The sequence below is a fragment of the Kiritimatiellales bacterium genome (assembly GCA_041656295.1).
Classification (GTDB): Bacteria; Verrucomicrobiota; Kiritimatiellia; order Kiritimatiellales; family Tichowtungiaceae; genus Tichowtungia.
Genome location: JBBADV010000002.1, coordinates 1 through 57671 on the forward strand (window position 1 = coordinate 1; position 57671 = coordinate 57671).

The following is a 57671-nucleotide window of genomic DNA, read 5'->3' on the forward strand; positions in this document are numbered from 1 at the left end:
CAAACCGTTGACTTTGCCAATGCCTTACAATCGATAACAGGTACTATTGAGTTCCGGGTTTATTTATGGCCGAGTCAGGGGCATGGTGCAGTTAATACGAGGAATTTACGTATTGATGCCCTTTCTCTTTACGGAGACATTTCTGTAATTCCTGAGCCGGCGGTAATTAGTTTCTATTTTGTCACTCTTCTCGTATTATTAGGATGGAGAAAGTTCAAATAAATATTTGAGCGGTGGCAGAAATAGTAATCTATGATCGTTTTCTGACTGATGATGAGTGTCGTGGCGTACAAGGCTTTCCGGCTAAAAAGACTAAGTTTTCTCAGGAAGTGAGCGACCTTGGTGATCCCGGTAGTTTATGAATGGCGAGCTGAAAGAGGAGACAAATAAGTGCAAATGCAAAATATATATTACCATTTATTATCGTTATTTATAACCTGTATTGGAAACGTACGGGGGAGCAATCTTCCTGAGAAGCCGAATATTATTTTTATAGTTGGAGATGATATTGGGCAAGGGGATCTTCAATGCTATGGGAATCCTTATATCGATACACCGATAATTAACTCCTTAGCCGAACAGGGAGTAATGCTTGTCAATTATTATAGTCCCTCTCCGTTGTGCGCCCCGGCGAGGGCCGCTCTTCTCACAGGTCGTTATAATCATCGTACCGGTGCGATTGACGTATCAAGTAATCGAGGCATTGACAGAATAGCTCAGTCAGAAAAAACATTTGGCGACTATTTTAAACATGCCGGATATACTACTGCATTAATCGGTAAATGGCACAATGGTCTATATAATAAAGAGTATTTGCCGCATAACAGAGGGTTTGATCTTTTTTATGGCTTCGGGGGTAGCCATGATTATTGGAACTGGAATCTTTTTCGCAATGACCAGGTTGAAACGAGCGATGGCCGATATATGACAGATGTATTGAATCAAGAGGCCGTTAGATTTATTAGAAGTAATAAAAACAGGCCTTTTGCGCTCTGGTTGGCACACCACGCCCCGCATTCATACGTGCAAAAGGGAGTCTTTCAGGCCCCCCCGCATCTTATTGAGAAGTACAAGCCTCGGGTAAAAGGTATTTATGCGGAAGCTGTAGCGGTTATATACGCAATGATTGAGGCAATGGATACTGGATTGGGATGGATAATTGAAGAGCTTGAAAAGCAGGAATTACGTGAAAATACAATTATTGTTTTTGTCAGCGATAACGGAGCTCACCTAAAAGGATCAAACTATAGATATCATGGTAACTTAAGCGGCAATAAAGGCGAGGTTTTGGAACAAGGGATTCGGGTGCCTGCAATTGTCTCTTGGCCGGGAACGATTCCGGGCGGACGGATTGAAAAGGCACAGGTTCACGGTACAGATTGGTTGCCTACGCTATACAGTCTTACAGGATCTAACGCTCCGGAAGAAGCTAAGCCGTTGGATGGATTGAATATAATGCCCTTACTTATTGAAGGTGATATGCCGGAGCTTTCGTCCCGTTTGTTGTTTTTTCAAAAAAACAGATATACTCCTGTTGCGCACAGTTCTGGAGCGATCCGGAAACAGGAATGGAAGCTGCGCTGGCCTGGAGAGAGCAAGTCAATGGCAAAACAGAATACGAGGGATAATTATGTTTTTGAGATAGCCAGATTTCTCCCGCCCTGGGAAATGCCAATTGCTCCTGATATTCCAAATCATAAAAATATAAAAACAGAAGCTCCTCAACTATTCAACCTGGTTGAAGATCCAGGAGAAAAAAATGATTTGTCCGCAATGCACCCTGAAGTGGTCAAAGAGCTATCCGGATCATATGACGCGTGGTTCGCTGAAATTTATTCCGAGTGGGAGCAATCCTGGAAAGATATAATTGATCACGACATCGCATATTGGAAAGACAGGGAAATCCCTGATCCGAGAAAACTCTTCGACGGCTACTGGCCATGGGATGGAGCACCAGCAGGAACGGATCCGGAAACGGCTGATCCTCTTGAAGTATTCAAGGGGTATTGGAGATACTAGAAGTAAACGCAGTGAGACTCGTGCCAGACTTTGACATGGGTTCGATGGGGGTGTTTGTTGCTTTGAACTGAGTGTTTGAAAACGCACATCAGGCCTGATCGACAAATACCAGCAGGCTTTATACAACTAATTTGATTTATTAAGAACTGTAAGTCAATGAAAAGTATTTGATTTTACAATATGAGCTGTGATATGACTAGAAAGGATAAGCATTTTGAGAGGATTGATTTCGGATGGATTACGCCGGGAAATTTTACGAGCCAATCAAGCGTACGACTCTCGTTTGATTTCAAATGGAACAGAAATTCCAACATTATCATATGCGGACCAGCCCTATATCGTAAAGGCAAAAGACAGCGCCCTTGTGTGTCTGGTTACGACTGGTGCCGGACATGAGGGGGCACCAGGCCAGCATATTGTTGCGTTGCGCAGTGAAGATAACGGCGTAACCTGGTCATCAGCCATTGCAATTGAATCGCCGGATGGTGTTGAGTCTTCGTATGTCGTACCATTAATCACACCAGCTGGACGGATTTATGCTTTTTACAATCATAACACCGACAATGTTCGAAAGATTCCGGGCGATAAACCGGCGTATCCTGACGGCTGGTGTCGGCGGGTAGATTCGCTGGGGTATTTCGTTTTCAAATATTCAGATGACCATGGCAGAAGCTGGTCGGAAAAACGCTATACAGTGCCGGTGCGCGAATTTGAAATTGATCGGCAAAATACTTCTGATGGAAAAATCCGCTATTTCTGGAACGTTGGGAAAGCCTTTGCGTATTCAGGAAAAGGTTATATTCCATTGCATAAGGTGGGAGGATTCGGCGAAGGTTTTTTTACGCGATCTGAAGGTGTATTACTTTGCAGCGATAATATTCTGACGGAAACCGATCCGGAAAAAATTTGTTTTGAAACACTGCCGGATGGAGATATCGGATTACGTGCGCCCGCCGGCGGCGGTCCGATTGCTGAAGAGCAAAGTTTTGTGGTTTTAAGCGATGGAACTTTCTTTTGTGTTTATCGCACAGTAGACGGGGCTCCCGCATGTTGTTACAGCCGGGACCGTGGACATCACTGGTCGGCGCCGGATTATCTGCGTTATCCTGACGGGCGTATTATAAAACATCCGCGCGCCGCAAACTTTATTTGGAAATTATCAGGAAATCGTTACCTGTACTGGTTCCATAATCACGGCGGGAAAGGATATGAAGATCGCAATCCGGTATGGTGTATTCCGGCCCATGAAACGGATTCCCGTGAAGGTAAAGTTCTAACATTCGGACAACCCGAAATATTATTCTATGATGACGATCCTTTTATCCGGATGAGTTATCCGGATTTGATCGAATTAAACGGTAGTATTTATATCACTGAAACCCAAAAAAATACAGCTCGTATACATAAAATTTCTGATACATTCATCAGACAGTTATGGGATATCAAAAATATCATCGATGAGCCTAAATGTTTGCTCGATGTTAAAAATGGCGGTGTAATTGTTGATTTACCCGGATTACCATGTTTTTGCCAACGCGATATTAGACGGGTAGATCATGGGAAAGTTGATTTGAGGCAAGGAATTACATTAATATTTACATTCTATCCTTGTGAAAAATCGACTCTTTTATTAGATTGTCAATTTGTAAACCGGCGCGGATGGTCTTTATGCTTATGCAGCGATGGACATCTCGAATTAAAAATGTCTGACGGGCAAACACAATCTTTAAATGTTTCCGAACCTTCTATAATTAATTTTTCAAAAGAGAATGAAATCGCTGTTGTGATTGATGGTGGGCCCAAAATTGTCAGTTATATAATTAATGGATCTTTTTGTGATGGAGATGCCAATTTACAATTTGGGTGGAGCCGTTTTAGCCCACACTTACGCGATATGAACGGACAGAGCCGTTTAACAATTCATCCGGAAGTCAGAAATCTAAAAATTTTTGATAAGGCGCTGATGACAACTGAAATCCTGATTATGCAACGAAGAGCTGGGGATAATGAAAAATAAATGTGTCAACAACCACTCTGCTTGGGCATATGTGATCGGACTGTATTTTCCTTTCGGAATCATGCAAGGAATGCAGGCCATGTTTCCGACATCACTGTTTAAACTGTTGGGTTTTTCTAACCAGACGGTCGGACTGATATCCGGACTTGGTTTGATTGCCATTATTCGGTTTTTATACACGCCCTGGCTGGATGGTGCCGCTTCAAAACGAACGTTATCATTTTGGACTTTAATTCTCGGGTCAATCGTACTGTTGTCCATAGGAGCTTTGGTTTATATCCAGTTGGATCCGGCGAAATTTGTTATCGCAATGATTCCCTTGCTGCTTTTAATGATTATTATCGGATCGGCGCATGAAACTGCGGCCGATGGATATTATATCCGGGCGCTGAATGCAAAACAGCAAGCACAGTTTATTGGCATTAAAACAGCGGTCATACGTATCGGTCTTGTATCTGTTCACATGGGACTGATGCTGGGAGCAACAAAGGTTGCGGCACATTATGGAGCATTCGGAGTGATCTGTTCAGATAAAACCGGATTTTATATCGGGTACGCGGCTGCTTATGTGGTGGCCGCTGTATTAGTACTTTTTTTTCTTTTTTGGAACCGGGCCATGATGCCGGTGCTGGCTAATGATGAGCCGGTAAGTCATACACAGTTCGCGATTGGCGAGGTGTTTAAAGAATACTTTAACCAAAGATCTGTATTTTTGATCATCGCAGTCATTTTTTTGTATCGCATCGGAGACGGATTTCTTGCAGCAATGAAAGTGCCGTTTTATCTGGACCCGGACAGCGCCGGCGGGCTGGGTGTTGCGGCAACGACTATCCCATATTATTCACTTCTAACAGATATGCCATGGATGATTATTGGAGGCGTTCTTGGCGGGTATGTTATCAAATGGCGTGGAATAAAAAAAACATTCCTGCCATTGGCATGCTGTATCAGCCTGCCAAATATATCATATATTCTATTAGCAATTTATCGTCCGGGTATCAATGTTCAGATGTTCGGCGAATCTATGAACCTATGGCTGTTAGGTGGATCGTGTTTAGAATCATTAGGGTACGGGCTGGCTTTCAGCGGTGTTTTTTATTACATGCATATTACCGCAACCGAGAGTGGACGCAATAAAACATCTATACTTGCCATTTCATTTGCTCTGATGAATGCAGGATGGTATCTGCCGGGAATGCTCAGCGGATTTGTTCAAGCAAAGGTCGGTTATGTCGGGGTATTTACGATTAGTTGCTTGGCAGGGTGGATCGTTTTATTCATTATTCCTCATGTGCCGGAACCGCTAAGCGAACGCTGCGGTAGGGACAAGGCAGCCTGAAGACGTTAAAGCGCGGCGAGTTCGCTTTCCAGTCCGACCTGAATATGCGCCTGTATTGCGGCAACAGCATCTGCGGTGTTTCCCGCGGCAATAACTTGAATCAGACCGGTGTGATTCTGGTGAACCTCTGACGGTACAATCCACGAGCGAACGGCATTCAGCATCATTAAACTCGGATTTATGATCCGCTGCAGCATTTGCAGAAGTAAACGGCTGCCGGTGCATTCTGCCAGCGTAAGATGGAACTCATGGTGCAGGCGCGCAAATTCCGGCGAGGTTTTCTGGTCATGTTCAGCGGCGAGCCGGTCGAGCTGCTGAGCAATATTGAAGAGCCTGTTTTTTATCTCTTCCGGCAGTTTTCCACTGACCAGTTTTACTGCGGCGCTTTCCAGAGTGGTTCGTAAAAAATAACGATCGCGGATATCCGCCGGTGTTTCCTGCGGGATCCGTACGCCCAGACGCGGGACGTTTTCAATCAGTCCTTCATTCTCCAGCCGGCGCAGGGCGCCGCGTACAGAAATGACAGAGGTATTGGCAATCTCCGCCAGTTTGCGTTGCGAGAGAAATGTCCCGACGGGCAGTTCTCCGGCAAGGATCAATGTGCGCAGTGTATCGGCAACCTGCTGTTCGCTGGTCGGTGCACTGTTCCAAATGGATTTAGCGGGCATAAGCATTCTTTCGTCTCTTGACAGTTAAGAAAGTATATTGTTATAACATCATTATAACAATCGAAAATAAGGAAAAATTTATGGGTTCAACTAAGCAACTTTTGAAAAACGGCAGTGTTGTGCTTGGTGCATGGAATATGATTCCGCATCCTGCGGTGGCGGAACTTCTGGCTGGTGAGAATTTTGACTGGATTTGCGTGGATATGGAACATACATCACACGACTTGTCATCGTTGGAAAACATTGGCCGTGCAGTGAACAAATCCAGGAAAGATCTGCTGGTACGCCTGCCGGAGTGTGATGCGGTTGCAGCCAAGAAAGCGCTCGATCTCGGTGCAAATGGAATTATTGTTCCGTGTGTAAACTTGCCGGAAGAGGCGCGGCAGGCGGTGGCGATTGCAAAATATCCGCCGGACGGGATTCGTGGCGCGTCACTGGCGCGCTGTACGGACTTCGGGCGCAACTTTAACGGATATTTTATGTCACACAATGACAATGTAATTGTCGTGATTATGCTCGAACATATTGATGCGGTGAAAAATATAGATGCCATTCTCGCTGTTCCCGGCATTGATGCGACATTCATCGGGCCCTATGATCTTTCCGCATCCATGGGACTCGCCGGACAGCTGGATCATCCGGATGTTCTGGCGGCGCAGAAGACGCTGCTGGATGCCTGTATTGCGCACGGAGTTCCGCCGGGATTTCATATCGTTCCGAATGATCCGCCGCAGGTTGCGGCGCGAATCGAAGCGGGATTCCGCTTCATTGCACTTGGACTCGACACGGGGTTTATTATTGAAGGCAGTCGTGCAATGCTGTCGGCCGCCGGACGTTGAAAGGAAAATCATGAACGTTGTACTGGAAGAAACAATTTACTCGCGTGCACCGGAACTGTTTGACTCCGCGACAGAAAAATACAGATTGATCTGGAACCTGATAAAACCGCTGGAAGAAAAAAAAGCGCTGAACTTTTATAATGCCGGTGCAAAAGCGTTTATCATCGGAACAAAAAAATATTCTCCGGAGTTTTACTCCTCGCTGCGTGCGGGAACACTGATGCAGCGGTTTGGCGTTGGTTACACCTCTGTTCCGGTCGACCTGTGCAAAGAGCGCGGCATACTTGTCGGCTATACACCGGGCGTGCTTGAAACCGCGGTGGCTGAACATGCAATGATGCTTATCTGTGCATTGGCGCGCACAGTGTGCACATTCGAGCGGGAAATGAAATCCGGGCAGTGGCGGAAAATAGAAGGAACTGAACTTCGCGGAAAAACATTGGCGTTAATCGGATTCGGGCGCATCGCGCGCGAAACAGCCAAAATTGCAACGTTCGGATTCGGTATGAAAATTTCAGCATATGATATTATTGCACCGGATGATGACATCGCAGATGAATTTTTCACCGGTATTGAACAATGTGTTGCCGGTGCAGATTATATTTCATTACATCTCCCGGACACACCGCAGACCGCGGGAATCATTAATGCCGCATTGCTCAAAAAAATGAAACGCACAGCATTTGTAATTAATACCGCACGCGGCTCGTTAATCAATGAGCCGGATCTTTACACAGCGCTAAAAGAAAAACAGATTGCCGGCGCAGCGCTGGATGTATTCGCTAAAGAACCCTATGAACCGGCGCTGGAGGCTGATTTCCGTACGCTGGACAACTGTATTCTTACACCGCACTGCGCGTCCAACACCAGCGAGGCCAACGCCCGCATGGCGGAAATCTGTATCGCAAACTGCGTGGCGCTGGCTGCCGGAAGAACCGACGATTTGTTTTTACTTTAGGAGATCAAATTATGCACCGTTCAATTGAAGAGCGTGTCGATTTATGGCAACAGTTTTATGCGCGCAAAAATAACTGTCCGCTGTTCGGGTTTTTTGCCGGCAGTGAATATCCGTTGCACCGGTACCGGGCAGTACAGTCTCTTCCTGAGCACAGGGCATTGACACCGGAAGATTTTAATGTAGCAACAGTGAACATCGAAATGATCCGCGTGTCGATTTTATCCGTCCTGGCGAGGATCTTTTTCGATTGTGCAACATCGCGTACGCTTTCAGGATCGACCTTGGCGACATCCACTCCCTCCGCAACCGGCATCTCGCACAGCAGCGTTTCACGCCCACCGGTCGACTCACAGTAGATCGTAATATTCTGCTCTGCCGCTTTTACCGCTTTACCAGCCGGCGGATGCCGGCTTTTGAGTTCTGGATACGGGCCTTTTTTGAATCAAACGCGTCAACATCCCGAAACTCCTTCGACACATCCACACCGATATAGACAGTTCTCTTATTCATCGTATACTCCATCCTTGTTATGCGAGCTCGCGGCTCATGCAACAGTCCGGGTTAGTACAACAAGGCTGAGCTACAACTACGGACTCAGGGTCCAGGACGCGGACAGCCTCACTTCCTCCGGTATACCGGGGACGACCCCTTCAACAACCGAAGTGTCATTGAAAGCAGACCAAAGATAGCACACATGGCAACATACAAGACGCGACGTTCCCGTCGCGTCTGCTTTCCAGAAACGAATATTAAAAGAAAATCAGACCCAGCAAGCCGCCGGCGAAAATATAGATGACCGGGGAGGCGGGTTTGCGCCAGTAGGCAAGAGCGAGAAGCCCGGCGAGCAGAGCGGATGGGATGCTGAGCTGCTGAAACAGATTTCCCGCGCCGGTAAAAAACGATTGGCCGCAGATGAACCAGGCGGCGGCGGCGATCATTCCGACGGCTGCTGGACGGATGCCCCAGAGAATTCCTTTAACAACAGGGTTGTTGGAAAAGTTTTTCATCGAAATGGCGATGAGGAGGATGATGATGAGCGACGGCGAGATAATACCGAGCGTGGCAATGCACGCGCCGGAAATTACGGAAAGTTTATAGCCGGCGAAAGTAGCCATATTAATTCCAATCGGTCCCGGCGTGGCCTGACTGATGGCGATCATATCAACAAATTCGGCGTTGGAAATCATGCCGGAGTCGACGACGGCTTCTTTCAACAGCGGCAGGCTGGCGAGTCCGCCGCCGATGGTGAAAAGGCCGATGTTAAAGAAAACGATATATAATTTTAAAAGTGACATAAGTTAAAATTTTTTCCCACGAATCACACGAATTTTCACGAAAAGGAAAATCCAGAAAATTTCCAGTTGTTATCTTATTCGTGTTCATTCGTGTGATTCGTGGGCGGTTTGTTTGCGAAACGGCGAAAAGAAAAATCCGGCGAACGCGGCAGCGATGATGACGGGAACCGGCGACCAGTTTAAGAGTGCAATGCCGGCGAAAGCGGTCAGTGTGATGAATATCTGAAACTGCGACTTTCTGCCTTTTTTGAACATGTCGATAAGCATGGCGGCGAGCATGACCACCATTGCGACGCGAATCCCCTGAAAGGCTTTCTGAAACCAGAAGTTATTTTGCAGCACCGGAATAAACATGGCGATGAAAATGATGATGACAAGCGACGGCGTGACCATGCCGGCAGTGGCGGCCACGGCGCCGGGAATGCCGCGCCGGTGATAACCGGCGAAGGTGGCGGTGTTGATCGCGATGATTCCGGGAACAGCATTGCCGATGGCGTACCAGTTGAGCAGTTCCTGATCGTCAACCCATTTGCGTTTATCAACAATTTCACGCCGGAGCATCGGCAGCATGACGTATCCTCCGCCGATCGTAAACAGTCCGAGGCGCAGAAACATCCAGTATAAAAACAGCAGGTCTTTCAGGAATTTCATAAAGGATCTGGAGTCTGAAAGTCTGAAAGATAAAAGTCAATGTTCAGACTTTAGACATTGAGAGTTTCAGCGTGCAGAAATTCCTTTCATGCTTGCCAACAACCGGCGGTGTCCGTAACATCCGCTGTTTTATATTTCGTGATAACCGGTTAAGGAGAAAGCACATGTTTATGCAATGGATTGCGCTGGCGGCACCGCCGGCGGACGGAAACCAGGCTCAAGGCGGCGGCATTCAGTTCATCGGAATGATGGTTCTGATTTTTGCGCTGATGTATTTTATGATGATTCGCCCGCAAAAGCGCCGGGAAAAAGAGCGGCGCGCGATGATTGCGGCGGTGAAAGCCGGCAGCGATGTAGTGCTGACGAGCGGGATTATCGGCCGCGTAACGAATACAAAAGAAAAATCGCTGATTATCCGCACCGCCGACGACACCAAACTGGAGGTGCTCCGCAGCGCAGTGGCGCAGGTTCTTGAAGACAAGGGCGCCGTGCCGGAAGAGGTAAAGGCTTAATTTTCGGGTGTTGAATTATGGATAAAAGCAGAATGTGGAAATGGGCGGCGCTCGCCGGACTGATTATCTGGTCGCTGGCACTGGTAACCCCGTTTGATCAGAAAATTAAACTTGGACTGGATCTGCAGGGCGGCGCAAGTTTTACGGTGCGGGTGGTGCGCGAATCGATTCGCGATCAGATCCGGCAGGAAGATCCGGAGATCGGCACCGCCGCACTTGATTCGAAAGTGAACAAAGAAACTGCGGCGGCGAAAGAGGTTGCGCTCGAAGTGATCCGCAACCGCATTGACGGGCTCGGGATCGCCGAGCCGGAAATTTATCCGCAGACCGACAGCGATAATATTATCATCCGTCTGCCGGGTATCGACACCAACAACATTGCCGAAGCCACCGCACTGATTGAACGCGCGGCATTTCTTGAGTTTAAACTGGTTCATACGGAAAATGATGCATGGGTGAACGAGCTGTTTATGTCCGGCATGGCGCCGAAAGGATTTAAAATTGCCGGCGCCGCCGGCGGTTCGGTTTATGTTCGCGATCGCGATGCAGTGCCGGATATTGATTTGACGCGTGTGTTCTGGAATGAACTGAAACGCTTCGGCGCAAAGCGCGGCGCTGATTTTATGCTGTCAAAAGATATTATTCAGGATGGCTCCACTGTATACCGTCCATTTTTTGTTGAACCGCGCAGTCAGCTCACCGGCTCTGCACTGAAAGGCGCCGGCGTTGATTATAATCAGATGAACCGCCCGCATATTACGTTGCAGTTTAACAGCGCCGGCGCGGAACGTTTCGGCAAAGTAACGGCGGCGTATGCGCCAAACGGTGAAAATAATGTCGGCAATCCGCGCGGCCGCAGTCTCGCGGTAATTCTTGACGGCACGCTCTATTCCGCGCCGCATATTAACGAAGCTATTTACGGCGGCAGCGCGCAGATTACCGGGTCGTTCACGGTGGACGAGGCGCACAAACTTGCCAACGCCTTGCGCGCCGGTTCACTGCGCGCGCCGCTGGAAATTATTCAGAAGAGTGAAGTGGATCCGTCGCTCGGCCGCGACGCGATTCAGAGCGGCGTGTACGCCACGATTTACGGCGCGACAGCTGTATTCATTTTTATGCTGCTCTATTATTGCCTTGCCGGCGTGGTCGCCGATATTTCACTGGTGCTGCTTGCCATTCTGCTGCCGCTCGGGATGTGGTTTACGTCCGGCGTATTCGGTTTGTTTGCGCCGGAAGGCGCGCAGCCGGGGCTGCCGGTGTTCACACTGCCGGGAATCGCCGGTATAGCACTGACGATCGGCATGGCGGTGGATGCCAACGTGCTGATTTATGAACGCATCCGCGAAGAACTCACCGACGGAAAAAGTGTGCGCGGCGCAATTACCGCCGGTTATGACAAGGCGTTCAGCACTATTTTTGATGCCAACATTACTACACTGCTGACGGCAGTCATTCTGTTCTGGCAGGGTTCCGGCGCAATCCGCGGGTTTGCCGTCACGCTCGCCGCCGGTATCATTATCAGCATGCTCATCGTGCTGGTGTTTACCCGCCTGATTCTCGAATCGCTGGCCGACTGGTTTAAGCTGCAAACTATTCGCATGTTTTCACTCATTCCGCGCGGGACAAAAATTGATTTTGTCGGTATGCGCGCGCCAGCGATTGCACTGCCGGTGCTGATTATTATTGGCAGCTGGATTGTATTTGCAGTCAAAGGCCCCGACAACTTCGGTATCGATTTTACCGGCGGGACATCCTATCAGCTCCGCTTTGAACAGGCACCGGAAGTCGGCGCTGTGCGTGCGGTGCTGGCAGATGCCGGCATCAGCGATGCAACCATTCAGTACCAGCGTGCATTTGGAGAAAACATCGGCGATGTGCTGGAAGTGAAAGTTTCCTTTGAGAATGGTGATGAGGCGCTGGCGGCGATGGAGACCGCCTTTAAAGATGCAGGAATTTCAGTGTCCGGCGAAGAAAAAATCGGACCGCAGATCGGCGAAGAACTTAAACGCCAGGGGGTTGTTTCGCTCATTGCAGCGATGATCGGCATTATTATTTATCTATCGATCCGTTTTGAATTTTCATTTGCTATAGGAGCAATTATCGCACTGCTGCATGACGTATTGATTACTGTGGGAATTTACTGTCTGCTCGGCCGGCAGTTGAATCTCGCAATTGTTGCGGCGCTGCTGACCATTGTCGGTTATTCTGTAAACGATACGATCGTAACTTTCGACCGCATCCGTGAAGAAGTTAAACTGGCGCAGGGACGCAGTAAACTCAGCTTCCGCGAAATTGCCAATATGGCTATTAACCAGACGCTGTCGCGTACCATACTGACTTCGTTAACGACGCTGTTAACAGTGGCTTCGCTGCTGATCTTCGGCGGCGGTGCAATTAATGATATGGCACTGGCGCTGTTTATCGGAATCATCGTTGGTATCTATTCGTCTGTCTTCATCGCGCTGCCGGTCGTTATGATCTGGCACCGTGAAAAGAAAGTCTAGGGAATGGAATGATGGATTGATGGAATATTGGAATGATAGGGAAACATAAATAACCCGCCATTTCATTATTCCAACATTCCAATATTCCAACGTTCCATTCTTTATGTCCGCGAATTGGAAATTTAAGCCGGTTGATGAAGCGCTTGCAGAGCGTTTTGCACTGGATCTAAACCTGCCGCAACCGGTTGCTGTACTGCTTGTACAGCGCGGCTGCCGTACGGTAGAAGATGCGGAGCGGTTTTTAAATCCGTCGCTCGCCGCACTGCGCGATCCGTTTGAACTGCCGGATATGGATAAAGCGGTGGAACGGATTTTGCACGCACTGAGTGCCGGCGAACCAATTACTGTATTCGGCGACTATGATGTCGACGGCATTTGCAGCACCGCCATGCTCGTCCGTATTCTGCGCGAACTCGGCGGTCGTGTTTCCACTTATATTCCCAGCCGTTTTACTGAGGGCTACGGCCTTTCCGCGGAAGCGCTCCAGGCGTGTCTGGAAGAACATTCGCCGGCGCTCATAATCACCGTTGACTGCGGCAGTAATTCGACCGCTGCGGTGGAGTTGGCGCGCACCGCCGGTGTCGATGTGGTTGTGACCGATCATCACGAACTGTCCGGTGCACCGGCACCGGCGGTTGCAGTGGTAAATCCGAAATGTGCCGGCGATCATCCGGCAAAAATTCTTGCCGGCGTCGGCGTTACCTTCAAGCTGTGCCATGCCATTCTGAAAACCGGCCGCGCAAGGGGGTGCACCCTGTGTGCGGCGGTGGATTTGAGGAAATATCTTGATTTTGTCGCTGTCGCCACTGTGACCGATATGGTTCCGCTGATTGATGAAAATCGCACACTTGTTCGCGCCGGTTTTCAAATGCTTGAGAACTCGCACTGGGCCGGCTGGAATGCATTAAAAAAGCTCGCTGGCGTCGATGGTGCGGTGCAATGCTGGCACGCCGGCTTTGCGCTTGGCCCGCGTATTAATGCCGCCGGGCGCACCGGCAGCGCCGCCGCCGCACTGGAACTGCTGCTCACAGATCTGCCGGCGCGTGCCGAAGAACTCGCTGCGCAGCTGGATGCTGCCAACCGTGAACGGCAGGAAATTGAGCGTGGCATCGTAGATGAGGCTGTGGCTGAAATTGATGCGTATTTTGATAAAACAAAACATTACGGACTCGTCATCGCACGTTCCGGCTGGCATCCCGGAGTTATCGGTATTGTCGCATCGCGGCTCGTTGCACGCTACCACCGGCCGGTCGCCGTGATCGGCATGGACGGCAACAGCGGTCGCGGTTCGTGCCGCAGTATCGACGCGTTTAATGTGCTCGAAGGGCTTGGTGCGTGCGCCGATTTATTGAAACAGTACGGTGGACATTCCATGGCTGCCGGTCTGGAAGTGCAGGCGGAAAACCTTGATGCATTTAAAATCCGGTTTAATGCAGCTGCCGCCGCACAACTGCAGAATATCGATTTACAGCCGGTGATTGAAATCAACAGCACCGTTTCACTGGCCGATATTTCGCCGGCGATGCTCGACGGCGTAAAACGTTCCGGTCCGTTCGGTCAGGACAACCGGGAGCCGGTCTGGGCGGTGTTCGGTGTTACGGCAGAGGACTGCCGGATTCTACAAGACAAGCATCTGAAGCTCACGTTGTCCGACGGCATAGAAATGCGCGACGCAATCGGTTTCAACCTTGCTGAAAAACTGCCTGCCGGTAACATTGACGTTGCTTTCACCCTGCAGGAAAATGTCTGGAACGGCCGCACGACGCTGCAACTGCATATTAAGGATATACGCACCGCAGCGCGGAGTGATACGCTTTAAAAGCAAAGAACCCCGGGGAGGGCGGTGTGTTGATCAGTCAGGCCTGACTGATCAATTAAAAATCGGCGCAAAATACTCGCAGTGCAAATTATTCTTTTAAAGAACTTTCCTGTACGATATCATTGCAGGTATGAAAACACTACTGCTGGTATTTTTTTTCATCTCTCTCAGAATTTTTGCCGCACCGCCGGAAGTTGAACAGCACGCGGCGGCACTGCGAACCATTTTGAAACAGGCGGACGAAGCTTATTACAATCAGCACCGCTCCATTATGAGCGATGAAGCATACGATTCGCTGCGCGCGCAGTTTGATTCTCTGCTTGCCGGCTGGCCGGAACTTTCCGGTGAGCATCCCGTTGGTGCCCCGGTTGGGAAAACCGGCCGGTATATCGAGCACACCGCGCCGGTACTCGGGTTACAGAAAATTTATTCAGATGCGGAGCTCGAGCAGTTTATCCGGCGAACCGGAGATACATCGTATTGCATTGAGCCGAAAATCGACGGGCTGACGGTTGTATTGCATTACCGCAACGGATTTCTTGTACAGGCGGCTACACGCGGCGACGGGGAAACCGGGTGTGATGTTACTGCCGCAATGCTTGCGTCCGGTGCTGTTCCGGCAAAACTGAATAAAATAGAGGCAAACTCACCGCTGCGTTTACAGTTGAGCGGATACGGCAAAGATACCGCATCTACATTGATCGTCCGCGGCGAAGCGTTTTTCACTGCGCCGGAATTTGAAAAACTTGGATTAAAACATCCGCGCAATGCGGCATCCGGCACTCTCATGCTCACCGACTTCGCTGAAATCGCCCGCCGGAATTTATCGGTGCAAATATTTGAACTGCTGGCCGCCGATGAACTGCCGGACACGCATTCCGGCGCCATTCATTTAATCCGCGCCGCTGGACTTCCGGCGATTGACAGCGTTGAAGTTCCGGTCGCGGATGTTATAGCCGCAGTTGAAAAAATGAATTGCCGACGAGCTGAACTGCCGTTCGAAACGGACGGTATCGTTGTTAAAATGAACACCTTAAATGCCGCCAAAACACTCGGTTCTACTGCACAGCATCCTCGCAGCGCTGTAGCGCGGAAGTATAAAACTGCACCGGTTACTGCAAAGTTGCTGGCGGTGGAATGGTCGCGCAGTAAAACCGGCAGACTCATACCGGTTGCAGTTTTTGAGCCGGTGGAAATTTCCGGTGCCACCATTCGGCGCGCTTCGCTTTATAATGTAGAACATTTGCGTGCAATGGATTTAAAAATCGGTGATATCATCACCGTTATTCGTTCCGGCGGCGCTGTTCCCGAAATCACCGGTGTTCTGAAAGAGCACCGCACCGGCACGGAAAAAGAAATCCCAATAGAACCGCAACAAACATTGATGGATTGATAAGCCGGTGCAAATTCAAAAACACATAATGTATCTTGCTGTTGCGCCTCTTTTGGTGAGCCCGATGTCCTCTGATTGCCGCCTTTGGCGCCAGCGCCATGCGGACAAACCTTAAGATGACCGGCATTGATCATTAACCATTCATAATCCGGCTCAACGATTAGAGTTTCCAGTAGTTTTTCCCATAAACCTCTATTGCGCCAGCGGTGGAATCTGCGATGCGTGTTCTTCCGGTCTGCGAAATCCGGCGGCAGATCCTGCCAGGGCGTACCTGTGCGTAAAATCCAGAAAACAGCGTTGATAAACCGCCGGTTATCGTGGCTTTACCGCTTCGGCTGCCGGCTCTGCCGGGCAGCAGCGGCTCAAGCAGATCCCAGTCTCATCTGAAATGTCGTACCATCGATGTGAAGGAAGAGAGTTTTGTTTTATGCACCGATTTTATTGAAATCATTTTTCTATATCATCATAACTTGTGACGACACACTCTAGAAACGATTCTGAAACGGGCGAATGACGCTGTCATAATCCATGTGGAAATGAGTACAAAAAAAGCCGTCCCGAAGGACGGCTTTTTAAATTTTCGGTGTGAAAATTTATTTCGCCAGTTTACGCAGTGCGTTTGCGGCACGGCGTTTGCGGCGGATGGCGGTATTTTTTTTGATGACACCGCGTTTGACCGCTTTATCCAGCGTGGATGCGTAGCTGCTGACCGCTGCGGCGGCAGTTTCGGCAGAACCGGCGGCAAGCGCTTCGCGCGATTTACGGCGGGAGGTTTTCACTTTCGTTTTTACCGCGAGATTGCCTTCACGCCGTTTTTCGGATGAACGCATTCTTTTTTTGGCACTTTTAATATTCGGCATAATTTAAACCTTGATTACGAATTAGTATAGTTGGCGATACGCAGATCACGAGCGGCGCGGGAGCGGGCGCGTGCCTGTTTTTTACGACGTTTGTCGCCCGGCTTCTCAAAGTGCCGGCGTCCGCGCATTTCTTTCAGAATACCTTCGCGGTCAAGCAGCTTTTTCAGGCGGCGGAGTCCTTTTTCTACCGGTTCTCCACGGCGTAATTTTACTTCACATGTTGTACTGGCCATATTTTTAACACCCCCTTCAAGGGCTTATTTCTCAATAAAAGAGCAAAAACCTATGCAATCGCCGGTGGTTTGTCAAAGGCAAAAAATGTGAATAAATTTTAATCCTGCATGAACGCTGGCAGATATGAATAAAACTTAAACCCTTGATTCCGGTTAATTATGCGCGCCGCCTATTTCACGTCAGCAGTGTTTCGTCCTCCGGCTTATGCTCCCGGCGAAGTTTTTCCGGCGGCCAGCGCCGGCCTGCCAGCAGGAGTGAACTGGCGAAGATAGCCAGCATCCACAGTCCGCCGAACAGAATAATGGAAAGCCACGGATAATTTTCGTAGGTCTGCCGGAGATCGGTGATGACGGTTTGCAAGAAGATAACAGACAGGATCACCGGCGTGAGCCAGCGTATTGCAAAATCCCAGATGCGCGGCAGATGTGTGCCGCCGAGCGTGTTGACGTATGCGCGTGCAACGCGCGCTTTCATGATCCAGCCGACCAGAATGCACTGAATAATGCCGCCGAGAATTAATCCGTAATTGGTGATAAAATGATCCACGATGTCGAGAATCATCAGTCCGGCGCGCGTGGTGAAAATGGTGCTGCCAAAGAGTCCGGCGATGCAAAGTCCGGTCACGGCCTTTCGGCGCGGAATATTAAATTTGTCCATCAGCGCACAGGCAGTGGCTTCGAGCAGGGAAATCGCTGAAGAAATTCCGGCGACGATCAGCACAACAAAAAACATGATTCCAAATGCGACGCGTCCAAAGGGAAGCTGGTTGATAGCTTCGGGATACACAACGAATGCGAGCTGCGGCCCGCCCTTGATCACGCTGCTGAAATCAACGCCCTTGGTGTGCGCCATGAAACCGACGATGCCGAAAACAGCAAAACCGGCAATGAACGAGTAGATGCAGTCGGTGCAGCACGTCCACAGCGCGTTGCCGGGGATATCAGTTTTCTGCGGCAGATAGCTGGAATATGTAATCATGATGCCGAAGCCGAGCGAGAGCGTGAAAAAAATCTGCCCGTACGCCGCACTCCACACCTTCCACGCCGCCGGATTGGCAAACACATTAATTTTATCCCAGTCCGGCGTAAGATAGTTATTCACTACACCCGCCCAGGCACCCTCCAGGTTCAGCGTCCAGCCGACAAGCCCCAGTGTTAAGATGAAAAGCAGCGGCATAAATAATAAGCACGCTTTTTCGATGCCGCGATTAATTTTGCGATAGCAGATGACCCACACGAGACCCCAGCCGCCGATGGTGGCAAAAAACACCGGCCAGCGGATTCCGCCGAGAACGAGCGGTGAGCCGGTGATTTGCAGAAAGCTGCTGAAAAAATAGGTTTGCGTATCCGCACCCCACGCCAGTGAGAACGAGGAAAAAAGGTAATTAATGCACCAGCCGAGTACGGCGGCGTAATAAACGGTTATTCCAAAAAATGCCGCCAGCGGCATCCACCATCCAATGAATTCAAGTTTCGGCGCCACGCGTACAAATGCCAGCGGTGACGATGCTTTTTCGCGGTGTCCCAGTACATATTCAAGAATCATCAGCGGAATGCCGGCGGTGACGAGCGCAATAAAATAGGGCACCAGAAACGCGCCGCCGCCGTGTTCAAATGCCATATAGCTGAAGCGCCAGATATTTCCCAGCCCGACTGCCGAGCCGATGGCCGCCATTAAAAACCCGATCTTACTTCCCCAGAGGCTCCGTTTTTCCGCCATGCGCGCTCCCTGCAGGTGTGTGTTTATGCGGCCGCATACACTTTAATGAGCCTGATAAGCTCATCTACGTAGATGAAACTTTATGCCGGAACGAAATACGTCCCTTCGTTAAATCATAAGGAGAGATTTCAACCGTTACGCGGTCGCCGGTGGCAATGCGGATAAAATTCTTACGCATTTTCCCGGAAATATGTGCCAGAACCGTATGGCCGTTTTCGAGCTTCACATTATACATTGTAGCCGGCAGAACTTTTTCCACCACGCCTTCAACTTCAATTACATCATCTTTCGCCATGCTGTCTCCTCAAATCCCGATGATGCTACACTCCTGTTTTTTCATTGCAAGAATGGAATGAACACGGACGATATGAAAAATTATGGGTTATTACGGAATAGTGTCTTGGGGATTGAAAAAAGAGCCGGTTATCGTTTTTTCAAATAGTTATACAATTATAAAGGCCCCGGAACAGCTTCAGTGATGAAAAAATATCTGTGCCATATCTATCGGTTTGCGCCGGATAGAGGTCTGGCACGCCGGCCTTTGCATTATGGACTGATAAAACCGAAGCCGGCGAAGTCAGCTGTCTGGCCAAAAGCATCCGGCGGCATCTTGAAGGCATCCCGGCGATTAGAAGTACGGACATCTGAGCCACATGCATCGCCGGTTGGCTGACGCGACAGACGCACGGGTACCGCAACGAAATCTGTATGCATCTAAAAATCTGCGACCGGCCCAACACCTCTCTACTCAAAAGAGGCTTTGAGACACTCTTCCGTGATGAAGCGATTTTTCCATTGCTGCAGTGATCGTCGCCGGTGCTGAAAACAGCAGCCTTTCGGATGTCTGCAAAATTTCGGCGCCGGCAAATCAGCATTCCGATGCTCGGCAGGAACGATTCGCTCAACATGTTCGTTTCCACCCAATTCCGCAGTATGAAGCTGTCCGCCAGCGGCTGAAAATTTAATTAAGAAAATAAAACTGGTACGCCGCTCCTATACACTTTTTTAATTGCTTGCGGGGCGGAGCAGTCTGGTAGCTCGTCAGGTTCATAACCTGAAGGCCCTGAGTTCAAACTCCAGTCCCGCTAGCAGCTTTCAATCGTCGTTTTTTTGTATACAGGAATTGATATCTGGAGCGGGAGACGGGATTCAGATAAATGCTCCAAACTCTAATTAACATAATAAATTAACTATAAACGATTTACTATTGTTTTCTTCTAATTGATACAGGTATTTTCCTCCTGTAATTTTGTAGCAAAACATAAGACACCTTGTAGCACAATTCAAGTTGCAAAAATAAACAACGAAAAATCACAGACACTGTTAATAATTACGACTACAGCGAGAAGCTGAAACACAAAGCTTGGGCGCCAGATCAACAGGGGGAAAGATTAATAGTCTTTTTTAATAAAATGTATGCTCTCAAACTTAGGGTAGGGTTTGAATTGCAGGATGTTTTCTCCAATAAAAGGCATCGATGCAAATGTCCCGTCAGGTTCTTTTAGCGCGTCGATTGCCCTGCGATAGTCGTGAGGCTCTTCCGTTTTAAGCCGTACAAACATAACGGTGTCAACAAACGTGTAAAATGTAATTTTATCATCGTCTTCCTGGCGAGTCGGCTGTTCTCCAAAATGTTTTTTATAGATTTGTATCAGGATATTTATGCTGAAAAATCCTTTTCGTTTAGACACCTCTTTTATTGTCGGCCAGGCATCGACGATTTGTGTGTGCGTTTGCCGGCAGGCTTCCGGCAGATGTGCGAGTGCATCTGAAAGATCATTGGGGTCCATGGCAGTAAAATCCTGAAGCCAGTCAAAGAGAAACCCGCGTTCATACGCAGTCAGCTTCTGCCAGAGCGATGCAATATTATTCAGGCGGGTTTTTGATTCACGCGCTTCACCTGCTGCCGGATATTTAGGACTGATTTTTTCCGGTTCCTTGTCCGTTTGCGTATTCAACTGCGGTGTAAGATCTCCCCATCGTTCTCGCAGATCGAGAATTAACGAATCAAGTTTAGCCGGCGATAGAGCATTGGAAAAAAATGATTCGGATAATTCTTTGCGCAGATCCTGTTCTTCCTGATCTGTCATTCTCGGGGAGGGGATACGTTTTATCCACGCAAGTGCCCGGCGGAACGCTACGCGCGGGCCGGTAAACCCAGGTCTGGGATCAGAATGTTCATAAGCAAAAGTTAATAATTCGTCCAGATGCCGTGCATCCTGATCGTTCAACAGAGGAAAAAATATCCAACTGTACTCAGCAACTTCTTTAGCTGATGCACAGTTTTGTTCCGGCGAAGTTCCCAGTTCTTTTATAATGCGCAGAAAATCTCTTATATCGGAAAACCTCTGAGGATTTGATTTCTGTGTCTGTTCTTCGCTCATAGATTTAATATTCCCGTCTAATAAATCCAGGTCAGTGGTCATTGGGTTTCTGCGTCAAAAACATCAAATTATTTTGAAGCTGCATATCTCAGACTGTCGATAATTTGCCCCCGTCTAACAAGCTAAAAGCGACATATGCTTCTGCCGAATTAATAACATAAGCCCGTCCAGTACGGGCTTGGACATGACGCCGGAATATTCCGCCATGCCGTCCTTAACGCCCGTTGTACAGTTGTCATAAAAAAATGATTGGTGAGTGAATCTCAAGCAATCGGTGCCCTTTGACAACTGAATAGTTTGAACTGCGAATGAAGCGCTGCGACAGCGCTTTTAACAGCGTTTTCAAAAAGAACGGAGGCGATAGGCATGTAGAAAAAATGAATACAAATTACTAACGATGTAATTCCGGTGAGTGCTGGGCATCGATGAAATTAAAGCCGAGACAAGGGGTTATTTTCCGGCAAGTGCTGGAGCACCATTGCAAATGGCAAAATTTAATCTTCGCGTAATATGCGAAGGGAAAGGCGTAAAGCGATGAAAAAAGCAACCACGACCAAATTAAAAAAGACTGCCCCAAAAAAGGGTGTCAGCAAATGCGCAGTTAAAAAAACTGCACCTGTCCGCAGGAAGAAGAAAGCGATCCTGCCGCCGCCAATGATTACGATGATCGGCGACCGGCTAAGTAAGATTATAATCACCGGCAACGCCCTTCCGGCTGTTACCGGGTTTCTTGCGTACGTCAGCAGGTTCGGCAGTGCCGAGGTAACCTCTGATGACGGCGGAAATTTTCGGGTACATTACGATGATCCGGAAATCCATGCTGCAATTATGGAAATAAACGACGACGAAGGCCGGTTTCCTGCCGAAGATAAAGTCTGGACGTCAGATGAAAAAGACCTCCTTGCTGAGCTGTTCTTCGGCGAATGTTCGATAAACGATATGATGGAAGAGCTCTCCCGTCCGTTTGACGACATTTTAGAAACGTTAGCGGCGGCCGGGCTGATCACGGATGAAGAATTCGAGGAAGCGGATCTGGAAACGACCATTAACGATACGGAAATGGCCGGGGAGGAGCGCGAAATAATCGAATGCGATCTTTCCATTCCGCAAGAACTCTTACTCCGTAACGCTGCCTAACCACACATCCCCCTCCGGCTTCGGAGGGGGAACCTTTTAGAAATACAAGAAATGAATATCAGACTCGAAAATATACCTAATTCCTTAAAAGGGCAGCTGAACTGGATTCGGTTCCGGCTGTCCTGGAATGAGGAGAAAATGAAATATGGAAAAGATCCGTTTCAAGTGGCGGTAAACAGACGCGCAAAATCTAATGACGCTGCAACCTGCGCTGGATGCGTTAGCGGCCATGAAGCCCGCCGTACCGGCAGTGCGGCCGATCCAGAGAAAAGTGATGGCCCGCTCCAGCACACAAATTGACTCCTTGCGAGCAGCACTCAACATGCTTGATTCCAGCGTCTACGACACCTGGTTCGATTTGGGATTGCTCTTAAACGCTGGGGGCTGGAAAATAACCTAGACGAGGTGGCATGGGGCTTGTTCGATGAATGGTCGCGCAAAACTCGTACTGGAAACTATCACCCAGATTCCAACCGCGAACAATGGGAAAGTTGGGACACCGAAAGCTGTGGGGAGCCTGTAACCATCGCTTCAATTTACGATGCCGCCCGGCAGATGGGCTTTGACATGCGCCGCGTCTCCAGTGCCGCTAACGGGCAGAATGGAGGGCGTTCTCGTGCTCCAGACCATGCGGAGGTCGCTGCAGCATTATGGATGGAACTTTGTGATGGCGGGGGATGCTCTTCCCGGCTTTTACAGACGGCAGGCGCCTGGTGGGAATACTCGGACGAAGGCTGGAAGCAAAAAACGCTTACGGACATCAAGCAGATTGTGACCACCATGATGCAAGGCCGGAAAGAATTCTGCCCATACTGCAGCACGTCGTACGTTAATTCGGTACTGATGCATCTCGGCGCGTTCACCTACTGTGGAACACAGGCTCCGGTGGGGAGCTGGATTAGTGACAGGACTGTTGAATCGGCGGACAACTGGATCGCTTTCAGCGATGGAAGTGTCGTCAATGTGATGCAATTAGCGTTAATGGTATTGCGCCAGCAGCGGGGAGGCACAGAAACATTATATCGGAAAAAGAGCCCCGCATTCTTTTCAAAAAACTTCGCCGCCTATCCGTTCATTCCTAACGGGCAATGCCCTAAATTTCAACGGTACCTAGACCGGATAATGCCGGATCCAGAAAATCAGCGGATGCTGCAACAACTGGCTGGATTGGCACTGTCAGATATTACGCATTTTGAAAAGATGTGGTTTTTGACTGGAGGAGGAGCCAACGGAAAAAGTGTCTTCGCTGATATCCTGGCTCATTTAGTCGGCGTACAAAATGTCTGCAATCTGGATATTAAACAGATGGGCGAGCGTTATCTCGGCTGGCCCCTGACTGAAAACAAGCTGAATATCTCAAATGACCTAACGGCGGTTGATGCTTCGCACATGGCGAAGGTAGAAGGATTCTTGAAACAGATAGTCAGTGGACAGCGACTCAATGTGGAGAGGAAATTTCATGATACAACGACGAAGAAATGTACAGCTCGGCTGATTTTTGTGACCAACAGCCTGCCGGCATTTAGCGATCAATCCAATGCTATCTTCCGCAGGACGGTCATCATTCCGTTCCTGGAAAACATTCCCCCGGAAGAACAGGACCAGGCCTTGACCCAGCGGATTGTTGGATCGGAGCTCCCAGGAGTCTTCACTTGGGCCATCCGGGGATTAGCGGATGTGCTGGGACGTAGTTGTGTATTTGAGTCTGCAGCTTCTCTGGCGACCAAGGAAAGGCATTTTGCTTCATGCAATTTGGAAAAAACCTTTCTTAATACATATTACCAGCAAAATCATACCGGGTTTATTTCAAGCCAAAGGCTGCATGAACAATACCAGCATTGGTGCGAGCAGAATGATTGTAATCCTGTTGGAGTAACTGCCTTCAAAAAGATTGTTGAGACTGTATTCCCATTTGTAACGGATGGACAACGGACGGTTGAAGGAATACGGCAACGAGGATTTGTTGGGATCAGCAGGAAAAGTCAGGAAGAGGAGGTCCGAATTGAACGTGAAGCTATTGGAGTGGAACTTATGGGGTAGGATAAAAAAACTAAGTGCACAGACTGCACAGCATATAATTTCCCCTTATAGGAAACCTAACTTATTAAGTATATATAATCTAGATTCTTATAAAAATAGGTTTTCTATTACTAGAAATAGAGAGCTGTGCATGCTGTGCACTCCCTGTTCCAGATAAATGGAACAGCTTCCGACCGGACGGTCAACTGGCTGACAGTCCCTTTGAAGTAACCAAATTTAAGAAAGGTTAATAATGAATAATTTAGTAGATGCAGACAAAAGACAACAAACCCGGCATGACCAAAGATATATTGCCGAGCCAACATCCCTGTATGTATTCGTTCTCAATTCTGAACCAGCGGCAGCAGATCTGTTTAAAGATCTCTTTCACCGCCTGGTAAATGCCGGAGCTGCTGGCTCACGAGAAAATGGATATGAATGCTTACTCAGGATACTTAACACATGTAATACGCATAGTTATGATTTTAAAAAGGTTTTTAAACCGGATGATCCTAACGCCTGGGCTTATCTGGATCTTGAAGGGTCAAGCGAGTCTATGCTCAAATTCAGATTAGCAGATACGCTAAATGAAATGATCACCACTCAAATATCCTGTTTCTGTGAGGCAAACGATCCGTTTGATGATGAAAAATGCAGGTACAGCTTAGAGATCCATCTCGGCCATTATACTATTTATCCTGGCAATCGCTATCATTGCGAGATTTCTAAATATGGAGAAGGAGGTGGATATAATTCAGCAGAAACAGATGCTGCTGTGATAAAAGACGGGGTACTTGATGAAGATCTCTGCCGGGCTTTTTTCCCTGAATATTTGACTGCCAAGTACGAGGAAGGAAAAAACAGGCCGAAACCTGAACCTGAGTATCTTGTTTCCCAGGAAATTACATTCACCTCGCCCATATCATTGTTCGTGGCCGTTTATAATAATGTTACGACAATCGAAGAACATGGCTGTGAGGTTTTGTTTGAAAAGCTCCTGGAATCTGGTGCTGCAATCTATCGTGAGCTGCAAACAGCATTATGGGCGCAGAATACATATAATGAAGCCTGTTATGTTCCATACCCGAAGGAACTTGATTTAAGGGAGTTCGCCCGGTCGTTTTCCTTCTATCTTGATGAAGAAGGATCAACAAGTTCCATTTTGAAGTTTGTTACGTTAGAACCCAACTTTGCGGAGATCTTGGCAGGCATTTACAGTTTCATGTCGAAATACGATCCAGATATAACTCTCTGTTATTGTTTTTCCGATAGGGACTATGATCTTGCCGGATATGGAGCCGTTAGTTTTGGAGAAATCGTGGAGCATTTGGTCAGTCCAAAAGATGGAAATGATAACCCTGCTGATAACACGGCAGAATCAAAGGACGCAAATGGTGAATCGGATGATCCAATTCCTGTTTATAAGCATGAAATCAACACTCCAGAGTTATTATGTGAACGATTAATGGGAGATGTTGTATTTGTAGTTGATATGCTGGACTCGGCCTACAACTCGCCTGATCCGGATTGTAAAGAGTACCTTTATTCACCAGTATAGTTTAACGTATTCTAAATACGGCATATAAAATCCAGCCCCGGTGAAGATTTCTTTGCCGGGGCTTTTATTTAATCAACTTACTTCCAGCTCCATTTATCTCCCGAGAGAAGTATGGTTTTATATGAATTCCCTTAAAACAGACCTCTCCATCAAGCCGCTTACCAGCGCTTTTAGGCCGAGTTTTGATTGAGGCTTTGATGAATCCATGCCGGGGTGCAGGCCATTTCAGCTAAACATAGATCTTCCAGCGGCATTAAGATCGAGATTTATGATACAATGAACCAGGTTTGTTTGCACGACTTCGAGGCATTTTCCGGCTTTGATTGCACGACTTCATGACATTTCCCGGCCTGATCCAAGGAAGCGAGTACGCCTTAAATCCTGCAAATTCAGCGGAATAATAAGTGTAGGAGGCGGTTAGACGTCATAACTGCCATTTTGGTCAATCCATAACAGAAAGGAGATCATATGCACAAGTTGCGTGCTGCGTATTCAAAGAAGGTTCCGCTGAATGAAAAATACAGTACAGAATCCTTCTCAGCTTCCATTGAACGGGAGCTGCCGGAAAACCTCGGACAGAATGAATTGATGGAAGAATTCCATTCGTCATTTGAGCTGACACAATCGACCGTAGAAGGCCAGATTGCAGCGAAGAAGGCGTTGGCTTCACCCAGCCAGAAAAAGGGCTCAGAAGCCCGTTCTGAAGCTCCTGCGAAGATAACCAACAAGCAGGTCAATTTCATACTGCGTCTTGGTAAAAAACAGGGAAAAGTTCTGGCGGATCTCAACCAGGTTGCAACTGAGAAATTCCATGTCAAATCCATCTACGAGCTGACCCGCAAAAATGCCAGCGCGATGGTGGAAGAACTCCAGTTGGCCGCTTAATAATCAAATCAGCCCTCATTGCCGTACAGATAGGATAATCCCTGTTCTGTGCGGCTTTTTTATTTCCAGAAACTATAAGGAGAAAAATATGCCAAATCATGTACAAACAGTAATCAGGTCGGACGACGAGGGTGCTATGAAAGCCTTTCGCAAACTCATGGTTGATGATGACGGAGACGTTGATTTCAACCGGGTCATTCCAATGCCTCAGGAACTTTATGATATCTATGCCGGCTCATGTGTTATTGACGGAGTCAGATACAGCCGATGGCGAGAAATTGATGACCAGCGTGTTCCCGTCTCAGTAGAGGAGCTTTTGGATCTCACGGATAAATACGGAGTAACATTCTCGAACGACTGGGGAAATGAACACTGGAACACGAAGTGGAATGCGTATGACTGCTATGCCGATGACTATGTTGCTGAATTTAGCACAGCCTGGGCGCATCCCGATCCGGTCATTGTGGAAATGAGCCGGAAACTCCCGATGTACAAATTCCATGTCCGTTATGCCGATGAAAACATCGGTTGCAATACGGGTGATTACATCATTCTGAACGGTGAGATTATCTTTGGGTTTGCGTGTTTGCCGGAAGAATCTCCGGCGGCATGGGAAACCGCCTTGGATATCTGGGGCTGTCAGGAATATTACGTTCGTCAACCGGACGGAACATATCAGGTTAAGGATACCTCTCTGGCCGCATAGCCCGTTCAAAACTTATCTCACCCGGAGTGAATCAACGCTCCGGGTTTTTCATTTACAGGAGAAATTATGAATCTACGCGAATTAAGAAAACGTCCGCATTTATCCAACTCGCAAATCAACCAGCTGCTGAATGTCTGCTCGCTTCAATATTACTTTGAGCGCGTTGCGCGGATACCCAGAGCATTTAACAGTGCTTCATTGGTTTTTGGAGATTGCGTACACCGGACATTGAAAACTGTTTTTCTGGGACTGAAGGCCGGAAGGATACCCAGCATCGAACGCTATGAACGGATGTTCTCAAGACTGTGGGAGCTGACAAACCGGGATAAAGAAATCAAGTTTCCGGAAACGGAAGATATCCAGTCACTGGATGTCAAAGGCCGGAATATGGTACGTTGCTTTTTGGAGCACATTGATCCGGCAGACAAGGTACAGGCTGTCAGCGAGCCGTTTTGCGTGCCGGTACATGCTCCGGATGGCTCTTACATTGAACTTCCGCTGATCGGCGAGTTTGATGCTGTCATTAAGCGTAACGGCCAGCCGGTGATCGTGGATTGGAAGACTGCTGCGCGGAAGTGGAGCAAAGGCGATGCGGATAAGAAGTTTCAGGCGAGCGTTTACAGTTATGCCTGGCATCAACTCTATAGTGTTCGTCCGGAGATCCGTTTCGATGTCGTTACCAAAACCAAGGTTCCCGGCTATGAGCAGCATCCGACCTACCGGACAGAAGATGATGAACGCCGGATGGCGCTGCTGATTGCCAGAGCCCAGCAGATGATCCGGCATCAGGTGTATTATCCGGCAGAAACCGGATTCTACTGCAAAGACTGTCCGTATGCCAGCGACTGCAAGGCCTGGCACCAACAACCGGCATTGGCTAAGGCGGCTTAATCACATGGGCGCTCCATTGCGGAGCGCTCCTTTTCTTTGTCATTAACAATCATGTATTCTACTCTGCAAATATTCATCGTATTTTTCTTTTGCCTCTTCTGCCATAGCAAAAGTGCCTGGGAAAAACTTCGTTTTTAATGGAGGCCAATCATAACCATATTTTTCGAGCTCCTCGCCGATAACAGCTGATATGCCTTGTCCCAAGTTAAATTCAGACATAGGTAAAAAACAGCCAACGGGCTTCACTGTTACATGTCCTTGCAATTCCATACCAATGCATGCCATTCCCCAAAGATACTCGAATCGGTGAAAACAATTTTTATAAGCACCATCCCCTGGCAAGTAATCTTTTAAAAAAGGTTTCATATATTCAAATATATGCCAACTGGTTGCCGTATACGTTTTGCCAAACATTATAATAGCTTCGGTTTTGTCTATTACTTGCATGGGAGTTGCTTCTAAAAAAACGGATACGTTCCAGAGGTATCACGTATCTCTAGAGAATCAAAAATAGTTTTGAGTAAGGAATAATTTCCATCTGCGATGGCAGATAATGATGCTCCATAAAAAAGCAATAATGCCGGATATTTTTGTAAGTTAGAATATACACGAGACCGATAAGGATCTGCTAAACTTATAAGCTGTTGTATTGCTCGAATAAAATGCTTGATGCGCTCGTCTTTACACCAGAAAAACCCTTCAATAATTAAAGACAGCAATAAATCACATTCCTTTTCATACATTTGAATCCGTTGTTTAATGGTTGTCAGATTACTATTGCTGATATTTGCGTAAACACGCTCAGTTTCTTTATAAAGCAATTCTTTTAACGCAATTTCAGAGGAAGGATTCATGAGGTAACGTTTTATTTGAGCAATTGCGATGTTCTTAGATATAGGATGCCGTGCGTTTGAGTCGGAGAGCGCTTGAACTTTATCCCGAACCGATTCAAAAAAGATATCAGCATCTTGTATGCGGATGATTTTTGCATCCCGACACGTTGCCAGTTTACTGGCAGTATCTGTCAACGCACCTCTAGCAGTCCAAAATGCTGAGAATCGCCGATTCGAGCATCGTTCAATTGCAGCACGCAAAGCATGATCCCAATCCCCAGACCATCCGCAAACAATCAGCCCATATTCATCAAGAATCCGATCAAGCCACTTATTGGTTTCTGAATCATATTCAGATAACTCGGTGTCAGTGTTTTTCATCCAAGAATTCAGATAATCACCATGCAATTTGATAACAGTTACATCTGAATGTACTAAGGGGACTGCCCCTGCTAGTTGATCTGGCGAACTCAATACTGTGGGAGTGATTCCTACTTTTGCTAATGCTGATTCTATCAATCGATCGAAATTTGTTGTGATGATTACCTTAATGAATCCATCTTTCACAAGCTGGGCAATCGCATCATGTGCTTTAGTAGGAAGTTTTAATCCCTGTTCATGTTCCTCATCGGTAGGTTCAAAGTGTTTCTTTAAAAAGTTCCGACGTTCCTCAGGTGTCCCATTCAAATGTTCAATGATATTACTATAGGTTGCGGATTGGCCATATTTTTCCAGAAACCACTTTTCTGGATCTGAAGGAGCCTCTTCTCCTTCTAGCCCCGCAACCTTTTTAATCAAATCCGGCATGATTTCATACCCTGTCGGGATACCTGCGGCCCGGGATACGCCAGAGCCGAGCAAAAAAGCATAGACGCCTTTATTTTCATAAAGGGAGAAAGCCAGCGTTGTCATCGGATCAATCATACGAACCATCCTTTCCTAACATCATTTTCCCCACGAGGGTTTAGTTATCAAATCACCGCCATTAAACAAACCATCCGCATTAAATACAACAAGGAGATATTATGAATACAATAGCACTTATTGAGCGGCACACCGTCCATGAAATGGTGGTCGCCTACCACGAAGCAGCAAAGGAGATTAAACAGGCATACAAACTGCAGGGAGCGGCAAGAAACCGGCTGTCCAGTGCTTTCGGTGCCAGCTATTATTTCCATGTATTTTCAGATAAATCAAACCGCTACACCGTTGACGAATTGGTAGCTGATGTTCTGTCCAACATCAAAAAAGGAGCATGGCGTGTCGTCGTCGGACGCCTTGGTATCCGGAATCTGATGTGTACCAAACAGTCCAAAGAACTCGATGAGCAGCTGGAAAGCGGAAAAGGTCTGCCGGATATTACCGATGAAGCCATCTTTGGATTTCTTGAGCAACTGCACTCGCAGATTGGGCAGTTAGCAAAAGATTCCATCATGGAGTGTTTTGATATGCTGCGTCCTCGCCGGATTACTCACAAAACCAACGAGAAGAATGCCAGGTGGGAACTCGGCCCGAAAATCATTCTGAAATACTGGGTGGAACCCAATTGGTCGAAAGGATTTCAAATCCGGCATCACTATTGCCAATGCGCTCGCGTTCTATGCAATGCGTTTTCACTGTTGGACAGTAAAGGCGTGGTTAAATCCTACGGCGGAGATCTGACGGATGCCGTTAGTACAACACGCCAGATCGGAGTCAACAGCGGTGAAACAGAATATTTCAAATTCAAGTGTTACAAGAACGGCAATCTTCATCTGGAATTCAAACGGATGGATCTGGTTGCCAAACTCAACGAGATCGGCGGAGCCGGAATGCTGAAAACCGGCAGTTGAGTTTTTGGAATGCATTCCAAAGTTTTTTCAAAGCGGAAGTCCACACCGGGCTTCCGTTTTTTCATTTTAAATCAGGGAGGAACCCATTGTTTATCGAACTAAAAACAGAATTGATGGCGAAAGAAGAGCCGGGCGGTGAAGAAATTGCCGACCCCGAAGCGGTGGAGCCAGTGGTTGCAGATATGCGCCTTTTGGCACAGGAGGCTTTTGTTGTACTGACTCTCAACGTCAAACATCAGCTTATCCGTCGTCATCTGGTCACGCTCGGAATTCTGGATAAGGTGCAGATCCATGCCCGGGAGGTTTTCCGCCCAGCCATTCTGGATAATGCACACCATATCATTCTGGTGCATAACCATCCATCCGGAGATCCGGAGCGCCATCATCAACAGACCGAAAGGCCACGCTGGAATTAATGAACGCCGGCAGGCACCTCGGTATTCCGGTCATAGATCATTTGATCGTCGGCAACGGCCCGCTTTATTCCATGCGGCGGGCGGGACTCATTCATTTTGAACCAACAACAGAAAGGAGCACATTATGTTCGGAAGAAATATAATCGAACTGTCCAGTAAAACACACAAACAGGATTTTCAACGCTTACGGGCGGTGGTGTCCTGCGTATCCACTGACATAAAACGCATGGAACTCAACTGCGTTCATGTCACCAAAGAAGAAAACGGTATTTTGGTTACAGCAGTTGACGGGGTGCGATTGCGATCCGACCGGTTCCTGCTGAAAACCTCACCGGGAGCGTACGGTGTTAAAATTAATAACACCCAGCGTATCGTACTGGTGAAGCTCAGCGGTAAAGTAAAGTGTCCGGAGTGGCGCAGAGTTGTTCCGTCCACGGAGAAAGCGGATGCATATGCCATCGAAGGTATAGGCAAGCATTCTGCAGTGTGGGCGTCTGCTGCGCTGGGGTACATGCTGAATCCGGCGATGGTCGCACTCACCGACGAGGAAAAAGCAACGTTGCTCGTCCCGCGTGACAAATCCAGCCGTTCTCCGGTGGTTTTGAAGAATGAGAAAACGCTTTATCTTCAAATGCCGGTGCGGGTGAATGAAAAATGGATACAGACCGTCGAGCAGATCAAATCCAAAGCGGCATAGGTGTGTTATGAAAACAACCGTTATACCGCCGGAGCTGATGGAGCTGTATGAACGCATGCGGAAGATCATTGATTTTAAAACACAACGAATCATTGGCTTATCCCGCATGCTTCAAACGCTGAAATACTGTGTCGAAGACACCATCCCGATCAGTCCGGAAGCATTGTCCGTATGGGCAAAGCTGATCGACGATGCAACCTGCGACATCATTGCAGAACTGGATGCGTTTACCGCACTGGAATCCGCACAAGAAGAATAACCGTAACAATAACTGAACCCCGCTGCCCGCCCTCAACCGGCGGGCTTTTTTTATTAACTGCAACAGGAAAAAACTATGACAACGAAAAGTTCAGACATTAACCGAATCATTACCGATCGTTTTATTGAACGGATTAAAACCACCGGCATTCTGCCGTGGAAACAGCCGTGGACATCACCGGCGCTGGCGCCTAAGAATCTCATTTCTGGCAAAATGTATCAGGGCATTAATCTGTTCCTGCTTCACATGCTGGGATTTGCCTCGCCGTACTGGCTGACGTTTAAACAGATCTCAGATCTTGGCGGCACCATTCGTAAAGGCGAGAAAGCGGCCATTGTTGTATTTCGCCGGCAGGTGAAAAAGCCGCTGGAAGAATCCGAAGTTGATGATCCCGGTGTAACACCCCGTCAGGTGCACAGCTATTCGATGCTCAGATACTATTATGTGTTTAACACCGAACAGTGCGACGGGCTGCCCAAAGAGAAACTGCCGGATTATACCAAGATTCCTTCACCGGAACTGAAATCGGATGAAGCTCTGCGGCTGATGAAGGAAATGCCCAACCCGCCGCACATCCAGCACAATGCTCGGTATGCGGCGTATAACCGGGTCACTGATGTGATTCGTATGCCACCGCGAGTGTTTTTCCACAATGAGCACGGTTATTGGGAAGCGCTCTTTCACGAACTGATACATGCCACCGGCCATGAGCGGCGTTTAAATCGTAAAGAAATCAGCGCTCCGTCATGCAGTCAATCCGATGAAGCCAAAGAAGAACTGATAGCCGAAATGGGTGCAGCGTTTTTGTGTGCACACTACGGTAGCCTCTTTTTTAGGTTACAGAGTTGTGATGATTTTAGTGTCATTATTGACTGATTTTTAAGAATCTTTATATTCTAAAGTTAAAAATCAATTGAAAGACATAAAAATATAACAAAAAAATCTTTGAAAATTTATGAATATGAGTACAAAAAAACAGAGTAATCCTTTCTCCGCTGGCGGAGGGGGATCTAATTTTGAAATGAATATTCAATCGGCATTTGCGGTACTCATGCTCGGTCAAGTTTCAGTACCATGTCTTCCTCCGTGGCCAATAAAAAAAATCAAGTTACAAGGCAAATATGCAGGCTATGAAACCGACGATTGTATTGTTTTCGTTAATGATTCTAAAACAGGGTCTGAAGCCAAATTGTTTACTCAAATTAAACATACAGTCACAATCACAGAAACAGACGAGATTTTCGGTGAAGTGATCCAGGCAGCTTGGAATGATTTCACAAATAATAAAATTTTTGACCCGACAATAGATTCAATTGCTCTGATCACGGGTCCCATGAGCGCTACTGACATCGTGAATGTCAGGCCTTTATTAGAATGGGCTCGACATAGTGAAGATGCCCAAGATTACCTCAAAAAAGTACACTCTTTAGGGTTTAGCAGTGAAATAAAAAAACGAAAACTTGCAGCGATTCGGACACAACTAAAAAATGCAAATGAAGGAAATGAAATAGACGACGATACGTTTTGGCAGTTCATAAAGTGTTTCCATTTGTTGTCTTATGATTTAGATGTCGATTCTGGGAATACCTATCCTCTTTTACTTGCGATATTACGTCATTTTGCAGGCAATACACCAGAAAACTCATGGGCTAGACTAAAAAGTGTGGTGCAATCTGCGAATCAAAATGCGGGGACATTACTTCCATCCGATTTGCTTTCCGAATTAGAAATTCAATCACAGTTAAACATTAATGAACATTGGCATCAGGATCACAAAAAATTACAAGAACACGGAGAATATATTCTTGATGGAATAAAATCTGATATTGGTGGGTTAACTCTTCCGCGCAATGATTTTATCTGTCATCTACACGCTATTTGCGAAGAAACAAGTTTTGTATTAATTCAGGGTGAGAGAGGATGCGGGAAATCCAGTTTGATCCGCCAATTTATCAATACTTTAGACAAATCTACATCGGTTTATTGTTTAAGGGCAGAAGACTTCGATAAGCCTCATCTGGATGCTGTGTTTACAAGCATTGGCCTCCATGGTTCTCTTGGTACTCTTGAAGAAAATTTAGCATTAATACCACGTCGGTTTTTAGTAATCGAATCATTAGAAAAGAAGCTACTAGAACTTACCCATACCGGAGCGTTTATTGACCTGTTTACATTTTTGAAGAAACGGCCAGAATGGACGGTAATTGCCTCTGGAAGAGACTATGCACATTCTCAAATAGTATCTAATTTTCTTACCCCTCACGATATTCGTTATCGATCATTAACCCTAACGGGATTTACAAAAGAAGAGGTTAGTTATTTTTGCGATCAGCTTATCCCCATGCAACAATTCAAGACAAACGAGCAATTGAAATTATTATTCCAAAACCCATTTATGGCGCGTCTTGCTTACCAAGCATCTTCTAGTGGAACTCGGTTATCATCAACAGAAGGAGAACACGTTTTTCGGGTAGCCATATGGAATGATGTTATCTCTAAAGAATCCTGTAGAGTAAATGGACTCCCTATTAAACGAAAAAACACCTTTGTCGATATATCAGTCCGCCGTGCAAAAAATATGGTTTTTGGGATTCCGCAAGATGGCCTTGATCCAGAAGCTTTGTTAGCTCTTGAGGGGGATCAGTTAGTCCGAAGAGACGTCCATAATGGATTAGTTAGTCCAACTCATGACGTACTGGAGGATTGGGCATTAGAAAGGTTTATTGATGAAGCATACACTGCCGGCGGTAATGACATAAAAAATTTTATAAGCGCGGTTGGAACAGAACCCGCAATGAATCGCGCTTTTAGATTATGGCTAACGAATAAACTCAAAACGGACCCCCACATTTGGAATTTTCTCTCTGATTTATTCAAAGATAATACAGAGGAAGAAATATGGAGAGACGAAGCGATTACAGCCATTTTATTGGACGAAAATCTGTCGGATACTTTGGAAAAACTCAAAGATTCCTTGTTTGAAAATAATGGGCAACTTCTAAAACGGTTTTGCTTTCTTTTGCGAATTGTTTCAAAAGAACCATCTCAGTTAATAACTCAAGAAATATCAAAGGAGAATAACACCACAATTCCGCAGTTCTTGATACCTACCGGAACTGGATGGAATATCATTATTCAATTTTTATATAAAAACAAAGATTCCATCAATGAAACATATTACAAGGATATCGTAGCAGTTTTAAGCGAATATGCGCAAACGATTACTATTACTTCACCTGCTTCTGACATAGTCCGGGCTACCGGCTTGTTGGGAATTCATATGCTTCAGTTTTTCAGATCCGATTATCGCAATCATAACAGACTTAAAAAATTACTCACCGTGATCATAAAGACTACTGTAGCGATTGGTCCTGAAATTAAAAAGCTGCTTCGTGGCGTCCTTGATATTGAAGATAGATACAACCGCCCTGATTATGCCGATCTGCTGCTAGATCTAGCGTTAACTGATCCCATCACCGCAATCTTGTGTAAATATCAACCGGAATTAATCATTGATGTAGCATGGAGAATTTGGATGATTGATCGGTGTCCATGGCCACCTTCTGAGAGGTTCTATGGAGAATATTTCCGCCGGGATGTTGGAGATTGCTTCGCAATAAATGATCATCACTCTGGAACAAAATTTTTTCCAGCCAGCGGATCTAAGGGGCCATTTTTTCCATTGCTTCGATTCCATCCTGAGATCGGATTAGATTTTATTTTAAGGATATGTAATTTCGCAACGGAATCGTATATTATATCAGGGCTTGATGGCCCCAGTGAATTTGATGGAATGTCCCCTGACAATGATTCTTTTAAATCAGCGGACGAAATTGTAATTGAAATCAACCTTCCAAATGGACAAACGCGCCTTCAGTATTGTACCCAAAGATTATGGTCTGCTTATAGAAGCGCTACCGTTACCCCGTGCCTTTTACAAACCGCATTGATGGCGCTCGAAAACTGGTTGATAGAAACAGTGGATCGCTCTGAAGATAAACTCTATTTGGAAGCATTGTTTTTAATTATTCTGAGCGAAAGTAATTCTGTGTTAACTACTGCGGTTCTAGCATCAGTTGCTACAGGCTTTCCAGATAAATTAGGGAGAGCATCTCTTCCACTTTTAAGTGTTCCAAAATTTTATGAAAAAGATTTGATTCGTGCAGCTATTCAAGAAAGCCGAGAACGAGGAATAAATCTATTTGGAGGATTATTTAATCCCGACCCGTATGCTGACTTTTATGCAGAAGAACGAAAAACTGCAGCAGCGCGAACATGGCGAAACGAAAGCTTGGAAACATTAGTTTTTAAGCTTCAATTCGGAGATATCCGCGATGAAGTTTTTAATATCCTTGATCAATTGAAAGATGTTGTGGGTGATAATGAGCGCTGGAAATTTCGTTTCCATCGCATTGATTCTCGATGTATGAACCCTGTTGCTGATAAGGAGAAAAAGCAGATTTTTTTTGTTCCCAAAAATATGGACTCAGATCTCAAGGAAAAACAAAGCAAAACATTTGCGAATATGGCTCAATTAAATCGATTTGTGGCTTTAACTTTATGGGCGGATGCCGCGTTTAAAAATGAAGTGTACGAAAACAGTTCATATGGGGATTGGACAGAAGCTTTGTCGGAAGCAAAAGAGCTGTGGAATCTAATTGCCGACGGGAAGGTGCGCGAAGTTGAATTAATGCAAGCTGGAAGTATTTGTAGAGCTGCAGTGATATTCCTTCGCGATCATGGTTCAAAATTAAAAGAAGATGATGTTGAATGGGCAATTGAAAGGGTATGCACGGCTATTTTGCCGGAAACTCGCGACAATGATTATTCCATAGATGCTATGGATGTTACAGATCATTCCGGTGCTGCCGCCGTTGCGTCAATACTTCCTATTCTTTTTGATTTTTTTGAAACGGAAGATGACCGAAATTCTCTAAAGATGCTGATTGTAACTGCGTTGACTCATGTAAACAAAAATGTTCGTGAATCCGCAGCAAAAGGAATTCGTGAGTATCTTTGGTCTCGCGATTCTGAATTCGCTAAAATTTGTTTCTATGGCACTATAGCATATGCAAAAGCGATGATTGATGCACGGGAGAACAAAAGAAAATCATCAGAAGGAGATCGAATTTTTGAAGAAAATGATCCTGATTGGATTGTTACATTCTGTGAAAAAATGATATCCGGTAATGTCGATGTGCCTGAATTATCGTTTACTTTTAACACACACTGCGGTTGGAATATGCTCGTTCCTTGTCTTATTGTTCCCAATGGGACCACCGATCACGTTCAGATAAATTTTCTTTCCAGAATGCTAGAGCTTTGCGCTGAAATAGAAGCTAAGGAAATGCAGTATAGTGGTAACAAAATTGATGAAAAAATATTTATGAAGCTTCCTCGCCACCTAGCAGAGATTGTGTTCTTCTCCCCTGATGAGGAAAAGAAGACGTTCCTCAATCAACTAAACGATATTTGTCAAAAAGCACCCAATATCGTCCATTCATTTTTGATTAATTATCTATGTATAGCTGATCTTCATAACCAAGTTGATTCGTATTGGGATATATGGCGTACTTTTTCCTCAGAATTAGGAAAAATTTGTATAGGGCATAAACCGGCTAAATTTCTTCCTTATCGTGAACAGGACGTGAACACGCTGATTAGTGGATATTTATTTTATGATTTTGGGTGGTCAAGAGTCCGTCCGGATGACCATGTAATTAATCTTGGAAAAGACGATATTTCAAGTTTCTGTGCAGAACATGGAGCAAACCCTTTGGTGTTCGAGGCATATTGTCGTTTCTTATACGACTTCCCAGATTTATTTGTTCCGAACGGATTGTTGACATTATCTATGTTGCAGCTAAAGGTCGGTGGATCAAAGCTGATGTCGGGAACAAATACAGTGTTTTATCTCAAAGTCATCTTACAAAGATATCTGTTGGAAACCGGCGAAGCATCCATTCCGGAAAAATTGCACTCTGCATGCAAGGTGTTATTAGATGCTTTAGTCGAACAAGCATCCTCAAACGCTTATTTCCTGCGCGAACGACTTATTCGTTCTATAAGACGATCCTAGATTAAGCGATCTTTTCTAAAAACCTAGGACAAGAAATGAAAGTAAAAGTAAAATTTCGATATTTTTTCTCTGATGATGGGTTCGAATACACTGGAATTTACGCATTGATCAATTGGCCACAATTGGAACTGTATTGCAGCAGGGAACAATTTGCTGGTATTCCCAATCATATCGAACTTTTTGGATATTTACAGCAATGGTTTTCTGATGATCGTTTTTGCCCTGCATTTATTGGGTGGGATGACAAAAAACGAAGTTTATATTTCATAAATGGTCGTCATCGAGTAGCGTTAATCAGTAAATATCAGCATACTGTTCCGGTAATTTTATGCGGTCAATCCATTCTATACCCTGAAATTCACCGTGCGATAGTAAAAATTTTAAACCCAGATGATATAATTGATCTCCCCGATTTACCGTTCGTTCTCCCTCAAAACATGCACCCATCCAAGGGAGAATTCATCTGAGGATCAACATGCCGTTCGTCGAATGCGGAACTTGCGGCGGGCGACTACTTCTTCTCTACCAGCGTCAGTTTCCTATCGGGCTTGAACCGGGTTTTTCACCATTAGCTAAGCACCATGAAGTATTCGATGTCGTCATCTCGGCTGTTCCTGACTTATTATTTTCGTTCTCGGTGAAGCTAAAGTGTTAAAAAACCGAAAACAGTCACACCGAAAACAGATCGTCATGCGTGAATATCGCCGCCGCGTTCTTTGTTGCAGGTTTTACAGACACAGTAGCCAGCGCTACGATGAGTCATAAAAATGTTCTTTGGTTGAATGATTTGTTTGCAGAACTTGCAGGGGAGTGGCTCCTCCAAAACAGTGAATGATGGCTGCGACGGGGGCGTAGATGCCGGTCGGGGTCGGTTATACAATGGCTGTACATTGCGGGATCGGAAAAAGCGGGTCTGTTTTTCTTCATGTTTTTCTCGCAAAGCCTGTTCGGTCTCGGCGATTTTCGGATGGTTTTTCCAACGGAGGAGGTTTTCCTGATGCAATACCGGTTCAAGAGTCTGGTGTGGGCGGCTTTCATACGGATTAGAAAACCGGGTCAAATCCAAGGTCAGGCAACCAGCGCAGTTGTCCTGCCGGCCTTTTTTGTCAAAAACTGGTTTCAACACCCAACTTCGCTCGCCGAGGTAACAGTGAAGCTCAGGTGCTTTGACGTCGCCGACCTGTTCCACACGATCAAACCGAACTGTCTCGCCGGGCAGAACAATCTCTTCCTCATTCAGGTAGCGGGCAATTACCGGAGGAATCTCCAGTTCCCCTGAGCGCAAATAATCAGTCACCATCCTCAGTAGAGCGGCTCTATAAGAAAATGCGCACTCTGAAGCATCCTGATGGGCAAAGTAATGTTCGTTCTTCTCACCTTGACAGGCTCGAAATGGCTTGTGACACAGAGGGCAGACACACTCACACGCAAGGCCGCGTTTGACATCATCAACGAAAGCAATATCATTCGTCTTGTTGATACCGTATGGGTTTTTCATATACTACTTTCGTGACCTGATAAGTTGCTTCATATCTTTGCTTTTTTAACTTTTTCCGGCCTTGCCTCGGTGGAGCTGCCGCGCAAATAATAGTCAAGATACCAATCCTTGGCACCTGTCGTCATATGGCGAGTTCGCGTCACTTCACGCTCAAAATCTTCATTGTTGTCTGTATGGTTTAAAATTTCGAGCATCTGAGGGACACTAAGAAAACGGCAGTTCATAAAGCTATGTAGGCCGTATGCTCCATCTTGCGTATACACCGCCTTAAAAAGCCCCGTTCTATACTGGTTCTGGATTGTAACCAGATGTTCTTCAATCTTAACCAACGACTTTTTGTCCTCACTATCGAGGGTTGCATTAACAAGACTGACCAGCAGGTGGTTAATAAAAGAATCATCTTGGATTCCATTAAAATCAAATAGTGACAGTGCTATTCGTTCCACTGCACGTTTTTTTAGTCCAATACGTGTTCCATCCACAAATGTTAGGGCATCACATTTACGTAGGCAGTATTCGTGGCAACCGGTCTGCGCGAGCGCATGAAAAAGCGACTGAGAAAGGTCTATCAAGCTTTGCACTGAATTACCGGCGCGGGCATTGGCAGTAAGCGTTTTTCGTTTCAATTCAATAAAAATGATCCTCGCATCAGTCTCAACAATGAAATCGCACTCCCCTTCTTGGCTATTGATGTTCAGGTCGTTGGCAATATCAGCAGAAATCTTATATTTTCCTCCCTGATAAAACGTCACATTACGGCCTTGCAGCTGTGCAGCTATAAATGATTCCAAGGCATCACCAACAAGCATTCCCTCATCTTTCCCCTTTGACAGATTGCTTTTCAGCTCGCGAAGTAGCGTGGCATAAAATCCATAATTACACAGATGCTCATTTGGATAAAGGAAGACTCCATTGAAATGAACAAACGGACGCTGAAAATAATTCCGCTTGGTTATATCGCTGACAGACAGGTACCCGGAATTGATTGAGCTTTTTTCAAATGTAAGCTGATTTAGCACGCTCGAAAGTTTTGCCGACCCATAGCGAGAACCTAAATCATCATTAAGTTGATCAAACGTAAAGATCAGAGGAGACGAACTCTTCGCCTGATTCGATACCCACTGCAGAATGTCCAGATAGACATCAACATCCTTTACAGCGCTAGCTAGGTCGCTGGCGTTCCAGATGCCGGTCATCATTGTAATCATGTGCTCGGAATAGACCTGATCAATCGCAAAGTGTTGGTCAAATAGAATACACTTCTGAATATCATCAATAATGGTTTCTGGAGGGCGTAACAACTCCTCGAACTTGAGTAAAGGCTGCAGCTCCATCACACCGAAAAAATGCTTGGAAATATTGAAAACTTCATCAATCACCTTTGCGGATCGTTTTGCATCCTGCTCGGGATTTAAGTGCGATAGACTGACATTGAAAAGGTAACCCAAAGGTATTTTCAACTCGGATGGCTCAAGCATTCCTGGCTCCGTTCTGAATCTGAATCGATTATATCCGTCTCCTTTGAAGAGGCTTCCCAGCATATGCATGATATAGTCAAAGCCTACATGGCCAAGTCGCGCGAACCTGTACTGCATGGCGTGTTCAAATTTTTCCTCATCTGCATCCGACAGTCTAACTTTTCCCCGTTCGATGCTGGCCTCATATCCTAACGATCTCAGGAAACGAACCGACTCCGCGATCAGTTTTGGCCGATGGCACATGTAATTTCTGTCTGGGTTGTGGCGATTAAGTCGGAAATAAGACTGTAGATAACCTTTAGTTCTCAGCCATTTGGTCTCATCGGCATTAAAGTAACCCGTACGAATCCCTATAAAATTGAGAGAAATCAAAAAATACATAGCGTTATTATGCTGGGTTTCTTGAGATACATGATGCTCAAGCAGAACGTGACGCACCACCCCAGTAAATTCTATAGGCTTCAGGTCACTACCGAATAGATTCTCTTCGATTTTCTGCTTTAGGATACTCTGAATGCTAGAGTGCCGATGTTCATCGAGTTCAGGATGTTCATCAAAAACATCCCAAGATTCATCAACACTCAGATCCAGTTCCCACTTCGCATCATCATTCGTCAAAAAATGTAATATGTCTTCCATCATTGCTCGTCATTCCGTAAAGGGCGAACCAGATACTGTCGACTATTTTCTTTTCTATCCACTGTCCTTTATCAGAAAAAAGTCTTGGAGTTATGAATATGAAGGTCGTTCCCTCAGGCCTTATCTGTAAAGAATTTTCGGAGCGGTTTTTATAGTCATCATTGGCTTTTGATTTTGGGTTTTGATTGCAGCCACATTCCCAAACCGATTTTCCGTGGGGGACATAAAGAGACTCTTCCGTGGTTTCTAAAATTCCATCAAATCCAGAAATCCATACCGCATCACCTGCCGGAAAGGATAGCTTCTTTGGATCATGAGATGCGAGAATCAGCCGGCGAATGAGGCCTGGCAGGAACCCTTGCGCTTCCCGCCGATCTGCCCATTGACTTAAATCTGTTGAATTGGTCCATTTCATAGCATTCTTCCAATCTTAAATTATTTACTAATTAAGAACCAATACAATTGCTATCAATGATAGATATTGACTTGATAGCCCATGAAATAAGTTCGATCGAACATTTTGCAATCAAATATATTACACGAATGCCTGCTCGCCCTGTTTTCCCTGCTGACGCTCTCCGCCTTCAGTTACCCCACCAAGGTCGTGGCCATCGCGGATGGAGAGGCTTTCAATAGATCAGGATAGACGTTATCAGCCATGCCCAATGTTAACCCTGAGCGGCTTTGGCTGGTCACAAAAAAACGCAGGAAACAGTGACTTCTTTTTTAATTACAGGCTTTTTTATTAAATCATGCTTATGAATTATACAGTTAAAGATGTTTTGCCGCTTGGATGTCACTCAAAAAAATAATCATTCTCGTTTGGATTGACAAAATTCGTTAATAAAAATACCTCTATGAAATCATGACAAATGAACAGTGGCAGATTCTATTAAATGTTATCCGTGGTAAAATGAATGTTTCTTCAGAAACTATACCAGCGGGATTTATCATCGACAGCCCGTGGTTGCCGGGCTGGTACGGTTGCAGTACGCTGGATTATTTCGCCAGTGATGAAATTTGGTTCGAAGCTAACCGGCGCGCGGTGGAAACATTTCCGGATGTAATGTTTCTGCCGGGATTCTGGGCAGAATACGGAATGTGCACCGAACCGTCGGCGTTCGGAGCGCGGTGCATATGGAACGAAAATAATCTGCCGCACGCCGACCGGATTATTGAAGACGTGGATGATCTGCCGGAATTCTATAAAAATTTCCACCGTCCGGATGTTTCCGTCGCCGGCATGCTGCCGTTTGTGTTAAGTCGGTTGCGCCGGATGGAACCGGCGGTGCAACGCATCGGTCACGAATATCGTTTTGCTGTCGCGCGCGGTCCGCTGAATATTCTTTCGTTTTTAATGGGAACCACCGATTTTCTAATGGCGTTGAAACTTTACGAAGAGGAAGCGCATGCTCTGCTGAATGAAGTTTCGGAGTTTCTCATCGATTGGATCGGATTGCAGTTAAAAACGTTTCCGTCGATGGACGGCATTCTACTGCTGGACGATATTGTTGGCTTTCTCGGTGAAGATGACTGCCGCGCGTTTGCGGTTCCGTATTTGAAAAAAATTTACGGTGCGTTTGATGTGAGCGTAAAATTTTTGCATAACGACGCCGAAGGTCGCGTCTGTGCGCCGTTCCTGCCGGAAACCGGTGTCAATCTTTTCAATTTCAGTTTTAATCACAGTATTCCGGAAATGCAGGCGCTGACGAAAGGACAGGTTGCGTTGCTGGGAAATATTCCACCACGCGATGTATTGGCGCAGGAAACACCGGCACAGGTTGAAGCCTGTGTGCACGAAACGCTGGCGGCGGTGGAATGCAAACGCCGTTTAATTCTTTCCGCCGGCGGTGGAATGCCGCAGGACGTCAGTACAGAAAACATTCATGCATTTTTAAAAGGGATGAAAACGTAAAAAACGGTGCAGAAGACCAGCTGAGTTCAACTGTTAGCGTTGTGTGCTTTCCCGAATGATGAGTTCTGTTTCTATTGTGTGTTTCCCAGGGATATATAGTTGTTTCCCATTAAGAATATCAATTAACAGGTCGGTAGCTTTAAAACCTAATGCGTGAAACGGAGTGCGAATACTGGTTAAGCGGGGAGTGCTGCTGAGACACCGGTCGCTGTCGTCGAAACCGATTAACGCGATATCTTGCGGAATTCGAATTCCGAGTTCCTTTAACGGATCAATGCAATAGAAAATTAATTCATCAAACGGCGCAATAATGGCATCATATTTGCGGATATTTTTTATTCCGGCGAGCAGGGAATGGACGGCATCCGGATTCTGTTTTACAGAATAGATATTTTCCTCAGATGTTGAGTAACCATAATCTTTAAATGCTTCGATGTATCCATCGAGACGATCAGTGATGCAGAAGAATTTTTTTAATTCTTCAGGAATAAGAACCAACGGTTTTTTACATCCGATATCGTATAGATGTTTTACACAGCTTCTTACTGCGGCGCGGTTGTCAATATCAACAGAGATGAATTGAGATTCGACTTCCGGAATACTGCCGATGATGACCACAGGAATTGTTCGAGCGGTTTCTGTAATAAACGGAATGCTGTTTTTGGATGGATTATTATAAATTATTCCGTCCAGCAATCCATCCTGTGAATGATAATAATCCTGAGAACTGCCAGAGAATTTCTGGCGGTCATGAATCACAAGATCGTAATCGAGCATTTTCGGATTATCCAGAACGCCTGAGCTCAGCAAGCCGAATACCTTTGCGAGCAGGTAGGTTTCTTCTTCAAAGGAGCAATTTTCACGCGTTTTATAATGAGGGACTGAAAGTCCAATCAGATTTGTTTTTTGATAAGCAATGGCTCGCGCGAGGCGGTTCGGGCGATATCCTAATTCTCTGGCGGTTTGATGAATGCGCTCGATGGTGTCTTCTGCAATAGGGAATTGATCGGTGCGATTGCTGATGACGCGGGATACCGTTGATATGCTGAGGTTGCAATGTTTTGCAATATCTGCAAGCCGCACACGCCCGGTCGGTTTTCTGCCTGATTTTTTTTCTTGTTTCATATGCAATTTAGATTGACCAAAAGTTTTGATTCACGTTATTTTATGACAATGCTTGTTGTCGAGAGATAAATTTTTTTACTCAAAAATGACAATGCTTGCATAAAATTTAAAAATGAATATGGCAAGATAACAAATACTGTTTCGGTTTTCAGTTGCGGGTTAGGAAATGGCTCCTTTCAGCACAAATCAATGATGGGAAAATAATGATGAATCAAACGAATCACAAGAAAGCGGGATTGGCAGATATCTTCAAATATGCCGTTGGCGAAGGCGCGACATCCATAACGATGAACGGGATAAGCAACTTTGCTATGGTTTATTTAACGCAGATTTTATCATTGGCTCCGACCTGGGCGGCGTTGGCGATTGGAATATCAATTTTTTGGGATGCTGTTACAGATCCGATTATGGGGCATATTTCCGATAACACTCGTTCCCGCTGGGGTCGGCGGCATCCATATAGTTTAATCGGCGGGTTGTTCACGGCGGTGACGTTTTTTCTTTTCTGGTCTGTTCCGCAGATGTTGAACGGACCGGTGATTATTTTTTTCATGGCACTGATCATCAATCTGCTCATTCGTACGGCGGTTACGGTGTTTTTTGTTCCGTTTACTGCACTTGGATTTGACATTTGCCCGGAATATGAATCGCGGTCCCGGTTGCAAGGCGTCCGCTATTTTATCAATCAAATCGTTAACTTTACATTCGGTGCTTTGGCCTGGACGTTGTTTTTTAAAGATCATATCACCGAAACAGGAAAACGAATTGATGGGTCTTTGATCGGTTCGAACTATGTTGTCATGGGTTTTGTTCTGGCAATCTTTGTTGCGCTGCTGGCATCAGTTTGTTGTTTTGGAACACGCAATTATGCGGTGGATAATCGCAAAGAACAGGTTCACGGTAAACGACTGGCGGATTTTTGGGTGGATTTCAGTTCTATTTTTAAAAACCGTTTAGCGATACGGGTTTTTGTTTTTTACATCATTGTTCAATTTTCGATGCTGTTAACATCAATGGTTCAAATGTTTGCGTATATTTTCTATATGCAGTTCACGCCGTTGGAAAAAACCTGCGTCCACGGTGGAGGTATGCTGGCATTTGCTCTTGCGTCACTGAACCTCCCTCACATCGTCAAACGGTATGACAAAAAACCGGCGGGGTACATCGGTATTGGCCTGGCCGTGTTCGGTGGGTTGAGTCTGCTGACTGTTTTTCATGGCGGACAGCTTGCACCACAGCAGACGATCGAATTTTCAGGAATAACTTTTCCTGTTGCCACGATTGTATTCGGTCTGCTGCAGGCTTGCTGGTGGGGCGGTTGCGGTATGATTGTTCCGTTATCCAGTTCTATGATTGCCGATATTGCTGCGATTGATCAGAGCAGAACAGGAGAACTCAAAAATGCCGGTTATGCTTCAGTGTTCAGCTTTTGCACAAAAGCCGCCAGTTCAATCGGCATGTATATTTGCGGTTTTCTTGTGCAGATCGCCGGAATTATTTCCGGTGCAACAGAGCAGACTCCTGAAGCGGTCAGCAACATTGCTCTGTTAACATTTATCAGCGGACCGATCGTTATTTTCTGCTCCGTATTTGTTTTGCGGAAATATCCGGTGAACCGGGCATATATGCAACAGATCGAACAGCGCATTGCGGCAAACAACGGATAATGAAACACAGTTGAATTTTTCTTAAACACATACGCGGTGAATTAATGAAAAACAGAAATTATAAGTTCTTTGGAATCGGGATCTGCTGTTTCACGGGGTTGATTTCAATTCTTTCTTCTGCGAAACCCATTACCGGATGGTATCCGGATACAGGCGATATTCCGGTTGAATCGGATACCTGGGGGAACGGCGATGCATTTTCCCGCCCGGCAGTGGACCGGCAACTTGTTTTTCAAACTTTGGGGTATTGTTATCTGACAGAAAGTGTATCTGTTGGTGCACAACGTTATAATAAAAACGAATTGTTTTTGATTGACGATCCCAAAGCGGATCGACTGGTCACCCGCTGGACGATTAATCCGAAAACAACAACGCGGGCGGAACTGGGAATTAAATCCTACATTCTGCGTCCACCGGCGAGCATATCAGTTCGTATAAAAAATAATTCAACGAAAGAATTAATCATCACGCCCGAATTGTTTGAAGTGAAAACAATCCGCGACTGTCCGTCGGCAAGCTGGCTTTTGACCCAACAGACACTTCAGCCGGGAGAGGAGAAAGAGCTGACATTTGATTATAATAATTATCGGTGCCGGCAGGGAAAACAAACTGAACGTCCCGATCGTCCGCTCTTTCCGGCGACTGCTTCTTTAATTATTACCGGTTTGCAGGAAGAAACAGATAATGAACTAGTATTGAAAGAGTACACCGTTTCTTATTCCAGTCCGGAAAGACCGATTGTTTCCGGACTGACAGTCCCCGATCGCGTTTTTGCGAACGGTGAAATGACGATTGATTTGGCGGTGAGAGGAACGGTTCCCCTAAACGGTGTATTGGATCTTGAAGCGGAAAATTGTTCCAGAGTGATGTGGCGGATCCGGTTGTCTAATGAACAGAAACAGCAGTTGGCAAAAAAGAAACGTCTTCAAATCGTCGCGCCGGTTCCGTGGTATTTGAACGAAGGCGATTATCGTTTGAATGCGGTGCTTAATGGATACCGGATCAAAGGTGTGTCCGGTGTGTTTAAAGTAGAAAACGACCGGCAACCGGGATTTCCGACGGTTGAACGGAAAGTTCATAATGGACAGCCGGCAATGTTTGTGAACGGAAAACCTGAACCGTGGTGGGGATATGCCGGTTATAAATGGCAGCCTGGTAATGCGACTGCGTTTGCAAAAGACGGCAGCACGACATTTTGCATTGCAACCACCATCGGCGCTCATCTTCACCAGATTCTTGATTCCACCTGGATAGCGCCGGGGAAATATGACTACTCTCAAATCAATGAATATATGTGAATATGGTGCTGTCCGGAAATTCGAATGCCTGGCTGATTATCCGGGCCAATATTAATTTGTCTCATTTCTGGTATCAGCAGCACACCAACGATCAGGTATTAGTGCAAACAGATCTGGGACGCTTGCCTTGGAGAGAAACCGGCACTCCGGCAATTTCTCTCGCTTCTGCAGAATGGCAGGCAGATATACAAATCGCTTTAAGAAATCTGATGCAGTATGTAGAGCAGCAGCCGTGGGCTGACCGGGTGGTCGGTTTCTGGACAGCCGGACAGGTGACAGAGGAATGGTTCGCTTATGGTTCGAACAGTGATTATTACGGCGATTACAGCCCGGTGAATCAGCGGGAATTCAAAAAATGGCTGGAAGCAAACAATTTCCCAGTGGATGACGGGGATAACATTCCATCACCAGCCGCCAGAAGTGCCGGCGGAAAAATATTTGATAACGGTGGCGCCCGCAGCGCGTTCTACCATCAGTATGCTTCTGATAAAACAGCGGAAGTCATCCAACTACTGGCAAAAACAGTAAAAGAGGCAAGTTCCGGAAAAGTGCTCGCCGGAGTTCATTTCGGGTATCTGCTTCAGTTCGCAGGCACAGACCGTCAGACAACAAGTGCAACGCTTCCTTCAACGGGAAAACTGTTCAAAGATCCGAATGTTGATTTTTTTACCGGTGTTGCTCTGCTGGACTGGCGGACTCTTGACGGATATGACACATATGTTACGACCGTCGATTCACTGTTGTCGCACGAAAAGCTGTATATGGTCAGCAATGATACGTTTTCATATCTTCATCCCGGACACTGGAAAATCCTTTATGATGAAAACAATCCTCAGCGGGCGCTGTTCGATATGCATCGGCGGGTTCTCTCCAGCGCTGCTGTTCATGGAATTAACGGAATGTGGTTCGGGTTGCAGCCGGCCTGGCACGGGAATAAAGAACTTCATGAGGAGTTTTCTAACGAAATTTCAGTGTATAAAAATACATATAATCTCAGTCGACGACCCACCGCAGAGATTGCGTTAATTGTCGATGATACCAGCTTTGCATGGGTTCCCGCCGGTGCAAAACAGCTGAAGAAAACAGATTTGAAAATTCCTTTGCTTTATCTTGGAAAAAGCGGAGCACCGGTCAGTTTGTGGTTGCTCTCAGATATCGACCGGCTTCCTGACCACATAAAACTTGCGGTGATAACATTTGCCGAGGCGCCGGCAAAAGAAGACGCCGAAAAACTTAAAGCCGCCATCAAAAACGGTGGACGTACATTTGTTACCATTGGACTGCCCGGGCTGGTTGATGTGGAAAAAGGTGTGTGGGACGAAACTGTTCCGCCGGAAATATTAGGACTGGATGTTTCGGTTGACGGTGAAACATATAACTGTTTCGTAAGTTCGCCGAGCGAAGACATGACACTTAAAGAGTGGGTCGACGAGTCGAAAGGCAGCAATAGAAAAATCCGGCGGATCCGTTTTTCAGATGTTCGCGCTACGACGGTGGAACGCCCGTTGAAAAATAATGGACAGCTTCTCTGGTACGCGTCGGCGCCGACATCCCGGACTTTTTGGCGGGCGGTGGCTGAGCGGGCGGGAGTGCATTGTTACGCGCCGGAAGGATTTTTTGTGTACGCATCTGAAGAGTTGATCAGTATTACTTCGCCGGAAGATGCAACGGTGGAAATTATCTGGCCGTATTCCGCGCGGGTGTCCGACTTTTTTGAAGAATGGACGGGGACCGGCAGGAAAATGCGGATTCCTTTCAGAGCGGGACAGACCCGTTTATTTAAGGTCAATAAAAAATAATCCGCAATGGTGGCGATACGGTGAAAGAAAATCCGATAAAAAAAGTTGACATAAAATTTTAAATGATAATGTTTGCATGACAATGGTTGCGTTAATGTTCATAAGCAGAAAAAGGAGGACAAAGCTAGATGAGAAAAGGGAATGAGAAAATGATTTCGTATGCATACCTGACCGAAGTGAAGACATTGCAGTAAGTAAAGCAATCGTTGCGAATATCAAAAATTTTAACTGTCGAATATTTAATCAAGGAGATGTGATGAGAGACGCAAAAATAAAAATTCTTGGACTTTATGTTTTAACAGGAGCATTTATATTTCTTGGTGCAACCGATCTTAAAATCGGTTGGTATCCGGAAACAGGGGAAGTTCCGATTGAATCTGATATTTGGGGCAATGGCGATGCCTATTCCCGTCCGGAAGCGGACTATTGGCCGATTTTTGAAACATTGGCATACTGTTCGCCGTCAGACGGAATTTCTGATGGCCTTTCGTATACTATTTACACCAGCGAACAAAGATATAATAAAAACGACCTGTTTTTATTTGAAGATCCGGATGCAAAACGGTTTGTAACCCGCTGGACGATTAATCCGAAAACAACGTCTCGTGCGGTGTTTCAAATTCATCGCAGTATTCCCCGGTGCCCGCAGGCGGTTGCATTTCGGATAAAAAATAATTCGCAGCAGGAATTAACGTTTTATCCGGAATTGTACGAAATGCCCACTGTTCGGAACTGGCCGGCAGTCAGTTGGCTGCTGGGACAGAAAACACTGAAGCCGGGTGAAGAAAAGGAGCTGGTGTTTAACTATGATGAATTTAAAAGCCGGCAGGGAAAACAAATCGGCCGTCCGGATCATCCGGCGTTTCCGGTAACACCGGTGCTGCGAGTTAACGGATTGCAGGCAGGTGCTGATAATGAACTGATCATGAAAGAATTCACGGTTTATTATGCCAGCCCGGAAGCAATGAATGTTACCGGATTGACGGTGTCGGATCGCGTCGTAGCCAGCCAGCCGGTAACGATTAATTTGACTCTGCGCGGAAAAATTCCGGAAAACGGTTTTGTTGATTTAGAAACAGAAAACCGCGCCAGAGTGATGTGGCGGATCCGGTTGTCTGATGAAGAAAAACAGCAGTTGTCGCAGGATGGAAAAATTCAGCTTACCAAAACTATTCCGTGGTATTTAAATGCCGGAGATTATCAGTTGTACGTTGTGCATGACGGATACAGAATTGCCGGAGCGGAGTGTAAATTTAAATTAGAAAACAGCCGCCAACCGGGCTATGCGGACGTAAAACGGGAAATCTATAATGGACGTCCGACTCTGACAGTGAACGGAAAGCCCGAAACATGGTGGGGATATGCCGGTTATATGTTTTATCCGGGTGTGGCAACAGGAACTGCAAAATCCGGTGGCAATGCGTATTGTATTGCAACCACAGTCGGCGCGCATTTAATGCAGGTGGTTGATCCGACATGGATTGCGCCGGACAAGTACGATTACTCGCAGATTAACGAATATGTAAATATGGTTCTGGCAGGCAATACAAACGCCTGGTTGATTATGCGGGTGAACATCAACCTGCCGTATTTCTGGTATCAGGAACACAAAGAGGATCAGGCGCTGATGCAGACGGATTCCGGCTTGCTTCCCTGGCAGGAAAACGGATGTCCCACAATCTCAATTGCATCCGAGCCGTGGCAGAAAGATTCTCAGCAAGCGCTGATAAAACTCATGGAGTATGTGGAACAGCAACCATGGGCGGACAGGGTGATCGGTTTTTGGACTTCTGGTGCGGTGACAGAAGAGTGGTTTGCTTACGGTTGCAACGATGGCTATTACGGCGACTACAGCCCGGTGAATCAGCGGGAATTCAAAAAATGGCTGGAAGCAAATAATTTTCCGGTGAAAGAAGGCGATAATATGCCTGAACGGGATGCACGCCGAATCGGTGGAAAGCTGCTTTTTGAGGATAACGCCCAGAGTGCGCTTTATCATCAGTACGCGGCAGAAAAAACTGCGGATGTTGTAGAAATGATAGTGAAAACCGTTAAGGATCAAAGCAAAGGAAAAGTGCTTGCCGGAATTCATTATGGATATCTGATTCAGTTTGCCGGAACAGAACGGCAAGTAACAAGCGCAACGCTGCCGGTGACGGGACGGTTGTTTCGCAATGAAAATGTTGATTTCTGTGCCGGTGTGGCGCTACTGGACTGGCGGAGATTAAACGGTTATGACACATATGTTACGCCGGTTGATTCCGTGCTGTCGCACGGAAAGCTATACATGGTCAGTGATGACACATTTTCATACATGCATCCCCGCCATTGGCATTTTATTTATGAAAGCAAAAATCCGCACAGAGGGTTGGTCAACATGCATCGGCGGGTTGTTGCCAATGCTGCCGTACACGGAATAAAAGGAATGCTATTTGGACTTCAGCCGACCTGGCATGGTGGTGAGGCTTTCCATAAGGAATATTCAAAAGAAATCGAAGTGTATCAAAAAACATATGATCTCAACCGTGAATCAACTGAAGAAATCGCATTCATTATTGATGATGTCAGTATGGCATGGGTTCCGGCCGGTTCAGCGCACCTTAGAGCGGATATCAAAAGCTCGCTTTATAATCTCGGAAAAAGCGGGGCGCCAGTCAGTTTATGGCTGCTTTCAGATATCGACCGTTTGCCGGAGCAGACAAAACTGATCGTGATTTCTTTTGCCGATGCCCCGAACAAAGAAGATCTGGCGAAACTGAAAAACGTCATTCAAAAAGGTGGTCGCACCGTGGTTGTCATTGGATATCCGGGACTGATTGATGTTGAAAAAGCCAAGTGGGATGAAAAAACACCGGCGGAAGTTTTAGGATTGCCGCTGTTGATTGATGACGGTGTATATGATGCGGAACGCCCTGAGCCGTGGCAGCGCATGACATTTAAGCCGTGGACATCACTGGAACGTCCTTTGGCCAATAATGGGCATTTGATTTGGATGGATGCTCCTCCGATGACACCGTCAATCTGGCGTCAATTTGTGGAGCGTTCCGGCGCGCATTGCTATGCCCCGCAAGGATTCTTCGTTCATTCCGCGAAAGAACTGGTCAGCATTACTTCTCCGGAAAATACAACTGCAGAAATCGTCTGGCCGGAAACCGTAAAAGTAGAGGACATGTTCGAAGAGTGGAAAGGCGAAGGCCAGATTATGAAAATTCCGTTCGAATACGGCCAGACCCGCCTGTTTAAAGTGGAGAAGAAATAACTCGTCAAAAAAATACTCCGTACCGGTACGGTGCGGGGTAAGGCATTAAAATAAAAAGGAGTAGGAGAATGCAAAACCGGAAAAACAAAAACACATTATCTAATATAACAATTCTGATTATCGGAATCATGATCATGGGCGGTGCGCTGTCCGCTGCAACAGTTGCTAACTTCACCGAAGGCTTTGGCACATCGTCGTGGGATCAATATACCGGAAAAGCCGGCGGCGGCTGGCAATCGGCATGGGTTATTTCCGGCGAAGGACTTTTTGGGCAGATAGTAAGTTCCTCAGAACTGGATCGCGGCGGGAACTATCTCAACGGTTCAATGAATGTTAAAGAAGGAGTAAAAGAAGCTTTCTTCGCCCGTGAATGGGACACTTCAGCACTCAAAGAAACCGGAATAGTTAAAATTAGCTGGAAGTGGCGGATGGACAGCAGAAGTTTCGGTCATGGAGACAGAATTTGTTTTCAGGAAGGCACCAGCAGCCGCAGTACATTTAATATTTTTGCATACGGAACACCTGTTAACAATACAGCGCCACGTCAATTCATGTTTTTTGACGGAGATAAAAAAGGCAATTTTGATAACAGCCAGATGGTTGATTCCGGTATGACGATGATACCGGGTACGGTTTACACATTCACTGTAACGTTGAATCAAAGAACAAAAACGTGGACTGCGGCGATTTCCGACGGGAAGAAAACGGTGGAATCCCAACCGCTTGGTTTTCGTTCAGGCAGAGATATTTCCGGCGAATTGCGTATCGGAATGCAGGCAAAAGCCAAGATTATTAATTTTTCTGTTGATGCAATTTCAATTGATTAGACAGAACAGTGCGCCGGAAAAGGCGCGGATGGCATTTGTGTAAAACAAGTTGCAAGTGCCATCCAAAAAAATGCGGCGGCAGGTGCTGCCGTTAGTAGAGGAGAAGGAAACCTGAGAAAAGGAGAGGAGTAGAAAGATGAGAATGCAGAGAAGTAATAATGTATTAGTTCGTATTGCAATGTTAATGGTAGTATTTGCCATGGCAGGCGGTTCATTGTTCGCTTCAGTAGTGGACAATTTTAATGCGTATCCCGGTAGCGCCGGCAATGGCTGGAGTGGAGAGTGGACAGCATCAGCAGGAAGTATAAGCGGATCCGTTGCGAGTTCATCTGAATTGAACGGCAACGGAAGTTATCTGCGCGGTACAATGGAGCCAACTGGTACTCAGGAAGCGTTTTTAAGCCGGACATGGGATAACGCTGCTGTTAATAAATCAGGTACGATTACGATCAGTTGGGACTGGAGACTGGATGCCGCTCTCACCAGCGATACCAGAATTCAGTTTAATGAAGGTGGTGCGGCCAATTCTTCGTTTATTATTGTTGCGTATGGACCATCAGTAGGAGGAGGGCTTCCTGGAAATGAATTTATGTTCTATAACGGGACACAAAATAGTGCATGGAATAATGCGAACCTTACCAATTCCGGTATGCAGATCGTCGCAGGAACCGTTTATACGTTTACGGTGAATCTTGATCCGTCTACTAAAACCTGGACCGCAACAATTTTTAACGGAACAGATTCCGTAACGTCTGGAACACTTGGATTCAGAGGTGATGTTTCTACTGTTTTAGGGACGCTTAATTTTGGGGCACAGGCAAGAAATACCCATAAGTATGAATTTTCTATGGACAATCTTACCGTCGCCATTCCGGAACCGGCCAGCATAGGGCTGTTTCTGATATCCGGCGGTTTTATTTTTCTGATGCGTCATGTGCGATAAATAACTTGGTTATCATATCACTTCGGGCGCAGCAGTGCGCCCGTTTTTTTTTGAAAGATCATTCATGAATCATGAGAACATTGAATTATCCGCTTTTTTAACGCCGCCGCTGGAATACCGTCCTGTTCCGTTCTGGAGTTGGAATGAAGAGATGCAGCCTGACGAGGTCAGACGGCAGATTAAGGAAATTAAATCCGCAGGTTGGGGTGGAGCATTTGTTCACAGTCGAATAGGATTAACCACACCGTATCTCGGTTCGGAATGGTTTTCGGCGGTGGATGCGGCGGTGGATGCCTGCGCTACGGAAAATCTGAAAATATGGTTGTATGATGAAGATAAGTGGCCCAGTGGTTTTAGCGGTGGAACGGTGCCGTTGGCAAACGATGATTTCCGGATGAAGGTTTTAGTTGGCAGGCCGGAAGGACGTGTACTGCCGAATGCCGAACCTTATTGCGCGCCATCGAACGGATTACAGATCTGGTTATGGACTGCGCCGTTCGGTCAGGATTGTTTTAACGGAACGTCTTATATTGATACCGGAAACGCTGCCGCTGTTCGTAAATTTATTGATGATGCGTATGAAACATATTACCGGCGATATGCGGATGAATATGGGACGCGGATTACCGCTGAATTTACAGACGAACCCTGCATGACGTTTCGCATCGGGGTTCCGTTCGGTGCAGTGCCTTTTTCTTCCGGTATCGAGTCCCGTTTTGAGCAGATGCACGGATATTCGTTGAAAGATAACATCTATCATCTTTTTCTAAATGAACCGGAAAGCATGCGCTTTCGGATTCATTATTACCGGACAATTAACGATCTTTTTGAAAACAACTTTTCGCGACAGATCGGAGAATGGTGTGAAAAACATAGAATTTCATTTACCGGTCATTATATGAATGAACACGGAGTTTTTGCACAGCAGAACTGGGGTGTAAAAATCATGCCGAATTACCGGCATCAACAGATTCCGGGGGTCGATATTCTGCGCCGCCGGATTGATGATCGGATAACAGCCAAGCAGTGCCAGAGTGTTGTTAATCAGTATGAAAAAAAGCGGATGCTTTCAGAACTCTATGGTGCTGCTGGCGGAAGCCTCAATTTTGAAGACAGGCGGTGGATTGCTTTGCAACAGATTTGCCTCGGAGTTAATCTCCTAAATCCGCATTTGTCACTGTACACAATGGCCGGGTGCCGCAAACGGGATTTTCCGCAAAATATTTTTTATCAGCAGCCATGGTGGTCGCTTAACTCCGTTGTCGATGAACCGTTGTCCAGACTTTGCTATATACTTTCACAGGGTAAATATGCGGCAAAACTATTGTTGCTTCATCCGCAGGAATCGTCTTTTGCCCTTTGGCAGGCATTGACGAACGCTCCGCAAAATAAACCGCTGACAACCTTTGAGAACCGGGAATTTCATTCTGTAACTTCAGAGTGCCGGGAAAAAATCCAATCCATTGATTCCGGTTTTCTTGCGTTGATTGATACCTTACTGGGAGCTCAGTTAACATTTGATTTGGGTGATGAAACCATTTTGGCGGAAACCGCTCGTATCGTTGATCATCAAGGAAGTGTTCTGTTGCAAGTTGGAGCGTCCGCGTACGAAGCCATCCTCTTGCCGTCTATGTATACTCTTTCGTCGACAGTATTTGATTTGTTGAAAAACTTCACCTTGCGTGGCGGAAAAGTTCTGCTTTCAGGTACACCGCCGGCGTCTATTGATGGGATTGCATCACCGGAGTTAAAAAAATGGACAGGGCAGCTTCCTGTTTTGGATTTTGATAAAGCCGGTGAAGTATTAAATTCCCTGTGCCAGCCGTTCATTTCAATCGAAACTGTTTTTGGCGGCAATCAAAGCCTGTGCTGGACGCATGTCCGTGATATGTCCGATAACTCTCGCGTGGTCTTAATTGTAAATCTTGACCGCAAAGAACAGTTCAATGCGGCAGTGTGTTTTCCCGGGCCATGGAGCGGGGCATATATTCTGGATGATCGCACAGGACAAACCATTCCTGTTTCAACGGAATCATTAACTATTGGGTTGCAGATGTCGGTGTCTGTCGCTCCGGCAGACTGCCTGTTGATTCAGTTGCGACATGAAATGCCGGTATGTCCCGTGGATTCAGGGGGAGATAAAAAAACTAAAGAATTGTCGAATTGGGTTGTTTCTCGCATGGACGACAATGCGCTGCCGCTCGATACCGCGTATTGGCGGGAAAGTGCAGAGTACGATTGGTCAGCTTATTCTGTTCCGATCATTGCGCTTCAGGAAAGCTTAAATAGACGCAAATACAATGGATATCTTGGATTGCGTTTTTCAGTTCAAGGTAAGGATTTGTGTTGTAACCGTAAAATTCATCTGGTTGTTGAACATCCGGAACGTTGTAAAATATGTGTTAACGGAATTCAGGTAGAATATCAGGGACTTCCTTTCTGGCGCGATATCCGGTGGATGCCAATTGATATAAGTGGGCTTCTTTCCGCCGGGAATAACTGGATTGAATTAGAATATCTGCAATTTCAGTATGGAGATCTAACCTTGATTGATGACTATTTCGGTCGGTATGGGACTGAAATCGAAGCAATTTATCTAGTTGGCGATTTTTCAATATCCGGAAATATAACCACCGGTTTTACGCAACCGGAATGGGATGAGTGGGGTCTTCCGGAAATTGATGTATACCGAGTTAGTGC

Annotated in this window: 48 protein-coding genes, 1 tRNA gene and 1 pseudogene (1 of these 50 running past the window's edge); 33 read left to right on the top strand and 17 right to left on the bottom strand. The window is 46.3% G+C overall.

Features of this window, described 5'->3' with window-relative positions; genetic code table 11:
- The 4 genes from WC959_01300 to WC959_01315 all read left to right on the top strand — a co-directional run.
- A partial coding sequence (locus WC959_01300; GenBank protein ID MFA5687780.1) for a hypothetical protein occupies positions 1-222 on the top strand: 222 nt, incomplete at its 5' end.
- A 174-nt stretch (positions 223-396) separates the two neighbouring features.
- The gene (locus WC959_01305; protein MFA5687781.1) at positions 397-2019 is read left to right on the top strand and encodes a sulfatase-like hydrolase/transferase; all 1623 of its coding nucleotides are present in this window, start codon (positions 397-399) and stop codon (positions 2017-2019) included.
- Between the two features lie 214 nt (positions 2020-2233).
- Positions 2234-4036, top strand: coding sequence for a sialidase family protein (locus tag WC959_01310; protein MFA5687782.1), 1803 nt, complete (start codon positions 2234-2236; stop codon positions 4034-4036).
- The gene (locus WC959_01315) at positions 4026-5375 is read left to right on the top strand and encodes a hypothetical protein (GenBank protein MFA5687783.1); all 1350 of its coding nucleotides are present in this window, start codon (positions 4026-4028) and stop codon (positions 5373-5375) included. The genes WC959_01310 and WC959_01315 overlap by 11 nt, the downstream gene beginning before the upstream one ends.
- 5 nt (positions 5376-5380) lie before the next feature.
- On the opposite strand, the gene WC959_01320 is transcribed toward WC959_01315, so the two are convergent.
- Positions 5381-6049 carry a GntR family transcriptional regulator gene (locus tag WC959_01320; GenBank protein MFA5687784.1) on the bottom strand — a complete coding sequence of 223 codons (669 nt, stop codon included), beginning with the start codon at positions 6047-6049 and terminating at the stop codon, positions 5381-5383.
- A 74-nt stretch (positions 6050-6123) separates the two neighbouring features.
- Between WC959_01320 and WC959_01325 the strand changes: the two genes are divergently transcribed.
- Both WC959_01325 and WC959_01330 read left to right on the top strand, forming a co-directional pair.
- The gene (locus WC959_01325) at positions 6124-6882 is read left to right on the top strand and encodes an aldolase/citrate lyase family protein (GenBank protein ID MFA5687785.1); all 759 of its coding nucleotides are present in this window, start codon (positions 6124-6126) and stop codon (positions 6880-6882) included.
- 10 nt (positions 6883-6892) lie between these two features.
- Positions 6893-7840 carry an NAD(P)-dependent oxidoreductase gene (locus WC959_01330; GenBank protein MFA5687786.1) on the top strand — a complete coding sequence of 316 codons (948 nt, stop codon included), beginning with the start codon at positions 6893-6895 and terminating at the stop codon, positions 7838-7840.
- Between the two features lie 55 nt (positions 7841-7895).
- Here the strand turns inward: WC959_01330 and WC959_01335 are convergent, their stop codons facing one another.
- The 4 genes from WC959_01335 to WC959_01350 form a co-directional block, all read right to left on the bottom strand.
- Positions 7896-8153 (bottom strand): hypothetical protein, encoded by a 258-nt coding sequence (locus WC959_01335; protein MFA5687787.1) that lies wholly within the window; start codon positions 8151-8153, stop codon positions 7896-7898.
- Positions 8154-8221: 68 nt separating this feature from the next.
- Positions 8222-8350: a hypothetical protein gene (locus WC959_01340; protein ID MFA5687788.1), complete on the bottom strand. Its 129-nt coding sequence runs from the start codon at positions 8348-8350 to the stop codon at positions 8222-8224.
- A gap of 239 nt (positions 8351-8589) precedes the next feature.
- Positions 8590-9135: a chromate transporter gene (locus WC959_01345; GenBank protein ID MFA5687789.1), complete on the bottom strand. Its 546-nt coding sequence runs from the start codon at positions 9133-9135 to the stop codon at positions 8590-8592.
- An 84-nt stretch (positions 9136-9219) separates the two neighbouring features.
- On the bottom strand, positions 9220-9786 hold the full coding sequence (locus tag WC959_01350) for a chromate transporter (protein MFA5687790.1): 567 nt from the start codon (positions 9784-9786) through the stop codon (positions 9220-9222).
- Between the two features lie 164 nt (positions 9787-9950).
- Between WC959_01350 and yajC the strand changes: the two genes are divergently transcribed.
- The 4 genes from yajC to WC959_01370 all read left to right on the top strand — a co-directional run bounded on the left by yajC (position 9951) and on the right by WC959_01370 (position 16014).
- The gene (yajC, locus tag WC959_01355; GenBank protein ID MFA5687791.1) at positions 9951-10298 is read left to right on the top strand and encodes a preprotein translocase subunit YajC; all 348 of its coding nucleotides are present in this window, start codon (positions 9951-9953) and stop codon (positions 10296-10298) included.
- 17 nt (positions 10299-10315) lie between these two features.
- On the top strand, positions 10316-12802 hold the full coding sequence (gene secD / locus WC959_01360; GenBank protein MFA5687792.1) for a protein translocase subunit SecD: 2487 nt from the start codon (positions 10316-10318) through the stop codon (positions 12800-12802).
- 103 nt (positions 12803-12905) lie between these two features.
- On the top strand, positions 12906-14621 hold the full coding sequence (recJ, locus tag WC959_01365; GenBank protein ID MFA5687793.1) for a single-stranded-DNA-specific exonuclease RecJ: 1716 nt from the start codon (positions 12906-12908) through the stop codon (positions 14619-14621).
- A 130-nt stretch (positions 14622-14751) separates the two neighbouring features.
- Positions 14752-16014 carry a hypothetical protein gene (locus tag WC959_01370; protein ID MFA5687794.1) on the top strand — a complete coding sequence of 421 codons (1263 nt, stop codon included), beginning with the start codon at positions 14752-14754 and terminating at the stop codon, positions 16012-16014.
- A 71-nt stretch (positions 16015-16085) separates the two neighbouring features.
- On the opposite strand, the pseudogene WC959_01375 reads toward WC959_01370, so the two are convergent.
- The 5 genes and pseudogenes from WC959_01375 to infA all read right to left on the bottom strand — a co-directional run bounded on the left by WC959_01375 (position 16086) and on the right by infA (position 19122).
- Positions 16086-16443 (bottom strand): annotated as a pseudogene (locus tag WC959_01375) (IS5 family transposase).
- A gap of 164 nt (positions 16444-16607) precedes the next feature.
- The gene (gene rpsT / locus WC959_01380) at positions 16608-16874 is read right to left on the bottom strand and encodes a 30S ribosomal protein S20 (GenBank protein MFA5687795.1); all 267 of its coding nucleotides are present in this window, start codon (positions 16872-16874) and stop codon (positions 16608-16610) included.
- 14 nt (positions 16875-16888) lie between these two features.
- The gene (rpsU, locus tag WC959_01385; GenBank protein ID MFA5687796.1) at positions 16889-17107 is read right to left on the bottom strand and encodes a 30S ribosomal protein S21; all 219 of its coding nucleotides are present in this window, start codon (positions 17105-17107) and stop codon (positions 16889-16891) included.
- A 175-nt stretch (positions 17108-17282) separates the two neighbouring features.
- Positions 17283-18827, bottom strand: a complete 1545-nt coding sequence (locus tag WC959_01390) for a sodium-dependent transporter (GenBank protein ID MFA5687797.1) — start codon at positions 18825-18827, stop codon at positions 17283-17285.
- A 64-nt stretch (positions 18828-18891) separates the two neighbouring features.
- A complete protein-coding gene (gene infA, locus WC959_01395) occupies positions 18892-19122 on the bottom strand; it encodes a translation initiation factor IF-1 (GenBank protein MFA5687798.1) in 231 nt (76 codons plus the stop codon).
- Between the two features lie 720 nt (positions 19123-19842).
- On the opposite strand from infA, the gene WC959_01400 reads away from it, so the two are divergent.
- Positions 19843-19915 (top strand) — tRNA-Met (locus WC959_01400).
- Positions 19916-20218: 303 nt separating this feature from the next.
- On the opposite strand, the gene WC959_01405 is transcribed toward WC959_01400, so the two are convergent.
- A complete protein-coding gene (locus WC959_01405; protein ID MFA5687799.1) occupies positions 20219-21253 on the bottom strand; it encodes a hypothetical protein in 1035 nt (344 codons plus the stop codon).
- 492 nt (positions 21254-21745) lie between these two features.
- On the opposite strand from WC959_01405, the gene WC959_01410 reads away from it, so the two are divergent.
- The 7 genes from WC959_01410 to WC959_01440 all read left to right on the top strand — a co-directional run bounded on the left by WC959_01410 (position 21746) and on the right by WC959_01440 (position 28407).
- Complete coding sequence (locus tag WC959_01410) at positions 21746-22348, top strand: hypothetical protein (protein ID MFA5687800.1); 603 nt, start codon at positions 21746-21748, stop codon at positions 22346-22348.
- 193 nt (positions 22349-22541) lie between these two features.
- The gene (locus WC959_01415) at positions 22542-22748 is read left to right on the top strand and encodes a hypothetical protein (GenBank protein MFA5687801.1); all 207 of its coding nucleotides are present in this window, start codon (positions 22542-22544) and stop codon (positions 22746-22748) included.
- Between the two features lie 5 nt (positions 22749-22753).
- Positions 22754-24388, top strand: a complete 1635-nt coding sequence (locus WC959_01420; protein ID MFA5687802.1) for a phage/plasmid primase, P4 family — start codon at positions 22754-22756, stop codon at positions 24386-24388.
- A gap of 232 nt (positions 24389-24620) precedes the next feature.
- Positions 24621-25925: a hypothetical protein gene (locus WC959_01425; protein MFA5687803.1), complete on the top strand. Its 1305-nt coding sequence runs from the start codon at positions 24621-24623 to the stop codon at positions 25923-25925.
- Between the two features lie 468 nt (positions 25926-26393).
- On the top strand, positions 26394-26810 hold the full coding sequence (locus WC959_01430) for a hypothetical protein (protein MFA5687804.1): 417 nt from the start codon (positions 26394-26396) through the stop codon (positions 26808-26810).
- 88 nt (positions 26811-26898) lie between these two features.
- Complete coding sequence (locus tag WC959_01435; protein ID MFA5687805.1) at positions 26899-27516, top strand: hypothetical protein; 618 nt, start codon at positions 26899-26901, stop codon at positions 27514-27516.
- A 66-nt stretch (positions 27517-27582) separates the two neighbouring features.
- Complete coding sequence (locus WC959_01440; protein ID MFA5687806.1) at positions 27583-28407, top strand: PD-(D/E)XK nuclease family protein; 825 nt, start codon at positions 27583-27585, stop codon at positions 28405-28407.
- Between the two features lie 42 nt (positions 28408-28449).
- On the opposite strand, the gene WC959_01445 is transcribed toward WC959_01440, so the two are convergent.
- Together WC959_01445 and WC959_01450 are read right to left on the bottom strand one after the other, a co-directional pair.
- Positions 28450-28854, bottom strand: a complete 405-nt coding sequence (locus WC959_01445) for a hypothetical protein (protein ID MFA5687807.1) — start codon at positions 28852-28854, stop codon at positions 28450-28452.
- Between the two features lie 11 nt (positions 28855-28865).
- Entirely contained in the window at positions 28866-30164 is a 1299-nt protein-coding gene (locus WC959_01450; GenBank protein MFA5687808.1) for an SIR2 family protein, read from the bottom strand.
- A gap of 101 nt (positions 30165-30265) precedes the next feature.
- On the opposite strand from WC959_01450, the gene WC959_01455 reads away from it, so the two are divergent.
- The 7 genes from WC959_01455 (at position 30266) to WC959_01485 (ending at position 38990) form a co-directional block, all read left to right on the top strand.
- Positions 30266-31072: a DUF4942 domain-containing protein gene (locus WC959_01455; protein MFA5687809.1), complete on the top strand. Its 807-nt coding sequence runs from the start codon at positions 30266-30268 to the stop codon at positions 31070-31072.
- 86 nt (positions 31073-31158) lie between these two features.
- Positions 31159-31488 (top strand): JAB domain-containing protein, encoded by a 330-nt coding sequence (locus WC959_01460; GenBank protein ID MFA5687810.1) that lies wholly within the window; start codon positions 31159-31161, stop codon positions 31486-31488.
- 124 nt (positions 31489-31612) lie between these two features.
- Positions 31613-32185 (top strand): hypothetical protein, encoded by a 573-nt coding sequence (locus tag WC959_01465; protein ID MFA5687811.1) that lies wholly within the window; start codon positions 31613-31615, stop codon positions 32183-32185.
- Positions 32186-32192: 7 nt separating this feature from the next.
- The gene (locus tag WC959_01470; protein MFA5687812.1) at positions 32193-32444 is read left to right on the top strand and encodes a hypothetical protein; all 252 of its coding nucleotides are present in this window, start codon (positions 32193-32195) and stop codon (positions 32442-32444) included.
- A 75-nt stretch (positions 32445-32519) separates the two neighbouring features.
- Positions 32520-33320: an ArdC-like ssDNA-binding domain-containing protein gene (locus WC959_01475; GenBank protein ID MFA5687813.1), complete on the top strand. Its 801-nt coding sequence runs from the start codon at positions 32520-32522 to the stop codon at positions 33318-33320.
- 85 nt (positions 33321-33405) lie between these two features.
- Positions 33406-38523: an ATP-binding protein gene (locus WC959_01480; protein ID MFA5687814.1), complete on the top strand. Its 5118-nt coding sequence runs from the start codon at positions 33406-33408 to the stop codon at positions 38521-38523.
- Positions 38524-38558: 35 nt separating this feature from the next.
- Positions 38559-38990 carry a hypothetical protein gene (locus WC959_01485; GenBank protein MFA5687815.1) on the top strand — a complete coding sequence of 144 codons (432 nt, stop codon included), beginning with the start codon at positions 38559-38561 and terminating at the stop codon, positions 38988-38990.
- 221 nt (positions 38991-39211) lie between these two features.
- Here WC959_01485 and WC959_01490 read toward each other — a convergent pair whose 3' ends face one another.
- The 3 genes from WC959_01490 to WC959_01500 are packed head-to-tail and all read right to left on the bottom strand — an operon-like array spanning position 39212 to position 42553.
- On the bottom strand, positions 39212-40021 hold the full coding sequence (locus WC959_01490) for a hypothetical protein (GenBank protein ID MFA5687816.1): 810 nt from the start codon (positions 40019-40021) through the stop codon (positions 39212-39214).
- Between the two features lie 29 nt (positions 40022-40050).
- A complete protein-coding gene (locus WC959_01495; protein MFA5687817.1) occupies positions 40051-42141 on the bottom strand; it encodes a hypothetical protein in 2091 nt (696 codons plus the stop codon).
- Positions 42107-42553 (bottom strand): hypothetical protein, encoded by a 447-nt coding sequence (locus WC959_01500; protein ID MFA5687818.1) that lies wholly within the window; start codon positions 42551-42553, stop codon positions 42107-42109. Before WC959_01500 ends, WC959_01495 begins: the two co-directional genes overlap by 35 nt.
- Before the next feature lie 450 nt (positions 42554-43003).
- On the opposite strand from WC959_01500, the gene WC959_01505 reads away from it, so the two are divergent.
- The gene (locus WC959_01505; GenBank protein ID MFA5687819.1) at positions 43004-44053 is read left to right on the top strand and encodes a uroporphyrinogen decarboxylase family protein; all 1050 of its coding nucleotides are present in this window, start codon (positions 43004-43006) and stop codon (positions 44051-44053) included.
- 33 nt (positions 44054-44086) lie between these two features.
- Here WC959_01505 and WC959_01510 read toward each other — a convergent pair whose 3' ends face one another.
- On the bottom strand, positions 44087-45178 hold the full coding sequence (locus WC959_01510; protein ID MFA5687820.1) for a LacI family DNA-binding transcriptional regulator: 1092 nt from the start codon (positions 45176-45178) through the stop codon (positions 44087-44089).
- A gap of 203 nt (positions 45179-45381) precedes the next feature.
- On the opposite strand from WC959_01510, the gene WC959_01515 reads away from it, so the two are divergent.
- The 7 genes from WC959_01515 to WC959_01545 all read left to right on the top strand — a co-directional run.
- Positions 45382-46845, top strand: a complete 1464-nt coding sequence (locus WC959_01515; protein ID MFA5687821.1) for an MFS transporter — start codon at positions 45382-45384, stop codon at positions 46843-46845.
- Between the two features lie 44 nt (positions 46846-46889).
- Positions 46890-48143 carry a hypothetical protein gene (locus WC959_01520; GenBank protein ID MFA5687822.1) on the top strand — a complete coding sequence of 418 codons (1254 nt, stop codon included), beginning with the start codon at positions 46890-46892 and terminating at the stop codon, positions 48141-48143.
- The gene (locus WC959_01525; protein ID MFA5687823.1) at positions 48140-49942 is read left to right on the top strand and encodes a hypothetical protein; all 1803 of its coding nucleotides are present in this window, start codon (positions 48140-48142) and stop codon (positions 49940-49942) included. The genes WC959_01520 and WC959_01525 overlap by 4 nt, the downstream gene beginning before the upstream one ends.
- A 256-nt stretch (positions 49943-50198) precedes the next feature.
- The gene (locus WC959_01530) at positions 50199-53201 is read left to right on the top strand and encodes a hypothetical protein (protein ID MFA5687824.1); all 3003 of its coding nucleotides are present in this window, start codon (positions 50199-50201) and stop codon (positions 53199-53201) included.
- A gap of 68 nt (positions 53202-53269) precedes the next feature.
- Positions 53270-54028: a hypothetical protein gene (locus tag WC959_01535; GenBank protein ID MFA5687825.1), complete on the top strand. Its 759-nt coding sequence runs from the start codon at positions 53270-53272 to the stop codon at positions 54026-54028.
- Positions 54029-54164: 136 nt separating this feature from the next.
- Positions 54165-54971 (top strand): PEP-CTERM sorting domain-containing protein, encoded by an 807-nt coding sequence (locus WC959_01540; protein MFA5687826.1) that lies wholly within the window; start codon positions 54165-54167, stop codon positions 54969-54971.
- 1063 nt (positions 54972-56034) lie between these two features.
- A protein-coding gene (locus WC959_01545; protein ID MFA5687827.1) for a hypothetical protein crosses the window boundary here: on the top strand, positions 56035-57671 show its 5' portion. The gene runs 496 nt beyond the window's last position; 1637 of the gene's 2133 nt are visible here — the first part of the coding sequence; its start codon is at positions 56035-56037; its stop codon lies off the right edge, out of view.

Coding starts and splice junctions, on each gene's coding strand:
- WC959_01305 (MFA5687781.1), top strand. CDS start 397: ATGCAAAATATATATTACCATTTATTATCGTTATTTATAACCTGTATT.
- WC959_01315 (MFA5687783.1), top strand. CDS start 4,026: ATGAAAAATAAATGTGTCAACAACCACTCTGCTTGGGCATATGTGATC.
- WC959_01320 (MFA5687784.1), bottom strand. CDS start 6,049: ATGCTTATGCCCGCTAAATCCATTTGGAACAGTGCACCGACCAGCGAA.
- WC959_01325 (MFA5687785.1), top strand. CDS start 6,124: ATGGGTTCAACTAAGCAACTTTTGAAAAACGGCAGTGTTGTGCTTGGT.
- WC959_01330 (MFA5687786.1), top strand. CDS start 6,893: ATGAACGTTGTACTGGAAGAAACAATTTACTCGCGTGCACCGGAACTG.
- WC959_01335 (MFA5687787.1), bottom strand. CDS start 8,153: ATGCCGGTTGCGGAGGGAGTGGATGTCGCCAAGGTCGATCCTGAAAGC.
- WC959_01340 (MFA5687788.1), bottom strand. CDS start 8,350: ATGAATAAGAGAACTGTCTATATCGGTGTGGATGTGTCGAAGGAGTTT.
- WC959_01345 (MFA5687789.1), bottom strand. CDS start 9,135: ATGTCACTTTTAAAATTATATATCGTTTTCTTTAACATCGGCCTTTTC.
- WC959_01350 (MFA5687790.1), bottom strand. CDS start 9,786: ATGAAATTCCTGAAAGACCTGCTGTTTTTATACTGGATGTTTCTGCGC.
- yajC (MFA5687791.1), top strand. CDS start 9,951: ATGTTTATGCAATGGATTGCGCTGGCGGCACCGCCGGCGGACGGAAAC.
- secD (MFA5687792.1), top strand. CDS start 10,316: ATGGATAAAAGCAGAATGTGGAAATGGGCGGCGCTCGCCGGACTGATT.
- recJ (MFA5687793.1), top strand. CDS start 12,906: ATGTCCGCGAATTGGAAATTTAAGCCGGTTGATGAAGCGCTTGCAGAG.
- WC959_01370 (MFA5687794.1), top strand. CDS start 14,752: ATGAAAACACTACTGCTGGTATTTTTTTTCATCTCTCTCAGAATTTTT.
- rpsT (MFA5687795.1), bottom strand. CDS start 16,874: ATGCCGAATATTAAAAGTGCCAAAAAAAGAATGCGTTCATCCGAAAAA.
- rpsU (MFA5687796.1), bottom strand. CDS start 17,107: ATGGCCAGTACAACATGTGAAGTAAAATTACGCCGTGGAGAACCGGTA.
- WC959_01390 (MFA5687797.1), bottom strand. CDS start 18,827: ATGGCGGAAAAACGGAGCCTCTGGGGAAGTAAGATCGGGTTTTTAATG.
- infA (MFA5687798.1), bottom strand. CDS start 19,122: ATGGCGAAAGATGATGTAATTGAAGTTGAAGGCGTGGTGGAAAAAGTT.
- WC959_01405 (MFA5687799.1), bottom strand. CDS start 21,253: ATGACCACTGACCTGGATTTATTAGACGGGAATATTAAATCTATGAGC.
- WC959_01410 (MFA5687800.1), top strand. CDS start 21,746: ATGAAAAAAGCAACCACGACCAAATTAAAAAAGACTGCCCCAAAAAAG.
- WC959_01415 (MFA5687801.1), top strand. CDS start 22,542: ATGACGCTGCAACCTGCGCTGGATGCGTTAGCGGCCATGAAGCCCGCC.
- WC959_01425 (MFA5687803.1), top strand. CDS start 24,621: ATGAATAATTTAGTAGATGCAGACAAAAGACAACAAACCCGGCATGAC.
- WC959_01430 (MFA5687804.1), top strand. CDS start 26,394: ATGCACAAGTTGCGTGCTGCGTATTCAAAGAAGGTTCCGCTGAATGAA.
- WC959_01435 (MFA5687805.1), top strand. CDS start 26,899: ATGCCAAATCATGTACAAACAGTAATCAGGTCGGACGACGAGGGTGCT.
- WC959_01440 (MFA5687806.1), top strand. CDS start 27,583: ATGAATCTACGCGAATTAAGAAAACGTCCGCATTTATCCAACTCGCAA.
- WC959_01445 (MFA5687807.1), bottom strand. CDS start 28,854: ATGCAAGTAATAGACAAAACCGAAGCTATTATAATGTTTGGCAAAACG.
- WC959_01450 (MFA5687808.1), bottom strand. CDS start 30,164: ATGATTGATCCGATGACAACGCTGGCTTTCTCCCTTTATGAAAATAAA.
- WC959_01455 (MFA5687809.1), top strand. CDS start 30,266: ATGAATACAATAGCACTTATTGAGCGGCACACCGTCCATGAAATGGTG.
- WC959_01465 (MFA5687811.1), top strand. CDS start 31,613: ATGTTCGGAAGAAATATAATCGAACTGTCCAGTAAAACACACAAACAG.
- WC959_01470 (MFA5687812.1), top strand. CDS start 32,193: ATGAAAACAACCGTTATACCGCCGGAGCTGATGGAGCTGTATGAACGC.
- WC959_01475 (MFA5687813.1), top strand. CDS start 32,520: ATGACAACGAAAAGTTCAGACATTAACCGAATCATTACCGATCGTTTT.
- WC959_01480 (MFA5687814.1), top strand. CDS start 33,406: ATGAGTACAAAAAAACAGAGTAATCCTTTCTCCGCTGGCGGAGGGGGA.
- WC959_01485 (MFA5687815.1), top strand. CDS start 38,559: ATGAAAGTAAAAGTAAAATTTCGATATTTTTTCTCTGATGATGGGTTC.
- WC959_01490 (MFA5687816.1), bottom strand. CDS start 40,021: ATGAAAAACCCATACGGTATCAACAAGACGAATGATATTGCTTTCGTT.
- WC959_01495 (MFA5687817.1), bottom strand. CDS start 42,141: ATGATGGAAGACATATTACATTTTTTGACGAATGATGATGCGAAGTGG.
- WC959_01500 (MFA5687818.1), bottom strand. CDS start 42,553: ATGAAATGGACCAATTCAACAGATTTAAGTCAATGGGCAGATCGGCGG.
- WC959_01505 (MFA5687819.1), top strand. CDS start 43,004: ATGACAAATGAACAGTGGCAGATTCTATTAAATGTTATCCGTGGTAAA.
- WC959_01510 (MFA5687820.1), bottom strand. CDS start 45,178: ATGAAACAAGAAAAAAAATCAGGCAGAAAACCGACCGGGCGTGTGCGG.
- WC959_01515 (MFA5687821.1), top strand. CDS start 45,382: ATGATGAATCAAACGAATCACAAGAAAGCGGGATTGGCAGATATCTTC.
- WC959_01520 (MFA5687822.1), top strand. CDS start 46,890: ATGAAAAACAGAAATTATAAGTTCTTTGGAATCGGGATCTGCTGTTTC.
- WC959_01530 (MFA5687824.1), top strand. CDS start 50,199: ATGAGAGACGCAAAAATAAAAATTCTTGGACTTTATGTTTTAACAGGA.
- WC959_01535 (MFA5687825.1), top strand. CDS start 53,270: ATGCAAAACCGGAAAAACAAAAACACATTATCTAATATAACAATTCTG.
- WC959_01540 (MFA5687826.1), top strand. CDS start 54,165: ATGAGAATGCAGAGAAGTAATAATGTATTAGTTCGTATTGCAATGTTA.